This is a genomic window from Shewanella sp. Isolate7 (assembly GCF_022398425.1).
In the GTDB taxonomy this organism is placed as follows: Bacteria; Pseudomonadota; Gammaproteobacteria; order Enterobacterales; family Shewanellaceae; genus Shewanella.
Map to the genome: position 1 here is coordinate 1 of NZ_JAKEVJ010000036.1, position 52,045 is coordinate 52,045.

General features: G+C 52.9%; 39 protein-coding genes and 3 pseudogenes. 22 read left to right on the forward strand and 20 right to left on the reverse strand.

Annotated elements, in window-relative coordinates; genetic code table 11:
• Positions 1 to 541: 541 nt before the first annotated feature.
• Complete coding sequence (locus tag L1D47_RS10700; protein WP_239884735.1) at positions 542 to 1,216, reverse strand: alpha/beta hydrolase; 675 nt, start codon at positions 1,214 to 1,216, stop codon at positions 542 to 544.
• A gap of 514 nt (positions 1,217 to 1,730) precedes the next feature.
• On the opposite strand from L1D47_RS10700, the gene L1D47_RS10705 reads away from it, so the two are divergent.
• Complete coding sequence (locus L1D47_RS10705; RefSeq protein WP_239884736.1) at positions 1,731 to 2,735, forward strand: glutathione S-transferase family protein; 1,005 nt, start codon at positions 1,731 to 1,733, stop codon at positions 2,733 to 2,735.
• A 45-nt stretch (positions 2,736 to 2,780) separates the two neighbouring features.
• Here L1D47_RS10705 and L1D47_RS10710 read toward each other — a convergent pair whose 3' ends face one another.
• The 4 genes from L1D47_RS10710 to L1D47_RS10725 all read right to left on the reverse strand — a co-directional run bounded on the left by L1D47_RS10710 (position 2,781) and on the right by L1D47_RS10725 (position 5,997).
• Entirely contained in the window at positions 2,781 to 3,005 is a 225-nt protein-coding gene (locus tag L1D47_RS10710) for a DUF3389 family protein (RefSeq protein WP_239884738.1), read from the reverse strand.
• Positions 3,006 to 3,102: 97 nt separating this feature from the next.
• Positions 3,103 to 3,585, reverse strand: coding sequence for a peptidylprolyl isomerase (locus L1D47_RS10715; RefSeq protein ID WP_041511089.1), 483 nt, complete (start codon positions 3,583 to 3,585; stop codon positions 3,103 to 3,105).
• 74 nt (positions 3,586 to 3,659) lie between these two features.
• Positions 3,660 to 4,532 carry a WYL domain-containing protein gene (locus L1D47_RS10720; RefSeq protein ID WP_239884739.1) on the reverse strand — a complete coding sequence of 291 codons (873 nt, stop codon included), beginning with the start codon at positions 4,530 to 4,532 and terminating at the stop codon, positions 3,660 to 3,662.
• 277 nt (positions 4,533 to 4,809) lie between these two features.
• On the reverse strand, positions 4,810 to 5,997 hold the full coding sequence (locus tag L1D47_RS10725; RefSeq protein WP_239884741.1) for a lytic murein transglycosylase: 1,188 nt from the start codon (positions 5,995 to 5,997) through the stop codon (positions 4,810 to 4,812).
• Positions 5,998 to 6,267: 270 nt separating this feature from the next.
• Between L1D47_RS10725 and L1D47_RS10730 the strand changes: the two genes are divergently transcribed.
• Positions 6,268 to 6,627, forward strand: coding sequence for a DUF2750 domain-containing protein (locus tag L1D47_RS10730; RefSeq protein WP_239884794.1), 360 nt, complete (start codon positions 6,268 to 6,270; stop codon positions 6,625 to 6,627).
• Between the two features lie 141 nt (positions 6,628 to 6,768).
• Complete coding sequence (locus tag L1D47_RS10735) at positions 6,769 to 7,422, forward strand: hypothetical protein (RefSeq protein WP_239884744.1); 654 nt, start codon at positions 6,769 to 6,771, stop codon at positions 7,420 to 7,422.
• A gap of 280 nt (positions 7,423 to 7,702) precedes the next feature.
• Here the strand turns inward: L1D47_RS10735 and L1D47_RS10740 are convergent, their stop codons facing one another.
• The 3 genes from L1D47_RS10740 to L1D47_RS10750 all read right to left on the reverse strand — a co-directional run bounded on the left by L1D47_RS10740 (position 7,703) and on the right by L1D47_RS10750 (position 12,266).
• The gene (locus tag L1D47_RS10740; RefSeq protein WP_239884746.1) at positions 7,703 to 8,656 is read right to left on the reverse strand and encodes a chemotaxis protein CheV; all 954 of its coding nucleotides are present in this window, start codon (positions 8,654 to 8,656) and stop codon (positions 7,703 to 7,705) included.
• Positions 8,657 to 8,766: 110 nt separating this feature from the next.
• Positions 8,767 to 10,344 carry a mechanosensitive ion channel domain-containing protein gene (locus tag L1D47_RS10745; RefSeq protein WP_239884797.1) on the reverse strand — a complete coding sequence of 526 codons (1,578 nt, stop codon included), beginning with the start codon at positions 10,342 to 10,344 and terminating at the stop codon, positions 8,767 to 8,769.
• 992 nt (positions 10,345 to 11,336) lie between these two features.
• Complete coding sequence (locus L1D47_RS10750; RefSeq protein WP_239884748.1) at positions 11,337 to 12,266, reverse strand: 1-aminocyclopropane-1-carboxylate deaminase/D-cysteine desulfhydrase; 930 nt, start codon at positions 12,264 to 12,266, stop codon at positions 11,337 to 11,339.
• Between the two features lie 229 nt (positions 12,267 to 12,495).
• Between L1D47_RS10750 and L1D47_RS10755 the strand changes: the two genes are divergently transcribed.
• The gene (locus tag L1D47_RS10755; protein ID WP_041511082.1) at positions 12,496 to 12,903 is read left to right on the forward strand and encodes a YccF domain-containing protein; all 408 of its coding nucleotides are present in this window, start codon (positions 12,496 to 12,498) and stop codon (positions 12,901 to 12,903) included.
• A 141-nt stretch (positions 12,904 to 13,044) separates the two neighbouring features.
• On the opposite strand, the gene L1D47_RS10760 is transcribed toward L1D47_RS10755, so the two are convergent.
• Positions 13,045 to 13,818 (reverse strand): transporter substrate-binding domain-containing protein, encoded by a 774-nt coding sequence (locus tag L1D47_RS10760; protein WP_239884750.1) that lies wholly within the window; start codon positions 13,816 to 13,818, stop codon positions 13,045 to 13,047.
• Between the two features lie 141 nt (positions 13,819 to 13,959).
• Here L1D47_RS10760 and L1D47_RS10765 point away from each other — a divergent pair, with 141 nt between their 5' ends.
• Positions 13,960 to 14,187 carry a PGPGW domain-containing protein gene (locus tag L1D47_RS10765; protein ID WP_239884752.1) on the forward strand — a complete coding sequence of 76 codons (228 nt, stop codon included), beginning with the start codon at positions 13,960 to 13,962 and terminating at the stop codon, positions 14,185 to 14,187.
• A gap of 21 nt (positions 14,188 to 14,208) precedes the next feature.
• On the opposite strand, the gene L1D47_RS10770 is transcribed toward L1D47_RS10765, so the two are convergent.
• Positions 14,209 to 14,589 carry a DUF6508 domain-containing protein gene (locus tag L1D47_RS10770; protein WP_239884754.1) on the reverse strand — a complete coding sequence of 127 codons (381 nt, stop codon included), beginning with the start codon at positions 14,587 to 14,589 and terminating at the stop codon, positions 14,209 to 14,211.
• A gap of 253 nt (positions 14,590 to 14,842) precedes the next feature.
• Here L1D47_RS10770 and L1D47_RS10775 point away from each other — a divergent pair, with 253 nt between their 5' ends.
• Positions 14,843 to 15,202 (forward strand): hypothetical protein, encoded by a 360-nt coding sequence (locus tag L1D47_RS10775; RefSeq protein WP_041511079.1) that lies wholly within the window; start codon positions 14,843 to 14,845, stop codon positions 15,200 to 15,202.
• A gap of 35 nt (positions 15,203 to 15,237) precedes the next feature.
• Here L1D47_RS10775 and L1D47_RS10780 read toward each other — a convergent pair whose 3' ends face one another.
• Positions 15,238 to 16,143 (reverse strand): LysR family transcriptional regulator, encoded by a 906-nt coding sequence (locus L1D47_RS10780; RefSeq protein WP_239884756.1) that lies wholly within the window; start codon positions 16,141 to 16,143, stop codon positions 15,238 to 15,240.
• Positions 16,144 to 16,297: 154 nt separating this feature from the next.
• Between L1D47_RS10780 and L1D47_RS10785 the strand changes: the two genes are divergently transcribed.
• From L1D47_RS10785 to L1D47_RS10795, 3 genes are all read left to right on the forward strand, one after another.
• A complete protein-coding gene (locus L1D47_RS10785; RefSeq protein WP_239884759.1) occupies positions 16,298 to 17,458 on the forward strand; it encodes a homogentisate 1,2-dioxygenase in 1,161 nt (386 codons plus the stop codon).
• Positions 17,459 to 17,549: 91 nt separating this feature from the next.
• Positions 17,550 to 18,590, forward strand: coding sequence for a 4-hydroxyphenylpyruvate dioxygenase (gene hppD, locus L1D47_RS10790; protein WP_239884762.1), 1,041 nt, complete (start codon positions 17,550 to 17,552; stop codon positions 18,588 to 18,590).
• 133 nt (positions 18,591 to 18,723) lie between these two features.
• On the forward strand, positions 18,724 to 19,341 hold the full coding sequence (locus L1D47_RS10795; RefSeq protein ID WP_239884764.1) for a LysE family translocator: 618 nt from the start codon (positions 18,724 to 18,726) through the stop codon (positions 19,339 to 19,341).
• Positions 19,342 to 19,653: 312 nt separating this feature from the next.
• Here L1D47_RS10795 and L1D47_RS10800 read toward each other — a convergent pair whose 3' ends face one another.
• On the reverse strand, positions 19,654 to 20,955 hold the full coding sequence (locus tag L1D47_RS10800) for a peptidogalycan biosysnthesis protein (protein ID WP_239884799.1): 1,302 nt from the start codon (positions 20,953 to 20,955) through the stop codon (positions 19,654 to 19,656).
• A gap of 202 nt (positions 20,956 to 21,157) precedes the next feature.
• Here L1D47_RS10800 and ggt point away from each other — a divergent pair, with 202 nt between their 5' ends.
• Entirely contained in the window at positions 21,158 to 22,888 is a 1,731-nt protein-coding gene (gene ggt / locus L1D47_RS10805; RefSeq protein ID WP_239884766.1) for a gamma-glutamyltransferase, read from the forward strand.
• Positions 22,889 to 23,147: 259 nt separating this feature from the next.
• Here the strand turns inward: ggt and L1D47_RS10810 are convergent, their stop codons facing one another.
• Both L1D47_RS10810 and L1D47_RS10815 read right to left on the reverse strand, forming a co-directional pair.
• Positions 23,148 to 24,719 carry a PAS domain-containing methyl-accepting chemotaxis protein gene (locus tag L1D47_RS10810; protein ID WP_239884769.1) on the reverse strand — a complete coding sequence of 524 codons (1,572 nt, stop codon included), beginning with the start codon at positions 24,717 to 24,719 and terminating at the stop codon, positions 23,148 to 23,150.
• Positions 24,720 to 25,115: 396 nt separating this feature from the next.
• The gene (locus L1D47_RS10815) at positions 25,116 to 26,795 is read right to left on the reverse strand and encodes a dipeptidase (protein WP_239884771.1); all 1,680 of its coding nucleotides are present in this window, start codon (positions 26,793 to 26,795) and stop codon (positions 25,116 to 25,118) included.
• A 262-nt stretch (positions 26,796 to 27,057) separates the two neighbouring features.
• Between L1D47_RS10815 and L1D47_RS10820 the strand changes: the two genes are divergently transcribed.
• The 3 genes and pseudogenes from L1D47_RS10820 (at position 27,058) to L1D47_RS10830 (ending at position 30,585) form a co-directional block, all read left to right on the forward strand.
• Complete coding sequence (locus L1D47_RS10820) at positions 27,058 to 29,238, forward strand: M3 family metallopeptidase (RefSeq protein ID WP_239884774.1); 2,181 nt, start codon at positions 27,058 to 27,060, stop codon at positions 29,236 to 29,238.
• 247 nt (positions 29,239 to 29,485) lie between these two features.
• Positions 29,486 to 29,866 (forward strand): annotated as a pseudogene (locus L1D47_RS10825) (2',3'-cyclic-nucleotide 2'-phosphodiesterase); the annotation flags it as partial.
• 116 nt (positions 29,867 to 29,982) lie between these two features.
• Complete coding sequence (locus tag L1D47_RS10830) at positions 29,983 to 30,585, forward strand: DUF938 domain-containing protein (protein WP_239884776.1); 603 nt, start codon at positions 29,983 to 29,985, stop codon at positions 30,583 to 30,585.
• A gap of 136 nt (positions 30,586 to 30,721) precedes the next feature.
• Here the strand turns inward: L1D47_RS10830 and L1D47_RS10835 are convergent, their stop codons facing one another.
• Positions 30,722 to 32,512, reverse strand: coding sequence for an acyl-CoA dehydrogenase C-terminal domain-containing protein (locus L1D47_RS10835; RefSeq protein ID WP_239884777.1), 1,791 nt, complete (start codon positions 32,510 to 32,512; stop codon positions 30,722 to 30,724).
• 251 nt (positions 32,513 to 32,763) lie between these two features.
• On the opposite strand from L1D47_RS10835, the gene L1D47_RS10840 reads away from it, so the two are divergent.
• The 4 genes from L1D47_RS10840 (at position 32,764) to L1D47_RS10855 (ending at position 38,552) form a co-directional block, all read left to right on the forward strand.
• Positions 32,764 to 33,624 carry a D-hexose-6-phosphate mutarotase gene (locus L1D47_RS10840; protein WP_239884779.1) on the forward strand — a complete coding sequence of 287 codons (861 nt, stop codon included), beginning with the start codon at positions 32,764 to 32,766 and terminating at the stop codon, positions 33,622 to 33,624.
• A gap of 248 nt (positions 33,625 to 33,872) precedes the next feature.
• Positions 33,873 to 37,919 carry a YdbH domain-containing protein gene (locus L1D47_RS10845; RefSeq protein WP_239884781.1) on the forward strand — a complete coding sequence of 1,349 codons (4,047 nt, stop codon included), beginning with the start codon at positions 33,873 to 33,875 and terminating at the stop codon, positions 37,917 to 37,919.
• Positions 37,920 to 38,066: 147 nt separating this feature from the next.
• The gene (locus L1D47_RS10850) at positions 38,067 to 38,210 is read left to right on the forward strand and encodes a YnbE family lipoprotein (RefSeq protein WP_160290154.1); all 144 of its coding nucleotides are present in this window, start codon (positions 38,067 to 38,069) and stop codon (positions 38,208 to 38,210) included.
• A 21-nt stretch (positions 38,211 to 38,231) separates the two neighbouring features.
• Positions 38,232 to 38,552 carry a YdbL family protein gene (locus L1D47_RS10855; RefSeq protein ID WP_239884783.1) on the forward strand — a complete coding sequence of 107 codons (321 nt, stop codon included), beginning with the start codon at positions 38,232 to 38,234 and terminating at the stop codon, positions 38,550 to 38,552.
• A 631-nt stretch (positions 38,553 to 39,183) separates the two neighbouring features.
• Here the strand turns inward: L1D47_RS10855 and L1D47_RS10860 are convergent.
• The 4 genes and pseudogenes from L1D47_RS10860 to L1D47_RS10875 all read right to left on the reverse strand — a co-directional run bounded on the left by L1D47_RS10860 (position 39,184) and on the right by L1D47_RS10875 (position 41,719).
• Complete coding sequence (locus L1D47_RS10860; protein ID WP_275661434.1) at positions 39,184 to 39,702, reverse strand: IS5 family transposase; 519 nt, start codon at positions 39,700 to 39,702, stop codon at positions 39,184 to 39,186.
• Positions 39,683 to 40,191 (reverse strand): annotated as a pseudogene (locus L1D47_RS10865) (IS5 family transposase); the annotation flags it as partial. The pseudogene L1D47_RS10865 and the gene L1D47_RS10860, both read right to left, overlap by 20 nt.
• Positions 40,192 to 40,332: 141 nt before the next feature.
• Positions 40,333 to 40,566: a hypothetical protein gene (locus L1D47_RS10870; protein WP_239884785.1), complete on the reverse strand. Its 234-nt coding sequence runs from the start codon at positions 40,564 to 40,566 to the stop codon at positions 40,333 to 40,335.
• A gap of 157 nt (positions 40,567 to 40,723) precedes the next feature.
• Positions 40,724 to 41,719: an isoaspartyl peptidase/L-asparaginase gene (locus L1D47_RS10875; protein WP_239884804.1), complete on the reverse strand. Its 996-nt coding sequence runs from the start codon at positions 41,717 to 41,719 to the stop codon at positions 40,724 to 40,726.
• A gap of 241 nt (positions 41,720 to 41,960) precedes the next feature.
• Here L1D47_RS10875 and L1D47_RS10880 point away from each other — a divergent pair, with 241 nt between their 5' ends.
• Complete coding sequence (locus tag L1D47_RS10880; RefSeq protein ID WP_239884806.1) at positions 41,961 to 43,751, forward strand: autotransporter assembly complex family protein; 1,791 nt, start codon at positions 41,961 to 41,963, stop codon at positions 43,749 to 43,751.
• On the forward strand, positions 43,748 to 47,728 hold the full coding sequence (locus L1D47_RS10885) for a translocation/assembly module TamB domain-containing protein (protein WP_239884787.1): 3,981 nt from the start codon (positions 43,748 to 43,750) through the stop codon (positions 47,726 to 47,728). The genes L1D47_RS10880 and L1D47_RS10885 overlap by 4 nt, the downstream gene beginning before the upstream one ends.
• Before the next feature lie 115 nt (positions 47,729 to 47,843).
• On the opposite strand, the gene fadR is transcribed toward L1D47_RS10885, so the two are convergent.
• The gene (gene fadR / locus L1D47_RS10890; protein WP_239884788.1) at positions 47,844 to 48,605 is read right to left on the reverse strand and encodes a fatty acid metabolism transcriptional regulator FadR; all 762 of its coding nucleotides are present in this window, start codon (positions 48,603 to 48,605) and stop codon (positions 47,844 to 47,846) included.
• A gap of 298 nt (positions 48,606 to 48,903) precedes the next feature.
• Here fadR and nhaB point away from each other — a divergent pair, with 298 nt between their 5' ends.
• From nhaB to L1D47_RS10905, 3 genes and pseudogenes are all read left to right on the forward strand, one after another.
• A complete protein-coding gene (gene nhaB, locus L1D47_RS10895; protein ID WP_239884790.1) occupies positions 48,904 to 50,499 on the forward strand; it encodes a sodium/proton antiporter NhaB in 1,596 nt (531 codons plus the stop codon).
• Positions 50,500 to 50,646: 147 nt separating this feature from the next.
• Positions 50,647 to 51,162: a disulfide bond formation protein DsbB gene (gene dsbB, locus L1D47_RS10900; protein WP_239884792.1), complete on the forward strand. Its 516-nt coding sequence runs from the start codon at positions 50,647 to 50,649 to the stop codon at positions 51,160 to 51,162.
• A gap of 745 nt (positions 51,163 to 51,907) precedes the next feature.
• A pseudogene (locus tag L1D47_RS10905) lies at positions 51,908 to 52,045 on the forward strand (IS4 family transposase); the annotation flags it as partial.

Below are 52,045 nucleotides of genomic sequence, written 5' to 3' on the forward strand. Positions count from 1 at the left end.
GTCATAATCTCGCCGCGAAATATAATAGCAAACAATATCTAGAAAATGTGGCATTTTTATGAACAAACATAGGGCAAATGTTTATTTTAAAAGCGTTTTACGCTTTTTATTGTTCACCTATCAGAACAAGCTAAATATAGGGCATTGAGAAATGTGATTAATTAAAACAAATACCAAAGGCCATTTTGTTTCAATTTTATTAACTTAACGAATCAATCTAAAAAATAGAGATACTCCCTTTAAACAAACAAGCCTTAGCGTACCTAGATCACAAAACCGGTAAAAATTTCACACTAGATCAACCTAAGCTAAAGCAGTAAAACTTAATACAGTCAAAGTTGATGCTTTTTTAACCTCAAAGGTGGCTATTTACACCCATTTGTTAGTGGCATGTTATCGAAAGACTAGCGTTAACCGCTCGCCAATTGTTTGACATGATCTCGCCCACACTCTACAAGCCATAAAAAAGAGGCGCCAACCGGCGCCCCCCCTCTGCTCTTATTTCTAACACTTGTTTATGTGCGTTCGAAGAAAAGGCGCCTTACTCGCTCAAGCGCGCCTTAAGCCATCGACCTATATGCTGAAGCTGATTTGGCAGTACGCTATGCCCCATGGGATAGGTATGCCACTCGCTGGCATAACCCGCCGCTGAAATCAGCTCAAATGCCGCACGGCCTAACGCCAGCGGAACCACCTCATCTTGCTCACCGTGTTGTTGCAACAGTGGCGTGTGGCGATTCGCTGCGCTGAGGTTATCCGGCATGGCATGACCCGTCGGCAGATAACAGGATAACGCCATGATGCCGGCCAGAGGCTTAGGGAAGCGCAAACCTGTGAATAGGCTCATCACACCACCTTGGCTAAAACCGGCCAGGACTATCTTGTCGCTCGGCACACCTGCGGCGATCTGCTCCTCAATAAGCGCTGCGATCGCCTGCTCAGAGGCCAGCACACCCGCCATGTCGGCGCGATTGTCCACATCCATCCCCTTGATGTCATACCAGGCTGGCATCACATAGCCCTGGTTGATGGTCACGGGTATGCTTGGCGCATGGGGGAAGATAAAACGTACGCCGAGATCATCGGGCAAGCCTAAAAGTGGCACCACAGGTGCAAATCCAGCACCCGAATCGCCCAGGCCATGCAGCCAGATCACACAGGCACGGCACTGGGTTTGAGGTTCTATGGTGATCCGCTCTAACGGCTGTTTAGACATAGGGTTTCCTTTATTGGTCAATTCATTATGCGTTCATTGGCGGGCGATCATATCAGCAAGCCCTGTCAAGCCCAAGAAACAAGCTCAATGAGAACAAAATTTGTTCTCAAAAGGTCAACAGGCCCTAGGGCCTGTTGACCTTTGCTGTTTGTTTTTGCAGCAGTTTGAAGGTGATTTGTGCAAGGCAGAGCCTGTGTCGTGTAGTATCCTACACAAATTGGCGATAACGCCGTAGAAATGGCCTGCAAACGCTGCCCAAAGGGTTCATCTAAACGCGCGCTGCACTTTGTTGTTCGCCATTCACATAGAGTAACTATGCTTCATGGCTCTCGCCTCGCGCAAAACGCGTTTAGATTGAACAAAAATTAAACTTGAAAGATCAACAGGCCCTAGCCAAGAAGCCCACAAAACATTCGATAAAGTCGAATGTAAAACGCCATTTTTACCACTTTTTCATTGGATTGTTCGACTGTTACACTGAACTCAAGCATTAAAATCAGCGAGGCAGACACAGATGGGACTACTCCAGAATGGCCAATGGGTCGACAAATGGTATGACACAGACAAGAGCAAGGGGGCGTTTGTCAGGGAAGATGCCGCCTTTCGCCACTGGATAAAGGCGCCAACGCAGCAGGAACCTGAGCCCGAGTTTAAAGCGCAGTCGGGCCGTTACCATCTCTACGTGTCCCTCGCCTGTCCTTGGGCTCACAGGACGCTTATCTTTCGCGAGCTAAAGTCATTACAGGCCCATATCGGTGTCACCGTGGTTGAGCCACATATGCTCGGCAACGGCTGGGAATTTAGCGGTCCCAAGCAAAGCGAACAGGCCCTGCATATCGAGGGCAGCGAAATCGACCGGCTCAATGGCAAAGATTACCTCTATGAGATCTACCAGTTGGCCGAGCCAGACTATAGCGGCCGAGTGACTGTACCCGTACTCTGGGACAAAGAACGCCGCACCATAGTCAGCAACGAGTCGGCCGAAATCATCCGCATGTTCAACAGCGCCTTTAATGATCTCACCGACAATCGGCTCAACTTTTACCCCGACCCGCTCAGAGAGGAGATCGATGAGATCAATCACTGGGTCTATCACAAGATCAACAACGGGGTGTACAAGGCGGGTTTTGCCACCACTCAGGCAGCCTATGAACAGGCCTTTGACGAACTGTTTGAAGCCTTAGATACCCTAGAGAAGCGCCTTAGCCGACAGCGCTATCTGGTGGGTGACCAAATTACCGAAGCCGACTGGCGCCTGTTTACCACGCTAGTGCGTTTCGATGCCGTCTATGTGGGACACTTCAAGACCAATCGTAACCGCATCGCTGACATGCCGGTGATTCAGGCATACCTGAAGGAATTATACCAATACCCGGGTGTCGCCAAGACGGTCAACCTGGAGCATATCAAACAGCACTACTACTTCAGCCACGGCCAGATTAACCCAACCCGCGTGGTGCCCAAAGGACCCGAATTAGATCTCGACTCACCACATGGTCGTGATGAACTTAAGCGGTAATAGGCCGCATCGCCAACATATAGGCGAGTGACAAACCAAGCCAGCTTAACCGATATCGATACCGAGGCACTCGGCGATATCGGCAAACTGGGTTTCATCGTCTAAGGTGAGATGCCAGCGCACCGCGCCCGCATCGGCCACCATGATGTTGCCGGCGCTGACTAGACGCAGATCATCGACCATGGCATAGAGGCTAACGCCAGTAGCAAGTTTTACCAATACCTCTTGAGGCGAGACGATCACCCGCCCGCCTGAAAATTCGACTACCACAGCTTACTTCCCCGTTAGATATACAAAGACCCAGGATAACCCGGGTCTTTATGGTTTTCGCTATCTATATAGCTACGCTTATTCGCGCCGGCTCACCTTAGTGGTGATGACCGCCTACCCCGTGGGCATGTCCGTGGGCGATCTCTTCGGCACTCGCTTCGCGAGCGTCGACAATCTCGAGATCGAAGGTCAGTTCGCGGCCCGCCAACGGATGGTTGATGTCCACTGTTGCCATGAACTTACCCACCTTAAGCACGGTCACCTGGCGCTGACCCTGATCGGTACTGATAATGGCGCGCATGCCTGGCTTCCAGACTTTCGCGCCTTGCAGATGCTTGATCGACACGCGCTGCTCGCCGTTCTCGTTACGTACGCCATAGGTTTCTTCCGGTGGCAAAGTGACAGAAAACTTCTCGCCAATGGCCTTGCCTTCAATTGCCTTCTCGACGCCAGGCATCATGTTGTCATGCCCGTGTAGGTAGGCAATAGGATCTAATCCTTCGTTGGTTTCGAGCACTTCACCTGCTTCATCGCGTAAGGTGTAGTTAAACTGCACGACCATATCGTCTTTAATGCTCATCAAGCGTCCTTAGTTAGTCTCTTTTCATCAAGTGGGCGAAGCTTAGCAAAACTTCCCTCAGGGCGCTACGCCTGTTATGCCTTGCCTCCCGGCACTATGGCCAGATGCTCTATCTCGCTTAAGATGGCATGGTTCTTTAACGCCAGCTGACACACGCCGCTGCGGATCTGATGCTGGGGCGAGCAGTCCACGCTCCATTGGCGCAGCAGATAACCCGCCAGGGCAGCGCGGCAACTAAGCAGCAACTCCCCCTCGCTCATCTGATAATCCAGCGCAATCGCCTCGGGATGGGCCAAGCTGGGATGGGGGATCAACACTAGGGTGACCAGCTTCTGCCAATGGGTATCTTTGTCTTGCAACTCGTGATCGAAAGGCTCGATGAGGCTTTGGCTCACCGCCTTGAAACGAGTCACCACAAAATCGGTAAATACCTGGTGAGTGCGATCGAAACAGCGCACATGCCAGCGCTGGCCATTATTGACCAGCGTATGAGGTACCAGCTCCCTTTGAGTTTCCCCTGATGAAACCGACACATAAGTCACGGCGATCGCCTGTTTGTGGGCGATTGCACGCATCACGGCGGCAATGATGTTGGTATCGGGGTGAATCAGCTGCACCGCATCGAGGCAGACGCTGCTGGGGGTAACGGGATGAGATAGCCCGTCGCCAAAACCATTGGCCAAGCCATGAAGAATTGCCTCGGGATCATGGTCAAACAGCGGGGTAAATTCGGCTCGCCTGTGATAGCGCTTGGTCTGATGCACCAGTTCCAAGTTGTGGGGCGCCAACTCACGATAGCTGGCAAAATCACGGGTCGCCGCCGCCAGGCCTGTGGCAAACTTGGCGATCAGATCCTGACGCGAGACCTGACCGAAATACTGCAGACTAAAATCGATAAATGCCAGACGTTGCCGCTGGGCAAAGGACAAACTCTCCATCGCATCCATATTGCTACCTTATGTGGCCACTCGTTAGTTATACCAATCGTAATAAATAATTGATCATTCTAGCTTGTTAAAACGCTCGATAACGGCATTAATATTTTTAATTGTAGAATAACCACTTATCTAAAAATTTTGCTTTGTTCTCAAGCGTTTTTCCTGCGCTATTTCTAATCAAGTACTTACTGTGATTGGTATTATTACAATTTGGCCGAGCGAGTCGCCCGGCCAAAAATCTTAAGCTAATGTAATTCTTAACGAGATGCAATCATAATGGTTAGCACTATTTTATGCCCAGCGCCGCGAAGGTCTCATCACTTGGGAAACCGTCGGCCACCAGGCCGGCGCTGCGCTGAAAGGCCTGTAGGCCGGTACGGGAGTTGACCCCGAGCACACCATCAGGCTTACCCACGTCATAACCCTTGTCGTTGAGTGTGGCCTGTAGCAACTTGAGCTTGGCGCGGCTGATGTTGTCATGTTTCGGCGGCGCCACATACAGGCGCGCACCACCATTGATGCGATCGGCCAGATGCCCTACCGCGATGGCGTAAAATTCTGAGCGGTTCCAGCGCATGATCACATCGAAGTTGCCATAGCCTAAGAAGGCCGGACCTGTATGCCCCGCCGGCAGGTAGAGTGCCGCCCGCATGTCCGGCGTCGACAGGGCGCGGCCGTTGGCCTGAGTGAGCCCCAAACCGGCCCAGGTGGTTAAGCTCTGTTTGTCATTGCGCCCAAGGTGGCGAAAATCATAATCCTTTGGCAGAGAGACTTCGCGTCCCCAACGCTCATTGCGCACCCATCCGAGATTATTCAAGAAGTTAGCCGCCGATGATAAAGCATCCTCAGTGCTGTTAAACAGATCGGCCTTGCCGTCACCATCGGCATCTACCGCATATTTGGCGTAGGCAGAAGGCATGAATTGGGTGTGGCCCATGGCACCGGCCCAAGATCCCTGCATCTGCTTATTATCAAATTGGTAGGCTTCCTTGAGCTTTAGCGCTTGAATCAACTCACCGGTGAAATAGGTGCTACGTCTGGGATCGCAAGCCAGGGTTGTCAGCGAGTCGATCACCGGCATCTTTCCCTTGTAAGACCCAAAGTTAGTCTCCAGCCCCCAAAAGGCCACCAAATACTGGGGCGGAACACCATATTCTTGCTGTAACTTGCTCAGCAGTGGGCCGTGGGCTTTCAACAGACGCCTTCCCTCCTGCACCCGCCAGTCGGTGACGCGCTTGGAGAAATAGTTATCAAACGTCTGGCTAAACTCGGGCTGCTTCTTGTCGAGCTCGATCACCCTGGCCACGTACTTTACCTGGCCCAGTCCCTCTTCCACCGTCTTGCTCGACACCCCCGCGGCCAGCGCCTTCTGTTTCAGTCCACTCACACAGGTATCGAAATCTTGGGCGAGCGCGCTAAGGCTAGGCAAACCGGTTGCCAGTATCAGGGATGCAAAGGTGAGCAATTTTTTCAAAATAGAGACTCCAAGAGAAAACGGCTAAAAATATAAGAAACATAATGATCTGCAGCCGGCGAGAAACCAGACCTTCCCCAGACATGATAACGATTCGAGACTCTTATGCTAAATGATTTATGATTAATAATTCGAACTTAGACCAGTTTATCCCCCAAGCGAATAAATAGTGGGCTGGTCGGTTCACCTAGCGCTTGGCTCGTTAGCCACATCGCGTATAATGGGCTCGATTTTACCCATTCTAAGAGAACTCACATGACAGACACTCAGATGACAGACAATAGTCCCGTTTTAGCAAGCTTTATCGACAACGTAAAAGAGCAGCAAGCCGTTTGGGGCCTTCAGGATGAAACCGGCGAAGGTTGGGTCGTGTGTGACTCGTCTGAATATGAAGAGACCGATGTGATGCCGCTGTGGTCAAGCGAAGCCCAGGCTAAGGTACACTGCACCGAAGAGTGGCAGGATTATCAACCCGCCCCCATTCCACTGGAAGAGTTGCTCGAGTACTGGATTCAAGATCTGCATGACGATGGCGTGCTAGTGGGTATCAATTGGGTTGCCGAACAGGAATGCCTGGAGCTCGACCCTATCACTCTGGCTAAGAGCCTAGTCGACATCGAGCAGGAGTAAGCCTTGCTCTCGGGCTTGAGTGTGCGCCTAATTTTGAGCTTAGTTTTGCTTTTAGTTTCGCGCTTAGTTTCGAGCTTAGCTTTACGCACAGCTTTGCGCTCTAGGCTGCGCTTACGCCACACAGCAGACAGGGGATAGCCCTTGTCTGCCACCCTCCCCTTAGTCGACATCCCCTTCGACAGGCGTCACACCTGCTGGTTCTGCGCCGAGCCCTGTGCTCACCAGTTTCACTATCATGCCTTAGGCCACTGCCCTCACCCTTCCTTAGCGGTTCCAGCCTGCAAAGAGTGTCTGCAGATCGCCGAAAAGGCGCCGCTCAGCTCCATCTGGGACTGTCACAGCGCGGTCAAAGATGAATTGATGCGCCGCTATGCCAAACATCTGGCCATAGGCGTGAACTGGACGCAGGAGGAACTCGAAGATTCGGACTTTACCTGTAAGGTGTTCGAAGGCTTTAAGAAGAGTGCCTGGTTCATGTATCAGGTGGCAAAAGCCAGGGTAAGCGTCGCCCCCTGGCCACTTAGCCTCAAGGGGATCCCGCTTGAAACGGCAGGCTACGGCGGCGGTTTCGAGTTCGACGGAGTACAATTTTCCTCTGTGGCCAAGGCGGTAGAACATTACGCCAAGATGCTGGGGCTGGATAAGGCCTTCTTGCATCAGCTGATCGCCGCCGTCGGCCGCGAGCGCTTTGGCTACGCCGTGCGTATCGCCAGGATCAATATCGTCTCCACCGCAGCGGTAAAACGCCAGGTGCTAAGGGATATCCTTGCCGAGCAGATGCTCGATGACGAATAGCTTTTAATCAAGTGCTTTTAATCAAGTGTTTCGATAGAGAGCTTTGACGTGTCGCTTGTCGCATATCCTTGTTGACCCATAGCTTTTAACCTATACCTTTTAACCTATGGCTTTTAACCTATGGCTTTTAACCTAATGCCTTTTTAACAGTCATCGCCTGTCGATAGCGATAACCCATCAAAACTGGCAGCAAAGATAATTAAAAGCCAGGCCAAAGGCCTTAGACTTTAGGATTTAGCTCCTAACTTTTAGTCCTAGTACTTATAAAGGATAATCAGGGTTAAGTTTCCCGCTCGGGTAATTGGCTGCGCAGACGCTCTTGTACCACATCCACCAGCAGATCCGGCTGAAACTTAGAGATAAACCTGTCACATCCTACCTTCTCCACCATGGCATTGTTGAAACTGCCACTCAGTGAGGTGTTGAGGGTAATGAAGAGGTTGGCCATCCGCTTGTCTTTGCGTACCTCATAGGTGAGTCGATAACCGTCCATCTCAGGCATCTCGGCATCGGTGATCAGCATTAAGATCTCTTGATTGATATCACGTCCCTCGTCACACCAACGCTTCAATAAGTTAAGCGCCTGCAGGCCATCCGAGGTCTCTATCACCTCTATCCCCAGCGGTGCCAGGGTGTCTTTCACCTGACGGCGCGCCGTGGCGGAATCATCGGCAATCAAGATCTTGCGCCCTATCATCTTGTCCACCAGGGCATGGTCCAAGACACCCTCGGAGATAGCGATGTCATAGTGGACTATCTCCGCCAGCACCTTCTCGACATCGATAATGGAGACTAAGCGAGTCGCACCATCCACCTCCACCTTAGTGATCGCGGTGAGGTAGTTATGGCTGCCGGTACTCTTGGGCGGCGGCATGATGTCGCTCCAGGTCATATTGATGATATGGTCGACCTCACCCACCATAAACCCCTGCACGCTGCGGTTATATTCGGTGATGATCAGGTTGGCTTCCTGATCCTCGCTCATGGGCTGGAAGCCGATGGCGCTACGCAGATCGATGACAGGAATCGAGGTACCGCGGATATTAGCGACGCCCTTGATGCTGGGATGGCTACCGGGTAAGGCGCTCAGCTTTGGCAGCTTAACCACCTCTTTGACCTTAAACACATTGATCGCAAAAAGCTGCGTCGCATTGATACGAAACAGCAGAAGCTCGAGACGGTTTTCGCCAACCAACTGAGTACGCTGATCGACACTCTCTAGCACTTTAGCCATACAATTCTCACTACGTCCTGATGTGATTGACGCGATTCGCCATTAATTATAGCCATGATCCCCGTATTTCGATGCGACATCAAGACCCAGAGATCACAGCTTTAACAAGTTTACCCATTATTCAATGCAACCGGTGCCACAGGCACGATACGAGAGCCATTTTTCACCACTATATCCATGATTTTTAAATGTAACTCCTCCGATGCCAGCTGAAAGGTAGGAAAACTCTTGGTACCTATATAGGCCAGTACATTGACCTGTAGACCATGCAGACCAAAACCCTTAAAGGTGACCCTGAGGGGCTCTTTGAGCACCAGTTCATGGGCTTCCAGCATCTCTTTTATCTCGGCGACAATCGCCTTGAGCTGAGCCGAGGTGGTGACCGCATAATCGAGGCGAATGTCCGCCTTGAAACGAATCTTTTCTCGCTGAGAGATATTCTCGATCTCCATCTCCACCAACTTGGCGTTAGGCACGTGAATAAGTGTCCTGTCCAGGGTGCGGATCTGGGTGCAGCGCAGGCCTATCTCCTCAACCGTGCCGCTAATACTGCCAAACTTACACAGGTTGCCCACCTTGATAGGCGCGGCCGAATAGAGGGTGATGGTACCGATAAAGTTTTCTATCGATTGCTTGGAGGCGAGCGCGATGGCGATACCTCCTATGCCCATGCCGGCGATGATGGCGCTGGCGTTAAAGCCCAGGTGTTCCAGCCACAGAAGTACCGCCATGATCACGAAGATCACCCGCAAGAAATTGGTCAAAGGCCGCAACAAGGATGCCGCCTGATCTTTGCCCTGCTCTTTCCAGCGTTTCTTTAATCCTTGATGGAAGATCCCCATGGCACTCCAGCCAAACCAGATGATGGCCGACACCAGCAGGAAACCTGTATCTATCATCTCGATAGCGGCGGGTGAGATACTGCTATGGGACACCCAGGCTCTGACCAATAACACGGCCGCCAAAAACCTTAGCGGCCCGGCTACTATGTAGGCCAGCTCTTCTTTAAGCTCATGCTTAGTCAGCAGGATCACCCGCTTAACTATCCAGGTCACAGGCACCATAAAGGCGGTGATAAGGTAAGCCAAAACCAGGCTCCACTCCCACAGGTTTACGTTAAACCAGCGCCCCTCGGGCACATGATTGACAAACCATTCGGCCACAGGACCATAACCCAGGTTTTCATAGAGTTTAGGCACCTTAGCGACTGTGGCGTTAGAGACCTTCCAGATGGTGCCCCCTTCGCTTGGCACACGTTGCAGATAGAGGGCTATCTGATCGCTCTGCAAAGCCACCCGGCCAAAGAGATCCCGATAGGCAGGCAGCTGATCGTTATCCTGACCCAGTGGCGTATCGTTAAGCTGGCCTAAGTCGAGCCAGAGATTACGCTCTATGATCAGCTGCAGCTGCTTGGCATATTCGGCGCCGCGTTTGGCCGACATCCCCTCGGGCAGGTAACGCAGATCCAGATATTCTGCCGCCTTTTCATAATCTTGCTCATAAACGGCCGCCATAAAGCCTTCGACCGTGCCCCTTGGCGTGTCACGTTGCAGGCTATCCTTATATTCATAGTGCTCAACCGAGCGAACAAATTGACTCTGACCAGTGTCGGCCGCGGCATCGGTTAACGCCCCCACCAGAGTATTTGGCGGCGCGCACCAGAGTATTTGGCGGCGCGCACCAGGCACTACCGACAAACAAGCTCACCACCCAGATTAACGACCAAACAACAAAGCGCATCCCAGCCCCCTAAATTGTTAACAAGCGCCTAGAAATATTAGCATTATTCCTAGGGCCTGTTTATCTTTTCTGTTTGTTTTTGAAGTAGTTTACAGGTGGTTTCATTTAATCCTGTATCGTCTTGCTAAACTGAAGTGACTGGCGATAACCCAGTAGAAATAACCTAGGTAGGTTGCAGCAAACAAAAGCAGCGCAAACAAGTCCAAATGCCCATAGGGCGGAATTGATTAAATATTGACAAGTTCGCGGCCAGGATTATAATGCTCGACTTCTGCAGTACCCTGGTTTTAGTTTTCTGCTTTTAGTTTTCTGCCTTTAGTTTTGCATCGCTAGACTCTAAGTCATTGCATAGTCATCGCATCCAACAACTCGCAGCTATTTCGTCACACTATTGTCATTTATTGATGATTTACTGTGTCCAATCCGGTGATAAGCCCCCCATTTCGGGCGCAAACAACGGCTTTAGCGAGGCAGATCACTTGATTATTTACATAAGGCTGGGTAGTCTCAGAAAGGTTTTAATTCATCTTTCGCAACAGCTAAGGATCTATTATTTGTAAATTTTTACTGCCAAGAGGCAGTCACAGCAATAAGGAGTATGGCCTATGTCGTACAAAATTAACGGTCATGAGATCACGGTAAATTTTCCGGTGGACTCAATTTCAGTCAACAAATCCTCTATCGCTTTCACCGATAGTCTAGGAAAAAATAAACAAACTTTTGCTAAGCGCACTGACGCCCTGCAATTTATGAAATGGTTGCTCTCAAGCAACAAGTAAACCCCACGCTATTCGATACACCTCCTCTCACACGTATCGAAGGTTGCTAAGGCAACAAGTAGGATTGACCTCATTCGTCAACGACTCAGCAGGTAACATTTGGCTCAGGTTGTACCCCTTTCACAGGTACCGACCTGGCCAAATGACATTAATCATTCCCCTCACTCACCAAATATCTCACCATATTTACGCTGGTACCTTGGCAACATAGATTGATTACCCAACAGGCCACCTTGGTGCAGATAGAGCACTGGCTTGCTGAATCCCTGTTGCCAGCAGCTTTTCAGACATAACCAGCCCAGGGGATCATAAAGTAGCTCAAACTCTATCCCCGTCGCTTTGAGTTCATGCCACATCTGATAAAACTCCAGATACAGCTTGCCAAAGTGGTAACGCTTAGCAGCTGGCACAATCTGAGGATGCAGCGCTTCATCTTCTTCAAGCTCAAAAAATTGCTTACGAAGATAATCATCCCCGCCCACCACGGCGCAGGTCATGACGCTGATGCAGGGATCTAGGGTTAGAAACTGCTTTTGCAGATAGAGTGCCGTGGTGCCGGTGCCCGAAGGCAGAAACACCACCAGTTTGGTAAGTCCCTCGGCATACTTCCAGCTCGCTATCTCTTTAGCGAGCTGCGCAACGCCAGGCTCGGCAAAGGCGCAGCGGCCGCCTTCCGGCACAAGCAGCTGCTCATCGCTACCCGTTAACACCCTTTGGCGAATGTAGCTATCACAGTCCAGGCCGTCTCTGTCTGCTCGACGAGAGAGGTCTATGATATTGGCCCCAAGCGCCTGTGCGGCGCGATAGTTGCCACAGGGGTTGGCTGTCAAATAATGGGGAAGATGATCCACATAGAAATCCAACCGCCACCCCTTGAGTTTTGCCAGCGCCGACAATGAATAGAGAGAGTTGGCCTGGGGAGAACCATAACCAATCAGCTGCTTAACCAAGGGGAAGTCGTTATCGAGGAAGTAGGCGAACTTGCGCGCCTTATTGCCGGAAAATTCTGGATGGAGCAGATCGTCACGCTTCACGTAGACCTTGTGCTGCCCGAGGTAAACCGTATCTACCTGAGTGTGGCTAAGCTTCATGATGAGGAGTCAGAGTTAAACTAAGGGCCAGAGTTTACACCTTTTAACCTCAAATGCGTAATTTGACCGTCTTTTGGCATAATATGTCATTCACTTAAAATATCTCAGGGTTAAATACATATAAAAACATACACTTAACATATGGCACGGATTTCGCTTAGAACTAGATAGATCTAAATAAAGGCGAACGCCTTTGCGGCTCTATAAGCTCAGAAACAAGGAGTATTTGATGGCACTACTGCGCTTAATCTTTAATATTGCATGGTTTATTTTAGGCGGCTTCGTGATGGGACTGGCCTGGTGGCTGGCGGGGTTACTCTGCTTTATCAGCATCATCGGCATCCCCTTCGGCCGCGCCTGTTTCGTCATTGGTGAGATGGCCTTCTGGCCCTTCGGGCAACAAAACGTCAGCCGCCGTGCGCTGCAAGGGGTAGATGACATTGGCACGGGTCCCCTGGGCATGGTCGGTAATATCGTCTGGTTCCTGCTGTTTGGGATCTGGCTCGCCATCGGCCATATCACTCACGCGCTGGCCTGTTTCGTCACCATCATAGGGATCCCATTTGGTATCCAGCACCTCAAATTGGCCCTGCTAAGTCTGACGCCTATAGGACAGACAATAACCGCTAAGGCGTAATTATTATCATTAGCCTAAGGCATAGTTATCATCATTAGCCTGAGGCGCCGAGACCTGCCTGAGGTGGAGGCGCCTCAGGCTCTGAACCAAAGGCTTTCAACTAAAGACTTTGAACTAAAGGCTTTCAACTACAGGATTCAACTACAGGCTTTGCAGGTAGGCCTCTAAGATCTGCTCGACTTGGATTCGAGCAAGGCCGGCGTTATAGATCTCCCGCCACCTGCGCCCCTCGGGGGTATTTCTAAAGGCGATATAGAGGCGTTTCGATTCCAGCAGTTGCTTGTTAAATTGCAGCCTCGCCTTAAGCTCACTCAGATGAGGCTGCTCTACTAGGTATAGATAGACATAGAGATCCATAACTGCTCCCTGAACTCGCCCCGTAGCCACCTTTCTGATGTTGTGTTCATCCGAACTCACCAATTCTACTGGTTGAGTCCCTAAGGCGATCATCTCATCCAGGGCCTGGGTATTCACATAGTCCCTGACCACCCCCAAGGTATAGGCATTGAGATCCTGCAGCCGCGACCAGGTGATGGGATGCCTACTCTGCTCTAAGATCCCCAGGGGACTCTCCCCCATAGAATCGGAAAAGACAAACTTATCCGTGGGATGATGGTACTCGGGGAAATAGCCCTGATAGCCAGAGTCATCTCGGCTCACCACCCTTACGGTTCGACTCCATGGAAAGTAATCCACCTGAAGCTCATGGCCCATGGCATTAAGCGCCGCACGAGCCACCACGACGCAGGCGCCACCGTCCTTAAGGGTCGGTCCCGAATAGGGTGGCCAGTTTAACGAAGAGAGCTTGAGGGTATCGGCCCGCAGCGGAAAGAATGCCAAGGTCCAGCTGATCAGCAGCAGGACAAACAGCCCATTTCGACCCCAACTTAGGTTAAGAAGTGTCTCTCTCACCATCCCTCTTCCCCCTTAAAAACCACCGTCTGATGGCATTCCTTGCCCAGTGAGAAATCCTTTTGTTACACATTTTCACTGGCATAGCTGCGCAACATCATGCAAAACAAGTATAGGAGAGAAGGTTGGATATTTGAGGTGTCTATGCTGAGAAAAACCTTAATCACCGTCATTGGCGGTACACTTTGTCTGATTGGATTGCTGCTTTTGGTGCTACCCGGCCCGGCCTGGCTACTGCTACCAATCGGGCTGGCGGTGTTGAGCTTAGAATATCCCTGGGCGAGATTCTGGCTAAAGAAGAGCCAAAAACAGATGAGGCGCAGCGCAGCCTGGCTCGATAGCAAGGTACGTGACTGGCGCTATAGCCGATAGACAGCTTATGTCTTGTCGCCGCTAAGGGGTGGCATTGCCAAACCCAAGGTTTCCCTCCGGGTGACTGAGCACATTGAGCCGCTCAAGAATCGCGAGCAACACCCCTTGCCTGCGCATATTTTCCAGTACACCACGACTGAAACGCTCCAGGCGGCTCATGGCGGTTAGCAGCAGACGGCACTGATAAAGGCTCGCCTCACGAATATAGTCAGGCTTATCGACCAGGTGGGCATTTTGATACCACTCCTGCCAATTGAGGGTGTCGAGTAACACACCTTGCTTGGCAAGCTGCTCGACAAAAGCTTGCATCGTCATCTGATTGCTAGCGCGCTCACCACGTGCAAACTGCGCAGCGTACTGAGCATAGAGATTGGCTATCTGCAAAGATATTACGCTTTTCATATCCTACTCCTTAACCCTCAGGCCAGCTTTGGCTTTATAGACCCTGTGCTCCGGCGTTTAATAAACGATTCGCGTGCTCCATTGCTAAAATTTGCGAGCCGGTATAGCTAAGATTTGCGAGCCGGTATAGCTTCACCCTAGCCAAGCCGTGCTGAATATAAGCTGAACACCTGGCAGGTTCTGACTGGCTAGACATTATGAGGGGGAATCCCTATGCTACGAGCAAACGCATTGATTGCGCAGGAGAGACTAGATGAAGAAATACACCACTGGCCTTGGCCTCGTTTTACTTGGCCTATCTATCGGCTTTTCGCCGCTGACCCAGGCCAAGAATGACAAGCATGAACATGGCGCTAAGGGCCATGTCAATAAGAGTCATGGCGAGAAGAGCCTGCCACCCGGGTTACAGAAGAAAGTCGCCCGCGGTGAGCCACTGCCTCCGGGCTGGCAGAAGAAACTGCACAAGGGCGATTACCTGTCTGATGACTATTATGATCGCGGCAAGATCCATGTGCCTATCGATCGTGACGGCAACATCACCATAGATGTCGATGGCACCTTCATTAAGCTACACGACAAGACACGTCGTATCCTAGATATTATTAACGACTAGACAGTATCAACGACTAGACAGTATCAAGGGATAATCTAACCTTTAGCCGCCTCCTGGTAGAGGTTAAACTCCTCCAGGATCAGGCTGGTAAAGAGTCGACCGGCGCGCCCCAGTGGGCGCTCCATGGTCGACACCAGCTGAGGCGTAAAGCTGTAACGACTGCCCCCGAGAAAATCCAGCTCCTGTAACTCACCACTGGCCAGCTCCTCTTTAATGAGAAAATCAGGCATCCAGCCGAATCCCAGCCCCATCAACAGGGCATTCTTCTTCATGATAAAGCCTGATAAGTAAAACACCTTATCACCGCCAAATTGCAGCTCGTCGCTGTGGATCTTACCCGGCGATGAGTCTTCTATGGTGAGCTCCACATGTTGCAGCAACTCAAACAGGCTCAGCTCCTTGGCACTCGCCAGGGGATGCTCCCTACTCACCACCAAAATGCTGTTGATGTCCGGCAGTGGCTGGGGCCGATAATTAGGGCCGGTGCGATAATCCTTGACCAACATGAGATCGGCATTGTCCCGCTCGAATCTGTGCTGCACCCCGCCGAGAAACTCCATGTTGAGCTGGATCTTGGTGGGGATCTTATGCTCAGAGACACGTTTCAGCGCGCGCATGATGGGCTCCATGGGTAGTGAGCCATCTACCACCAGCTCGAGCTTAGGTTCCCAGCCTTCGCTGAAACGGCTGGCCAAATGTTCAATATTGCCAAGGTATTGCAGCAATCTTTTACCCTCAGCAAGGATCACCTTGCCCTCAGGCGTTAATTCGGCGCGATACTGATCCCGACAAAAAAGCTTTACACCCAGATGCTGTTCCAGCTTCTTGACCTGGTAGCTCACCGCCGACTGGGCCTTGTGCAATCGCTCTGCCGCCTTGGAAAAGCTGCCCTCTTCGACCAGAATCGACAATACCCTGAAGGCTTCCACATCGATCTTCATCTCACATCCTCGGTGTAAACAAATGACAACCATCTAAATTTTAGATTGAGTTAAGCTATTTATTATTCTTTTTTTTGCGAATGCCAGCAACTAAATTGTTACTTAGATCACATAAACATAAGTGTGCCCGCTAAAGCACCCAAGGAATGAAGCCATGCCATTTTATGTAAGACAGGGGGAGATCCCCCACAAACGCCACATCACCTTCAAGAAAGACAATGGTGAACTCTACCGGGAAGAACTCTTCTCCACCCATGGCTTCTCCAACATCTATTCCAACAAGTATCACCACAACATGCCGACCAAGGCGTTAGAGGTGAGCCCGTTCGAGGTTGACCATGGCCACACCTGGCAGGACACCTTGATCCAGAACTATAAACTGGACGCCAAACAAGCCGATCGCGAGGGTAACTTCTACTCGGCGCGTAATAAGATTTTTTTCAACAATGACGTGGCCATGTACAGCGCCAAGGTCACTCAAGACACCGAAGAGTTTTACCGTAACGCCTACGCCGACGAGGTGATCTTCGTCCATGAAGGCCAGGGCAAGCTATACAGCGAATATGGCGTACTCGAGGTAAAGAAATGGGATTACCTGGTGATCCCACGCGGAACCACCTACCAGCTTAAATTTAATGACTATGAGCAGGTTCGCCTGTTTGTGATCGAAGCCTTCTCTATGGTGGAGGTGCCTAAGCACTTCAGAAACGAATACGGTCAGCTACTTGAGTCTGCTCCCTACTGTGAGCGCGACATCCGCGTGCCCACTCTGCAGGATGCCGTGGTCGAGAAAGGCGCCTTCCCCTTAGTGTGCAAGTTTGGCGACAAGTATCAGCTGACACAACTCGAGTGGCACCCCTTCGATCTCGTGGGCTGGGACGGCTGTGTCTACCCCTGGGCCTTTAACATTCAGGATTACGCCCCTAAGGTGGGTCAGATCCACCTGCCGCCGTCGGATCACCTGGTATTTACCGCTCACAACTTCGTTATCTGTAACTTTGTGCCGCGCCCTTACGACTTCCATCCCCAGTCTATCCCGGCGCCCTACTACCACAACAATATCGACAGCGATGAAGTGCTCTACTATGTCGACGGCGATTTCATGAGCCGTACGGGTATCGAGGCTGGCTACATGACGCTGCATCAGAAGGGCGTTCCACACGGACCACAACCTGGCCGCACCGAGGCCTCTGTCGGTAAGAAAGAAACCTATGAATACGCGGTGATGGTCGACACCTTCGCCCCACTGCAGCTAACCCAACATGTACAAGGTTGCATGAGTAAGGACTACAACCGCTCCTGGTTAGAAGACTAATACCGTTCGGTACACGCCGAATTACAACGAATAACCTGACAAGTCACCCCAGAGTGACTGTGGTTGTAACAAATTGAACGAGGATACTCACATGGCAAGCGAACAAAATCCACTGGGATTACTGGGCATCGAATTTACCGAGTTTTGCACCCCAGATCTCGACTTTATGCACAAGGTCTTCATCGACTTTGGCTTCTCTAAACTGAAGAAGCATAAGCAAAAAGATATCGTCTACTACAAGCAAAACGATATCAACTTCCTGCTGAACAATGAAAAAAGCGGCTTCTCTGCCGAATTTGCCAAGAAGCACGGACCTGCCATCAGCTCAATGGGCTGGCGCGTAGAAGATGCTAAGTTCGCCTTCGAAGGTGCGGTCGCCCGTGGCGCCAAGCCTGCCGGCGATGAGGTAAAAGATCTGCCCTACCCGGCCATCTACGGCATCGGCGACAGCCTGATCTACTTTATCGATACCTTCGGCGCGGACAACAACATCTACGCCACTGACTTTGTCGACCTGGAAAACCCAGAGATAGTGCAGGAGAAAGGCTTTATCGAAGTCGATCACCTGACCAACAACGTCTACAAGGGCACCATGGAGCATTGGTCGAACTTCTATAAAGATATCTTCGGCTTTACCGAAGTACGCTACTTCGACATCAAGGGTTCGCAAACGGCGCTTATCTCCTATGCCCTACGCTCTCCCGATGGCAGCTTCTGTATCCCAATTAACGAAGGTAAAGGCGATGACAGAAACCAGATCGACGAGTACCTAAGAGAATATGACGGCCCAGGCGTACAGCATCTGGCATTCCGCAGCCGCGACATCGTAGCCTCACTGGATGCGATGGAAGGCAGCTCGATTCAGACCCTGGACATCATCCCAGAATACTACGACACCATCTTCAACAAGCTGCCACAGGTGACCGAAGACAGAGAGCGTATCAAGCATCACCAGATCCTGGTCGACGGCGACGAGAATGGCTATCTGCTACAGATCTTCACCAAGAACCTGTTTGGCCCTATCTTCATCGAGATCATCCAGCGCAAGAACAACCTGGGCTTCGGCGAAGGTAACTTCAAGGCCCTGTTCGAATCGATTGAGCGCGATCAGGTACGTCGCGGCGTACTCTAAACCCACGCCCATTAGACGTAGCGCGAGATCAAGAAAACCAGCCATCTAGGCTGGTTTTTTCTTTGCAGCGAAGCGATAAATCACTACACTAGCCTGCCGAGTCATTTACCAAAGTCGCGACTTTCACAATCAGATGTCAGAACATATTCTCATTGCCGTTTTTCTGCCAACCTTCTTCTTTGTCTCCATTACGCCAGGCATGTGCATGACACTGGCGATGACACTGGGCATGAGCATAGGCGTGCGCCGCACCCTGTGGATGATGATAGGTGAACTGGCCGGGGTTGCCCTGGTGGCCGTTGCGGCCGTGATGGGTGTTGCCGCCATGATGCTCAACTACCCACAGATCTTCGAGATCCTCAAATGGGTAGGCGGTGCGTATCTTGGCTATATCGGCATTCAGATGTGGCGCGCCAAGGGCAAGATGGCGAGTCTCGATGATCAGAGCACGCAGATCAGCAACCAGGCGTTGATCTCACAGGGTTTTGTCACTGCCATCGCCAATCCCAAGGGTTGGGCCTTCATGATCTCCCTGCTGCCTCCTTTTATCGATGTCGAGCGCGCCGTGGCGCCACAGCTGAGCCTGTTATTAGCGATCATCATGATGACCGAATTTGTCAGCATGCTGGCCTACGCCAGCGGCGGCAAGTCACTCAAGCTGTTTCTGGCCAAGGGTGACAACATCAAATGGCTTAATCGCATCGCGGGCTCCTTGATGATAGGGGTTGGTTTCTGGCTGGTCCTAGGCTAATCGGTAATTGCGATCACTAGGGCCTGTTTATCTTTCGCGTTCAATTTTGCAGCATTCTGTATCGCTTTTATACAAGGTAGAGCGATTGTCATGTAGTGCACTACATCAATGAGCGATAACGCAGTAGAAAAATGATACAGACGCTGCCCGCAGGGTTCGTCTTGAGCACGTTCAACTCTTTGTTACTCGGCTTTTATATAGAATAACTATATCTCAAGCCTCGAATCGCGATTTGTACGTGCTCAATTAGAACAAAATTTGTTCTCAAAAGGTCAACAGGCCCTAGCAAACACCATCTTTTTCCCTTTTCCGTTAGCGGCGCTTAAAAGGCAGTATGGTCTCAAGTTCACTCATGTAGGTGGTTACTGCCTGTCGTTCCTGCAGGACAAAATCGGCGATGGCACGGCGAAAGTCACTATCTAGGATCTCGTGCACCGAATAGGTGGTCACCGGCTCAAACCCTCTGAGCACCTTATGCTCACCTTGGGCACCGGCATCAAATTTGTTAAACCCCTTGGCGATGGCATACTCGATCCCCTGATAGTAGCAGGCCTCGAAATGCAGCCCGGCTATCTCCTCCAGGGTGCCCCAGTAACGGCCATAGAGGCACTCTTGGCCGACAAGATAGAGCGCCGCCGCAACCTTGACGGCCGTATCCTCCGATAGGCTATCGGCCTGTTGGCAGTTATCCTGATGCTGTCCATCAAGAGACTTATTATGAGCCACACGCTCCACCATCAAGAGGCGTACACATCCCGGTATCTGCTCCACCAGGGTCTCGAAGAAGGCGGCATTTAGATAGCCCTGATGACCTGATCGCTTGTAATAGGTGCGCTGGTAGCAATGCACAAAATGATTAAGCTCTGCCGCTGTGATATCTGGCCCTTCGACGAAACGAAACCTAAGCCCAGCGTTTACAAGGGGCCGGCGCTCCTTGAGGATCGACTTGCGCCTGCGACTGGTCAGCCGCGAGAGAAAATCATCGAAGCTTCGATAGCCTTTATTAAACCAATGAAACTGAGTGCCGAGGCGCTCAAGATGCCCCTGCTTGGTTAGGGTGAGTCGTTCGTTTTCGGCTAAAAACAGGCTGTGCCAGCTCGATGCCGAGCAGGTTTTAGCCAGCCGGCCTAGATACTCACCCAGTGCGCCGATCAATCTGGCCTTTAGTGCATCGGATAGGTCTTTTCTCAGGCCGATGCGCGGCCCGGTCACTGGGGTAAAGGGGATGGCGTTGACCAGCTTAGGGTAATAGTCGCGTCCGTGACGCTCATAGGCCTGGGCCCAGGCCCAGTCGAACACATATTCGCCGTAGGAGTGGCCCTTGAGATAAAGGGGCATCACCGCCAGTATCTTGTTGGGATCGAGCCCGCTGCGGCTTCTTTCATCAGAGCTGTCGCTTCTTTCATCAAAGCTGTCGCTTCTTTCATCTAAGCTATCGCATCTTTCTTCTGGGCTTTCGCATTGAATCTCACTCACCACCAGATGCAAGGGGCGCCAACCAGTCTGCTCTCCCACGCAGCCACTGAGCTCCAGCGCATGCAGAAAGCCATAACGACAGAAGGGATTGGTCTCGCCCATCAGGCCGTCCCATACCCTCTCACCGATAAGCGACATCTGGTTTACCGCTTGAATCGAAAATGATGACGTCGTTTCGCTTCGCTCCAAATCAATCTCCTTAAAAGATGGCTTGATTTCAACTATCATAATCGGCACATTGAAAAGCAGGCTACATGACCCAGTAGCTTAACACTTTTATTATGCTCAACATTCTTATTACGCTTAAAGCGATTATTTCAATTAACACTAAGGACGCCGTGTGCACCCAATAAAAAGCCTTCTCTTTGCCATCAGCCTCAGCCTGCCACTCGTTGCAGGCCAGTTTGCCCAGGCCACAGAAACCTCCATCTACAGCCACAGCGCCACGGTACAACCCATCTGGGCCAAGCATGGCATGGTAGCCAGCCAAGAAGCGATCGCGACACAAGTAGGCGTCGATATTCTCAAGCAAGGCGGCAATGCGGTCGATGCGGCGGTGGCCGTCGGTTTTGCCCTGGCGGTTACCCTGCCAAGGGCGGGCAACATAGGCGGTGGTGGCTTCATGCTGGTACATCTGGCCGAGGGTAACAAGACTGTCGCCATCGATTATCGTGAGGTTGCCCCTAAGCGTGCCCACAAGGATATCTTTCTCGACGAAAATGGCGATGCGGTGGTTAAGCTCAGCCGCGAACATGGCCTGGCCGTCGGCGTTCCCGGCACCGTCATGGGCATGGAACTGGCACTTGAGAAATACGGCACCATGACCATGGTGCAGGTGATCGAGCCCGCCATTAAACTTGCCGAGCAAGGCATCAGCGTCACCGCAGATCTGGCCACCTCGCTTGCCGGACTGAAACGCCGAATCGCCCAGTGGCCGAGCTCGAAGGCGATATTCTACCGCCCCGATGGCAGCAACTTCGACATAGGCGACACCCTGACGCAGAAGGAGCTGGCCCACTCACTCAAGCTGATCAAACAACAGGGTAGCAAGGGCTTTTACGAGGGGGAAACCGCCGAGAAGATAGTTGCCAGCGTCACCCAGGCCGGCGGGATCATGACGATGGACGATCTCAAACAGTATCGCGTCATCGAGCGTCAGCCCGTCCAGGGTGAATACCGCGGCTATCAGGTGATCTCCATGCCGCCGCCCTCATCCGGTGGTATACACATTATCGAGATGCTCAACATGCTCGAGCCTTACCCCATCGCCAAGCTCGGCCATAACACCGCCGATACCCTGCATCTGATGGCCGAGGTGATGAAACGCGCCTATGCCGATCGCAGCGAATACTTAGGCGACCCCGACTTTGTCGAGGTACCGGTTAACACGCTGATAAGTAAAGACTATGCCAAATCACGCGCCAAGGGGATCGCTATCAATCGCGTCACCCCAAGCAGCGAAATCGCCCCAGGCAAGCTTAGTGGCTACGAGAGCCCACAAACCACCCACTACTCAGTGGTAGACAAGTGGGGCAACGCCGTCGCCAACACCTATACCCTGAATTTCAGCTATGGCTCCGGCTTAGTGGCACAAGGCACGGGTATTTTGCTTAACAACGAGATGGATGACTTCTCGGCCAAACCCGGGGTACCTAACGGCTACGGCCTGATCGGCGGCGATGCCAATGCGGTAGAAGGCGGCAAGCGTCCGCTCAGCTCCATGAGCCCCACCATAGTGATGAAAGATGGCAAACCCTTTATCGTCACCGGCAGTCCGGGCGGCGCACGCATCATCAACACTACCATGCAGATCATCATGAATGTGATCGATCATGGACTCAATATTGCCGAGGCCAGCTACGCCAGCCGCGTACATCACCAATGGCTACCGGACGAACTGCGAGTGGAGAAGAGCCTCAATCGTGACACTATCTCGCTGCTGGAGGCGAGAGGCCATAAGGTGAGTGTGAAAGATGCCATGGGCTCGACCCAGTCCATCATGATCACCGACGAGGGGTTGTTTGGCGCCTCAGATCCCCGCCGCGCAGGCAGTGCTGCCGCAGGCTATTAATACCAATCGTAATAAATAATTGATCATGCTAGCTTGTTAAAACGCTCGATAATTGTATTAGTATTTTTAATTGTAGAATAACTACTTATCTAAAAAACCTGCTTTGTTCTCAAGCGTTTTGCCTGCGCTATTTCTGATCACATGTTTACTTTGATTGGTATAACGCGATAAACGATTAATGCTAAAAACAAAAAAAGGGAAGCCTAGCTTCCCTTTTTCACATTCATTTCTTAACACTCATTTCTTAAAGCTCATTTTTTCATTTCATTCGCAGGCTCTGACGCCAGAACTGCTGAGACAGATGATGGGTCTTAGCCGACAGGCGCGCTATCTGCTCTCCCCGTTCCTCGGCATCCTGTGTTTGACGAAGACTGGCCAGTGCCAGCTCGTTGATCAACTGAATCGACTGGCTGATCTCGCTGGCCACCGCCGTCTGCTGGCTCATGGCCGCGGCGTTGGCATCGCTCATCTGATTAAGCCTGTCGATCGAGGCACGTAGCTCCTCAAAGAAAGCATCGACCTGCTGAGCCAGGCCAACCGAGTGCTGCGCCTGACGCTGACCTGCCTGCATAGTCTGGCTGGCCTTGAGGGTGCTGTCTCTGAACTTACTGACAATCGCCTCAATATGGCTGGTTGATTCACTGGTACGGCTCGACAACTGGCGCACCTCATCGGCCACCACGGCGAAGCCCCTACCCGACTCGCCGGCGCGGGCCGCCTCGATGGCGGCATTTAACGCCAACAGGTTAGTCTGCTCGGCGATACCGCGGATCACCTCCAGCACCTCATTGATCTCCTGACTGTCCTGTTCGATTGAGGCCACCACGGCAGAGAAGTTACTCACCTCCTGATGCAGCCCCTTGATGGCGTTGATCACCTCTTCGAGCAGCTCATGGCCCTTCTCTGCTGCCTCATGGCTCATGGACATCTCTTCGGCCGCCAATTGAATATTCTGGCTCACCTCGTTGAAACTGGCGCTCATCTCCTCCACCGCCGTCGCCGCCTGGCTGGTCTGCTGACTCTGACCGTCGGCGCGCTCTCGGGTATGGCTGATGGTCTCATTCAGGCTAACACTCAGCGACTGAATCGATTCGGCCGAGTCCGCCATGCGCCCTACGGCGCCGCCGGTTTCCGTCAGCAGGTATTGCAGGGCAAAACCCAGTTTACCCAGCTCATCCTGACGCCCGCAGTAGACGGCGGTCGCCAGGGGATCCTCTATGATATCGCTTGCCTGTTTAACCAGGGCATTAAATGGCTTAAGCGTCAGATAGAGCCCCGTCAGGCCAACAGCCGCGGCCACCAGCAGCGCCAGCAGTGGCGAGTAGCCGGCCAGGCCGACCGCCAGGCCGAGACTGAGCAGCAAGACCAGACCCAGGCGCTTGGCAAACCCGAGACGCGCCGCCTTAAGGGAACTGGGCTGTTTGCCGGCATTCAATGCACCATAGATGGCCTCGGCGTTATCAATCTGCGCCTGGGTCGCCTTCCTGCGTACCGACTGATACTCATGCACCTCGCCACCTTCCAGCACGGGCGCCACATAGGCATTGACCCAGTAATGATCGCCTGACTTGGCGCGATTCTTTACTATGCCAATCCAGGGCTTACCCTGCTTGAGCCGCGACCACATAGACTCGAATGCCGCCGGCGGCATGTCTGGGTGGCGCACGATATTATGGGGCTGACGGTAGAGTTCATCCTGGGAAAACTCGGAGACTTGGGCGAAGCTGGGATTGGTGTACTTGATCTGACCTTTAAGATCTGTGGTCGACAGCAAGATAGTATCGGGCGCGAACACCTTCTCTTTCTGTGTGACAGGTTGATTGTTTTTCATATTATTATTCTTCTGGGTACAAAGACGTTAACTATGCTTATCTATGGCAATAAAAAAGTCATTGATAATTATCAACAAAGACTAGGGCCTGTTTATCTTTCGCGTTCATTTTTGCAGCATTCTGTATCGATTTTATACAAGGCAGAGCGATTGCAATCTAGTGTGCTAGATAAATGAGCGATAACGCAGTAGAAAAATGATACAGACGCTGCCCGCAGGGTTCGTCTTGAGCACGTTCAACTCTTTGTTACTCGGCTTTTATATAGAATAACTATATCTCAAGCCTCGAGCCGTGATTTGAACGTGCTCAATTAGAACAAAATTTGTTCTCAAAAGGTCAACAGGCCCTAATAACCTTAAAATAATTCAGGTTATTTAGCCAAGCTCAATTACTCATTATTCGCTCGTCGATGCCTGCCTTTTTAATGAAAGCTTTGGTGATGACAGCTTTGTTGATGAAGGCCCGCTCGATGCCGCCAGCTCCACAAAGGCTGCAGTATATATCTGCAAATTAAGCATGAACTGCGCCTCGGTGATAAATTCATGCTCGCTATGACCTGTATATTCCACCCCTGGCATGGCCGGGCCAAAACTTAATGCATTGGGAAACAGCTTGCTGTTGGTCGACCCGCCGATGGCCACAGGCTTAGGCGATGGCGTATCGGTAAAGTGACCAAACACGGACAACAGGGTCGACAGGTGCGGCGCCTTATCCATCAGCTTGGGCTCACCCCAGTAGGTCTCTACACCCGTTAGCGCCACCTGGTGCTGCGCCTGCCAGCCCTCAAGCGCCTTGTGGGTCTCGAGATCCAGCTGGCTAGGCGTCTTGCCAACGGGGCGCCTTAGATTAAGCACTATCTCTGTGCCCTGCTCGTTGGGCTTAACCAGGGTCGCAGCCAGCGTCATCGGGCCCATGAAATCATCTTGATAGGCGATATCACCAAACTGCTCACCATAGAGTCCCAATCCCACCATCTGCTGGATAAACTGAACCGTGAGCGATGCTTCGCTGCGCGCAAAACGAATGCCCCTTAGCAGCTCGGCCAGATGGGTCACGGCATTGACCCCGGCCTCTGGGGTCGAGGAGTGAGTCGATTTGCCAAGGGCCGTGATGGAAATCGCCTCTCCCTCCTGGGTAAATTGATAGCGCATCCCCTGCAGAGCGCCGGACTTCTCTTTCAGAGCAGCGACACTGGCCGGATCCAATCCTGAAATCTTGGCCTGGGCCTGCTGGGGCACCTGACTGGCGAAGGCGCCGCCACGAAACAAGGCTAAACGGGCCAGCTTGCTAGAGAACGCTTCATTGGCCTGGTTCACCTTGGGAATGGTCAGGCGGATCTCACTCCAACCCTTCTCGGCCGTGACCACTGGGTATTCGGCATCTATGGTGATATTCAGGCTGGCGGGGGTAAAATCCTTTAAGAGGGCCTTCAAGGGCGCCCAGTCTGACTCTTCTGCCAAATAGACCAGGAGTTCGATTCGCCGGTTAAGCGCCACGCCCTTGTCTTTAATCGCCTTCATGGCGTACATGGCCGTGACTATCGGCCCCTTGTCATCTTCGGTGCCGCGGCCAATCAGGTAACCAGGCTGAGACTCACGGTCCAGAATAAAGGGATCCTGCTGCCAGAAGCTGGCGTCGGCGGGCTGCACATCACCATGGGTGATCACCCCAAGCTTATCTTCTGCCTCACCCAAGCCGATGAGCACCACATAGCCTCTGTCGCTGTAATCTAGCTCCAGGCTCTCACTTAGCGCCTTTAATTGCGCCTTGAAACCGATAAACTCGGGGTGGGTCAGCGGCGTCATCCCCTCTGTCTCTATCGTCTTATAGGGGATCAGGGTCGACAGTGCCGCTATGGTCTGCTCGCCATAGGTGCTAAGGGCATAGTCGGCAATCTCCTCGGCCAGCGGCGAGACGCTGGGCGCCTGGGCAACGCTTGAGCCTACTGCAGGGGCGACTTCTGAACCCACTTTTAAGTTTGCCAGTGAAGTGACTTGGGGAGCGGCCAAAGAAAGCGTGCTGGTCAATAGCAGACACATGGCGCCGACAGGGTTTAAGGGGAATTTAAGGGGCATATCTTATTATCATTATTAACGTCAGGTTGACGCATTTTGCCACACATGCATCCATTTAGGATGCAAAAACAGGCAATTCAAAACATTTGTTACAAACAAAGCACAAAATCGATAGATTTAGCCGTCAGAACCATGATAATAAGCGTTTTAATATCCAAACTCAGGCAAGTTAAGTTCGGATATCCGCAGCCTTTTCGGCAACAAAACTCAGTTACGACACCAGATCGTAGCCTATAACAAATTAATCATCGGGGATTTGAATATGAAGGGATTGACCCTCAAGCCAATCGTATCCGCCATGGCACTTGCCATCGCATTAGGTGGCTGTAGCGCCCAAAGTGGAAGCAGCCAGGAAGCGGAAGTCGCACCCAATGTGGTTGCGCAGCGCATCATAGACAACAACGCCGGCAACCCCTTCTTTAAGCCCTACGACACCTTTTTGGGCATGCCAGATTTTGACAAGATCAAGCCAGAGCACTATCTGCCAGCCTTCAAGGCGGGTATCGCTCAACATAAGGCTGAGATCCAGGCCATAATCGACAACCCAGCCGCCCCTACCTTCACCAACACCATCGAAGCCATGGAATTTTCTGGCGATCTCACCACTAAGGTGGCTAGCGTCTTCTACAACCTGACCAGTGCCGACACCAACGAGCAGCTACAGGCGATCTCGAAAGAGGTTTCACCTATGCTGTCTGCCGCCGGTGACGATATCCTGCTCAACGACAAGCTATTCAAGCGCGTTAAGGCCGTCTACGACCAGCGTGATAGCCTGACGCTAAACACGGCCCAGCAGAAGTTGCTGGAAGATACCTACAAGTCTTTCACCCGTGGCGGCGCAAACCTGAGCGATGCCGACAAGGTTAAACTGAGAGCCTTAAACGAGAAGATCGGCAAGCTGAGCCTGGAGTTTGGCGACAACCTGCTGGCCGAGACCAACGCCTTCGAGCTGGTGATCGACAATCCAGCCGATCTCGCTGGTCTGCCTCAAGATGTGATCAACACCGCCGCGCAAACTGCCGAGAAGAAAGGTCATCTGGGCAAATGGGTGTTCACCACTCAACGTCCATCTATTACCCCTTTCCTCACCTATGCCGACAACCGCGAGCTGCGTGAGAAGATCTACAAGGGTTACATCGAGCGTGGCAACAATAATAACGCCCACGATAACAAGAAAATCCTGGCCCAGATGGCGGCCCTTCGTGCCGAGCGTGCTCAGCTGATGGGCTACAAGAGCCATGCCCACTTCGTCCTCGAAGAGCGCACCGCCAAGACACCCGAAAACGTCTACGGCCTGCTAGACAAGGTATGGCCTGCCGCACTTGGCCAGGCCAAGGCTGAGGTCGCCGTGATGCAGAAACTGATCGACGAAGAAGGCGGAAACTTCAAGCTAGCCGCATGGGACTGGTGGTACTATGCCGACAAGATCCGTGTGGCCAAATACAGCTTTAACGAGCAGGAAACCCGTCCCTACTTCTCCCTGGAAAACACGTTGAAGGGTGTCTTCTACACCGCCAATCGTCTCTACGGCATCACGGTCAAGGAGCGCACCGATCTGCCTAAGTACAACGATGAAGTGCGTACCTGGGAAGTGTATGACAAAGACGGTTCTCTGATGGCAATCTTTCTGGGCGACTACTATGTACGTGACAGCAAGCGTGGCGGGGCCTGGGCAAACTCTTACCGCCAGCAATATAGAATGCACGGCGTCGAGTCTAAGCCGATTATCGTCAACGTGCTTAACTACCCACGTCCCGTGGGCGATGAGCCGGCGCTGCTGACCTTCGATGAAGCCAGTACCCTGTTCCACGAGTTTGGTCATGCCCTGCACGCCATGCTGTCAGACGTTGAGTATCGCTCACAGGCTGGCACCTCGGTACCACGTGACTATGTTGAGTTCCCGTCACAGGTCATGGAAAACTGGATGACGCAACCCGAAGTACTGGCACAATTTGCCAAGCACTACAAGACGGGTGAGGTGATCCCTCAGTCTCTGGTCGAAAAGATTCAGGCGGCCAGCAAGTTCAACCAGGGCTTTGCCACGGTAGAATATATGGCGGCGACCAAGCTGGATCTCGACTGGCACACCCTAAGTGACTTCGAACCTAAGGATGCCGCCAAGTTTGAAGCCGACTCGCTCAGCAAGATGGGACTGATTGAGGAGATCGCGCCGCGCTATCGCAGCACCTACTTCTCACACATCTTCTCGGGTGGTTACTCTGCCGGTTACTACAGCTACCTCTGGTCTGATATTCTGGGCGCCGATGCCTTCGAGGCGTTCAAAGAGAACGGTATCTTCGACAAGGCAACCGCCGACGCCTTTAGAAACAACGTACTGTCTCAAGGCGGCAGCGACGATCCTATGCAGCTCTACAAGCAGTTCCGCGGTAAAGAAGCGGGGATCGAACCACTGCTTCGCAGCCGTGGCCTACTAGCCAAGTAATCGGCCCTGTAAGTCGCAGATAAGTCTGTCGACACGTTAACAAAAAGCACGCTCAGGCGTGCTTTTTTTATGTCGTCAAACCGGCAGGTTGTGCAATTAGGCAACAACTTGCTCAAGGCGTCAGCAAAACACAGCAAGCCGATACAAACTGTCACATAAACAGTGGCTTATTGTCACAGTTTTTACATTTCATCTCTCTATAATTCGCCAGGCGGCACTCGGGTTCGCCAGGCCCAACGGCCTGCTCAGCCAGACCTTTATCGTGGCCTTTAACAACTACCGCGCCTTCGGCGGCAAGTTTGCCGGTACGGGGTCTGATTATGTGGTGATGGAACTGCCAGACACCAACCGCGAGGCACTGGCAGCCTATATCACAGCGCAGTCCAAGCCAAACGATCAGGGCGGCTATGACTGCATGGTCGACCCAAGAGCCGACTACAACTGGGACTTCAAGACCATCAGCACCCAGGTGGCGCTAGATATTCGCTTCGAGACCCAAAACAGCGACAAGGCAGACAAGTTCATCAACGACAACCAACTGCGTAACATGCAGAAGTTGGCCGAGCCCGATGCATTGGGCTTTGCGGTGTACCGCATCGATCTCACCAGCGAACCTGTTGCCAAGTAATAGGGTAAAAAAACACCCTAAATAGAAAGCGCCTTCGGGCGCTTTTTGCTTGCACGCGCCATTTAAACTCGCGTAAATTGTGTCATCACAGTCACCAACATAACTTGCGCCGCCTTATGTCATTAAGCCAACTCCTCTTTTCACAATCTTGCGAAAACAACAAGGCGCCGATTTTGGCGGTGCTGCAACAAAGCTTTAAGACGACGCGCCGGGTTCTGGAGATCGGCAGCGGCACGGGTCAGCACGCGGTATTCTTTGCCTCCCACCTGCCCCACCTCACCTGGTGCCCCAGCGATCAGCCGCAGTTTATCGGGCCGCTAGCGCGGCGCATCGAGCTGCAGGGCGGCGATAATATCGCGCCGCCCGTTCCCCTGGATGTCACCGCCCCCTGGCCGCTCACACCGGGAGAGGTCGACGGGATCTTCAGTGCCAACACCCTGCATATCATGGGTGAGGCCATGGTGGTCGACTTCTTTAAGGGCGTTGAACGCCACCTCAGCGACACAGGCAACCTCTGTGTCTATGGCCCCTTCAACTATCACAATCAATACACCAGCGAGAGCAATCGCCAGTTCGATATCTGGCTCAAGCATCGCAACATCCACAGCGGCATTCGCGACATCGAATGGATAACTGAGCTCGCCAAGGCGGCAGGCCTCAATCTGCAGGCCGACCATGAGATGCCGGCCAACAACCGTTTGCTGCATTTCATGCGCTAACGCCATTACCCTGTCGCTTACTCTTTTAATGGCCAAGTGATAGGGCATTAAAAAAGGGCCTTGCGGCCCTTCTTGCTAGATAGAATCTGGCTCAATCCTAACTTGCTCATGCAAATCTGGCTGAGTCGAATCTGGTTTAGTCAAAATCGCTGTCTTGTAACTGAGTCAGCAGCTCGCAGCTGCGCTCCATCTGGTAGCGGAAACTGCGGGTTTGCGGAGCCCAGTAACTCATGTAGAACCTGGCGGTAATGAGCTTATTGGCATAGAAGGCATCCTCTTCACCACCTGCTATCGCCTGGTTAGCCGACACCGCCATGCGGGCCCACATCCAGCCCAGCGCGACTATGCCTAAGATCTGCAGATACCCCATGGAGGCGGCGCCTATGATGTCGGGATTCTTAACGCCATTGGCAACGATATACTGGGTCGCCTTCTCGAGATCTGTGATGGCCTCCATCAGTGGCAGCAGGTAAGGTTTAAGCGTCTCATCCTCGAGGTGCTCGGCCAGGAAGGGCTTAACCATCTCAGACCAGAGTCCGAGGGCCTCGCCCTTATCGGCGAGCAGTTTACGCCCAACCAAATCCAGCGCCTGAACGCCATTGGTGCCCTCGTAGATCATGGCGATACGGCTATCGCGCACAAACTGCTCCATGCCCCACTCGTGGATATAGCCATGGCCACCATAGACCTGCTGGGCATCGACACAGGCCTTAAAGCCTTGATCTGTCACGAAACCTTTCACCACAGGGGTAAACAACGCCGCTAACTTGGCCGCCGTAGCCACCTTGGCCTTATCCTGATGACGATGGGACTCGTCGAGCCAAAGCGCCTGCTGACCCATCAGCGCCCTTGCGCCCTGGTTAAAGGCTTTCTGAGCCATCAACATGCGTCTGACATCGCCGTGAACCAGAATAGGATCGGCCGGCTGCTCGCCCGCCTTCACGCCGCTCAGGGCGCGCCCCTGTAGACGCTCTCTGGCATAGCTCAGGGCATTTTGATAGGCGATCTCAGACACCCCAAGCCCCTGCACACCCACACCGAGTCTCGCCTCGTTCATCATGGTGAACATGGCTTTAAGCCCCTGATGGGGTTCGCCCACCAGCTCGCCGATGGCACCATCGAACACCATGACACAGGTAGAGTTACCATGAATACCCATCTTATGTTCTAGGGCGCTGGCCTCGACGCCGTTTTGACAGCCTAAGCTGCCATCCTCTTTCACCAGATATTTAGGCACGGCGAACAGGGAGATCCCCTTCACCCCTGCCGGCGCATCGGGCAGGCGCGCCAGCACAAGATGCACTATGTTTTCGGCCAGATCATGATCCCCTGAGGAGATAAAGATCTTCTCACCGCTGATGGCATAGGTGTCCTCGCCCACCGGCTTGGCCTTGGTACGCAGCAGCGCCAGATCCGTGCCCGCATGGGCCTCGGTCAGATTCATGGTGCCTGTCCATTCGCCCGACACCAGCTTTTCGAGATACTTGGCCTTAAGCGCGTCGCTGCCGTGGGCATGAATGGCGGCGTAGGCGCCGTGGGTTAGCCCCGGGTACATGGCGAAGGCCATATTGGTCGCGGTCTTCATCTCGGTGGCAAACACGCCGATGCACTCGGGAAGCCCCTGACCACCATATTCAGGATCGCTGGTCAGCGTCGCCCAGCCATTATCAACATATTGGCGATAGGCCTCTTTAAACCCTTGGGGGGCACGCACCTGGCCCTCGACCAGCTGGCAGCCCTCAACATCACCTTTGCTGTTGAGCGGCAGCATGATCTCTGTGGTAAAGTCGGCGACCCCTTGAAGGATAGCGTCACTCAATTCGGCGTCGATCTCATCGAATCCCTGAAGGTCGTCTCGCTCATAGATATTGAGTAACTCGGAGAGAATAAACTGATAGTCGCGCAGTGGAGCTTGATAGATTGGCATTCCTTATTCCTTCTATTGTCGAATTCCAAAACGAACAGGCGCAGGTAGGCTTATTAGCGCTCGCTCAACTATAGTGCTCCGACCACTTTACCCAAATCTGCTCAAAAATACAGCCCTTAAACCAGGCTGAATTCCCCTCGACCTTGAAAAGCACAAAAACAATCAATGTCATACTACAGCTTAGGGATAAAACTCTGTAAGCTAGGTCATCAAATGATTTACCCGCCCGGCCTAACTCGTGAGGAGCATTTATGGGTTCTGTAACCGTCAAGAAACATCCCCAAGGACTCGAATATGTCGAGGTCGATACCGATCTCTGTCAGGCACGCATATTCATGCAAGGTGCCCAGATAGACAGGTTTCAGCCTAAGGGACAAGCCCCGCTGCTTTGGGTATCGAGCGCCGACGATTATCAGCCCGGCAGCGGCATTCGTGGCGGCATTCCTGTCTGCTGGCCTTGGTTTGGCATGCATGAAAACCCGCAGTGGCCGCAGCACGGCTTCGCCCGAACCCGTCTGTGGAACTTAGATGCGGTGCAGATGCGCGATCAGGTGGTCGAACTCAAGTTTAGCCTGACCATAAACGATGACGATAGGCAGTACTGGGCCCATCCGAGCCGGGTCGAGCTGATCTTCACCCTGAGCGATAGCCTCAGTGTCAGCCTGGTCAACACCAACTTGGGAGACGCGCCCATCAACCTGACCCAGGCGCTGCACACCTATTTCCCTATCGAGGATATTCACACGCTAAAGGCCAGCGGCTTTAGCGGTGCCCGCTATATCGAATTTGGTGAAGGCCCCTACCCTCAAGCGGGCGATGAGGTACTGTTTGATCGGGAAACCGACCGCGTCTACACCCAGCTAGGCGGCTGCCAGTTGCTGCACACCCCACAGGGGATCATCGAGGTGCGCCGCGACAACAGTCACTCGGCGGTGCTCTGGAATCCGTGGATAGAGAAATCCAAGCGTCTGTCACGCTTTAACCCTCAGGACTATCTCACCATGGTCTGCCTCGAGGCCGCCAACGTGTTGGAAGATAGGGTCGAACTGGCACCGGGCGAGTCCCATACCCTTAGCACACACATCCGCTGGCTGCCTGAGGCGGAGTCTTAACAGGATTTGGCTGGGCATGTGTAAACCAGATCCGGCTTGAGCCGATATTTGGCCCGATATTTGGCCAAATATAGAGAACCAGGCGCCGCATCTATAGGGCGCCCTCTGATTAACATCAGGCCTTGGGGTAAGCGAGCTAAAATAGAACTGTTAGCGCCGATAAATGGCAAAGCAAAACGACGTAAGCTAAACAACTAAAGCCAGAAAGCTAAAGCTAACTAAGGCAAAACAACCAGAGACAGGGACAGATGTCGCGACGTTTTTTCACCTCCCGCATCACTAAATTACTCGCCGGCGCCTTGCTGCTGTCCCTGCTGCTCTTCGTGCTAGTGGCGAGTCAACTGGAAAATCTGGTCAAACGTCTCGCCAACCCCTATCTAACGGATGCCGGTATCAGCATAGAAACGCTGCGGCTCAGCCCTGCCGATCTCATGGATCTTAAGCTGCCCATGGCACTGCTTAAGGTCGACAACAATCTGGTGAGGCTCGAGGATGTTGGGCTAACGCTCGCCAAAGACTGGCTATCTACGCCAATCGGCCTGGCACAGATAGAATCTCTCGCCGTGCGCCGCGCACAGGTATCCCTCAGCCAAGACTACTTTGACAGCTTGGGTCGCCAGCAAGACTCAGGTGCCAGCAGCGCCCTAAACTTAGGCGCTCTGCCCCAGATCGCCCTGGGTGAAATAAGCTTTAACCTGCTAGGCAAACAGTCACCAGGCCTGGGCGCTAGGTCTCAACCACTGGGACTCAAACTCGATTATCTTAACCTGGACAATCGAGGCCAGCTCACCGGCGGCCTTAGCTTCTATCGGGCGCCGCTATTGACCCTGGCGGCGACACTCGACAAGACGCGCTGGCAACTCTCTAGCCGACTCGAATTCGAGCCCCTCGGCCGCCTTATCGGCGAACTCAGCTCGCTGACATCTAATGCGCCAAAAATAAGCTCAAGATCAGCTTCGTCGGCAGGGCAACAGACGCCAGCCCTCGTTGAGGTGCCCCTTATGGTGGCTGCATTGCATGATGTCAACGCGCGTTTAACCCAGGCGTTTTCCCTAAGCGGCAGTCTCAGTTCCCAAGGCGAGTTAGACCTTATCAAAGGCGAACTTCACTCCCGCCATGAGTTTAACGATCTGAACATCACCCTGAAACGGCTCGCTGACCAGCCACTGTCGCCGGCGATCGCCATAGCCGTGAACAGCCATGCTCCATCTAGTCAAGAGCAAAACGATCATGCTCAATCTAGTCATGCTCAAACCCGTCATGCTCATTCGGCTAAGAGCATGGCAGTTGACCTTAGTGGCCCCCTAAACGATCTGCATCTTACCCTATCCCCCTTTTTGCTCACCAGCAGCACTTCACTTACGCAGCTCAGAGAACTGGCCGGGGAATCCGCATCGTTTGGCGCGCTGCTAACGGCGCTTAAAGCCCAGTCACCGAATGAGCAGACGGTAGAAGTCGCCCTCGCACTCGGCGCGCCAACCAGCGTTAACCAGGTGAATGAGGTGCGAGAGACACAAACAAACGACGCGCAGCGAAGCGCCGAGGCGCTGAACCTTGCCATCAAGGATCAAACACTGACGCTTGGCACTATCACCGCCAAAATAGCCACTCAGGGCGCTGTGCTAAGTGCCAGGCTCGAGCAGGCCAAATTAGCTAAGATAACACCGCAAGAGGCCTCCCAAGAATCAAAGCAAAAAGTCAGGCAAACAACTGAGCCTGCGGAGACGCGACAGGCAAGCTCTCTCTCTGCCAGGCAACTCATCGGCGACTGGCAAATTGAAACTCAGCTAAAGCTGCCACTGTGCCTCATGCTGCCGCCATACCCACAGCCAAAAACAGTGCAAGATCTGCAGACAAGCCAAGGCTGTGAAACCATTGCAGAAAGCGAACCGGCCAGAGGGAATAGAGCAAACATAGCGAAGAAGCCAAACATAGCGAAGAAGCCAAACATAGAAAATCGCCTGAACCTGGCCGCCGCAAACCTGAAAATCCAAGGCAGGCTCGATGCACGGCAAGCTGAACCGACGACAGCAAGTGCTAATGACACGAGAGGCCCGGAATCGAGCGCTCTCGAGTTGACGTTGGCAGGCCAGCTCGCTCTGACCCAGCCCGAGTTTACTCATCAGGATCTTAAGGTCGGCGCAAGTAAAATAGCCACAGAGATACCTGAGCCTATGCATCTCACCCTAAAAGCAGGGCCAGAGCCGGCGCTAAGGCTTGACTGGCAAGGGTTAAATGTCACAATCGACGGGCACCATCTCAGTTGGCCAACAAATGACAATAAGCAAGGCACGGCGAGCAGTGAGGCTAACAAGTTAACCTACGAGTTACTCGCTAGGCTTACCAGCGAACAGACTCGCACCACACTGGGCGCCGGCCATTTCTCCCTTGCGCAAGGCAACCCCATACTCGCCGAGCTGAGTCACTTTAAGAGCGTGACCCACTCCCCTCATCTTGTTATGCCTGCTCCCTTAACGGCCGACACTCCAAATACGTCGCCGCTACATGAGCTTGCCCAAAATCAGCGTGAGCTATTTGCAACTGAGCTAGTGCTTGAAGCAGTGAACCCCGTGCGCCTGGATGAGCAAACTCTGCTTATCCCACCCATTGAGGCTAAGGTAATTTCGCTCGCCGCAAGCGAACAGAAAGCCGTTAAGGATCAGGCTCAAGTTCAGGCTCAGGCCCAAGCTAATAACCAAGCTCAGGGTCAGACTAAAACGCAACAGCAGGCACAGACTCATGCTCAGACCCAAACTATGCGGCTCAACCTGGACGAACTGAGGCTGGCGACACAGACCATTAGGCTAACGCCTCAATCGGCCAGGGACGACTCAGACACAAAAGCCGATGCAAAGGCTAACCCTGACGAGCCTGCAGCTGCCTTCTCATTTTCGCCAGATGCCCTGCTAGCAGCGCCCTGGCAGAGTAGCATAGACTACCGGCTGACCAACCTTAAGCTGACTCAAGAGAGGCTTCGCCTCAATAAATTGCGCCGCAAGACGCTCATTAAGCTGCCTAGCGCCAACCTTAGTCAATCGCTGCAATGGCATGGCATTGAGCCGCTAACAGAGCCCAAAAAAGTAACTACACCTTTCGCGACAATGAGCCAGATGCCATCAAAAAATTTGATCCAAGCACCAGATGACTTGATTAAAGCACAGCCACATTTGCGCAAAGGCGATTCACTAAAAAGCAATGCCATCGAGCACTATGGGCTGACCACCCTTGAGCAGTGGAATATCGACGGCCTGCCGTTTGCGAGCGAGCATCACCTGGCGCTTTCAAACAGTTTGACACCTCAAGTACTTAAGGGGGCTCTCACCCTGACAAGTGACGCCAACGAGCTGATCAAACGCCTGACGCGCTTGGCAGGCGAGCCCCTTGAAGACTCCTTGATCGGCGATATCGCCCTGACCAGCAAGCATCGCCTCAATTGGCACGGCGATAACATGGACTTTAGGTTTGCCTTAACCCCAGAGGTCAAGCTCAGCGAGGGCAGCCTTAACGCCCTGCCGTTCGAACAGGCCGAGTTTAGCGGCCAATGCCAGCTAGCAGGCGTAAAAGGCGCGCAGGCACTATGGGCTAAGTTTAGCTGTGATCCCCTGTCGCTCGATGTCGCCGCCTTCAACCCGGGGGTGTTGCTGACCGACATTAACGCTCATGCCAAACTCAAGTTGGATCTGACCCAGGGAGCGAATGATGCGTCGCTCGATAGAAAGGCTGAGGATGACATGGTGCTGAGTGGCGCCGATGTAAAACTCGATGCCAGGGCCAATACCCTGGGCGGCGAGATCCTACTGCCCATCTTCGACCTCAACCTGGGCGCTCCCTCCTCCGCCTATCTGGTGCTACAGGGGCTGGATCTCGAACAGCTACTGGCGGCGCAGCCACAAACAGGCATCTATGCCGACGGCATCTTCGATGGCGTACTGCCGGTCCGGCTAGAAGATGGCCAGGTGAACATCACCCAGGGTCAGTTGGCGGCGCGCGCACCGGGCGGGCTCATCAAGGTAGATGACAATCCGGCCGTGCTGCAGATGCGCCTGTCACAACCCTATCTCGATTTTGCCTTCTCGGCACTGGAAGAGCTGCACTACACCCAGCTGTCCAGCAGTTTCGACATGGCCCCCAACGGCGATGCCTTGCTTAAAGTCCAGGTGAAAGGACGGGCCAAAGATATTGAACGCCCTATCCATTTGAATTACGCTCAAGAAGAGAATATGTTGCAGTTACTCAAGAGTTTACAAATCGGTGATAGACTGCAAAGCGAAATCGAGCGCGCCATGGCCAACTAGTTCAGCGCCAAACGTTCAGCCTATGGTCATCTTAGGGATCTACACTAAGACCATAGCCAATGAAATTTTCAACCAGATTAAGGAAGCACTGTGAAGAAATTGCTAACCTTGCCGACGATAACCCTGAGCCTGGCCGCCGTGCTGCTCATGGGCGGCTGCACGCCAACGGTCAAGATAGAGCCACCGGAAAAGCCTATCGTTATCAACCTTAACGTTAAGATTGAACATGAGATCAAGATTAAGGTGGATAAAGAGCTCGATGAGCTGATCAACAACGATGAACTCTTCTAATCAAGGTATAAGGTGATCCCAATGAAAAGCAAAATACTCGTCCTCATGGCCGGACTTCTTCTCAGCCTCAATGCCTTCGCCATCTCGTTGCAAGACGCCAAGGCGCGGGGGTTAGTGGGCGAACAGGTCAATGGCTATCTCGGTGTGGTGGTCAACAACAGCGAAGCAAGCGCCCTGGCCAAGTCGGTCAACGCCAAGCGTAAGGCCCACTATGAAAAGATCGCCCGTAAAAACCAGATAAGCGTCGATGACGTAGCCAAGCTTGCCGCCGAAAAGGCGATAGCGGCCGCCGCCAAGGGCCATTACATTCAGACCCCCCAGGGTAAGTGGGTCAAGAAATAGCGGCTTTACTCTTAAGCAGCTTAAGCTGCAAAACCAGAACGAATAAGCGACGCCTATGCGTCGCTTATTGATATTCACACTTTTCTTTCCCTTTAACTCTCCCTTTATCTTTCCCTTTAACTCTCCTTTTTACTCGCCTCTCCTTTTTAATTTCCCTTGTCGCCTAAACGGCTATTGCCTAAGGAAGGTGCGAACAAGTCGTCGCACAGCTCTGGCTTTGATAGCAGCGACAGTTCAAGGCATTCAACTGAGGGCATGCCGAGGCCTGCTGAAGTTGAATAACGCCGAAATGGTGTTGCTATCAAAGCCCCGCAGGGCGAGGCTTACAGCGGTATTTGCTGCGTTACAGTTCTTGCGAAGGACTAGGGCCATTCGCTGCAAACTGTGCCTAGCATCTATCCACTTTAAGCACACGCAGAGCAAGCANGTCGCACAGCTCTGGCTTTGATAGCAGCGACAGTTCAAGGCATTCAACTGAGGGCATGCCGAGGCCTGCTGAAGTTGAATAACGCCGAAATGGTGTTGCTATCAAAGCCCCGCAGGGCGAGGCTTACAGCGGTATTTGCTGCGTTACAGTTCTTGCGAAGGACTAGGGCCATTCGCTGCAAACTGTGCCTAGCATCTATCCACTTTAAGCACACGCAGAGCAAGCACGGGACTTATTCGCACCTTCCCTGGCTTTTAAATACTCGATGTTGATGGCGGTTTTATTCTTGCGGGGATGCTTCTTCAGCGCCCGAACTTTGCCGGGACGCTCTGCTATCAGCCATTCCACATTAGTATCTTCTAGCTCTTCGCGTTTTTCCGCGCCTTGATAACCAGCATCACCAGAGATGAATTCCTCGTCGCCATGTAACAGATTTTTCAACTGGTTCAGGTCATGTTCATTGGCGGCGGTGGTCACCAACGTATGGGTGAGGCCACTCTTTGCATCCACGCCAATGTGAGCTTTCATACCGAAGTGCCATTCATTGCCTTTTTTAGTCTGATGCATGTCCGGGTCACGTTCATTCTTTTTATTTTTAGTGGAGCTGGGTGCTTGAATAATCGTGGCATCTACCAATGTTCCTTGCGTCATCATCACACCGCAATCCGACAGCCATTGATTGACCGTTTTGAATAACTTACGNCCTTTTTTAGTCTGATGCATGTCCGGGTCACGTTCATTCTTTTTATTTTTAGTGGAGCTGGGTGCTTGAATAATCGTGGCATCTACCAATGTTCCTTGCGTCATCATCACACCGCAATCCGACAGCCATTGATTGACCGTTTTGAATAACTTACGAGTGAGTTTGTGTTTTTCCAGCAAGTGCCTGAAATTCATGATGGTGGTGCGGTCAGGAATGGCTTTATCCAGTGACAGTTGTGCAAACTGACGCATCGAAGCAATCTCGTAAAGCGCATCTTCCATCGCCTCATCACTCAGACTGTACCATTGCTGCATACAGTGAATGCGGAACATCGTTTCCAGTGGATAGGGACGACGACCATCGCCCGCTTTTGGATAAAAGGGCTCAATCACTTCCAGCAGTTGAGTCCATGGTAACAGGTTGTCCATCCGAGATAAGAAAATCTCTTTACGGGTCTGGCGGCGCTTGCTGGAAAACTCACTATCGGCAAAAGTTAACTGTTGGCTCATGGGCGGTAATGGCTGTGATTTACTATGTAGCTATGATCTCACATCAGGGACTTATTCGCATCTTCCCTAAAACTTATCGCTAAATTAAGCATAAAAAAGGCCACCCTGAGGCGGCCTTTTCAAATCATGAAAAACTCAGCACTAGAAATTCAGCTTAGCCTTACCCTTGAGGCCATCGTTATCCTCAACCGTGAGTTTCACCTTGCCGGCGCGATGTCCAAAGCTGAAGGCCACAGGGCCGGTCTGCTTGCTGCCGTTGTTGAATTTCCACGACTGGGACACTAACTCGCCATCTGTGTCATAGCTCAGTGAGACGAAGATATCCATAAACCAGAGATCCAGATGCTCGATAACGGCAACAAGCTTTTGCAGCACAATCCACTTATCTTAAGTAAGTGAAGCGTGCCTTTAAGGAAGTGTCACCCAGGTTAATCGAGGAACTCGCAAAGAGTGCAAACGGCAGATGAAAACAAGGCTCGCAACACAGGCTGCGAGCCTCACTTAAATTAAATTTTTAGCCCGATAACGCAGATCAGTTATCCTGCCAAATCATAACCTTAGCCTGCTCTCCGCCCTTACGGGTCGCGCGGTACATGCCTTCGGTGTTAAATGGGGTGGCAATATTGCCGCGCTGGTCGATGGCGATCACCCCGCCGGTGCCGCCCGCGGTAATAAGTCGCTGATTGATCACCTCATCCGCCGCCTGCAGAATCGATTTTTGCTGATACTTCACCTTGGCACAGATATCCCCCGCCACATGGTAGCGAATAAAGTACTCACCATGGCCGGTGGCCGACACGGCGCACACCTGGTTTTCCGCATAGGTGCCCGCGCCGATCACCGGCGAATCGCCGATACGCCCGAAGCGTTTAACCGTCATGCCACCGGTTGAGGTACCGGCGGCCAGATTGCCCTGCTTATCCAGGGCCACGGCGCCCACGGTGCCAAATTTATAATCCAGATCCAGGTAGTCTACCGATGCCTGGTAATCCGGCTTGCCACCCGACTCACTCTCGGCCTGTTTCAGCTTGGCCTTCGCATCAATGAGCTGCTGGTAGCGGCTGTCGGTATCAAAATAGCTCACAGGTACCAGGCTAAAGTCCTGGCTTAGGGCAAACTCTTCAGCGCCTTGGCCCGACAGCATCACATGAGGCGACTTCTCCATCACGGCGCGTGCCAGATTAATAGGGTTCTTGATATGTTTAACACCGGCCACCGCGCCGGCATTGAGGGTGCGACCATCCATGATGGAGGCGTCCATCTCGTGGGTGCCGTCATAGGTATAGACAGCGCCTTTACCGGCATTAAACAGTGGGCTGTCTTCGAGAATATTGATGGCCGTCGTCACCGCCGTCAGGCTATCGCCCCCCTTTTCCAGCACCTTGTAACCGGCATCCACCGCCTGCTTGAGTTTGTCACGGTAGGCTTGCTGCTGCGCCTCGGTCAGCTTGGCCTTAGAGATGGTGCCGGCACCGCCATGGATGGCGATAGAAAACGGCTGGTTCTCGGCCGCAGCAGAGGTGCTCATCAACAGGCCCAGCAGGCCGGCTATCAGGGTGGGGGTAATAGTGCTTCTCACGGTAGGCTTCCTCATTATTGTTTGCCTTCTTTGTACCGATTTTCATCATTAATTACAATCATCATCTTGCTTGGCCTCCATAATCTGCGACAATAAACAGCAACAAACTTTTCAACTAGATAGAGCCTTTTTCTTGCGGATCTTTGCGACCTTATCCCGGCTATCGACACTCGCCCTACTCTGCCTGTGCATGGGGGTATCGCCAATCTGGGCGAGCGACTGGTTAACGGTCGAGATCGACGGCGCCGACAAGGCGCTTAAACGCAACATCACGGCTCACCTTGGCGCCCTGCCAAGCTCTGAGGTGCAACGCCGCGCCTTTATCTTCAACGCCGATGAAAACATCGAGGCCGCGCTGCACTCCCTCGGCTACTACAAGGGCAAGATAGACCAGCAACTGGAGAGCCCGGAAACCGGCCCCTGGACCCTGCGCCTATCTATCACCCCAGGTGCGCCGACGGTGATCCAGTGGATCGACATTCAACTGACAGGCGAGATCCTCGATGACAAGGCGGTCAACGACTGGCTCGAGCAGATCAGCCTAAAGCCTGGCGATGTGCTCAATCATGGTGAATATGAGGCGATCAAGTCTCAGCTGCTCACCTATGCGTTGGCCAGGGGCTATTTCGAAGGCAAGTACCTCACTAACCAGATAGTGGTCAACCGGGATCTCGACAGCGCACAGATCAGTCTGCATTACGACTCAGGCCCGCGCTATCGCATCGGTGAGGTGAGCTTCAACGGCCACGACCTGGTGCCGGGTTTTCTCGACCGCCTGATCCCCTTCAAGCCCGACTCCCATTACAGCACGGGTAAATTAGGTGCACTCAACCGGGAGCTAGTCGATACCGGCTACTTCACCAACATCAAGGTGCTGCCTCAGCTCGATAAGATGCAGGACGACAGGGTTCCCATTCGGGTAGAGGTCACCCCAAGGCCCAGTCACTCTATCGAGCTAGGTTTGGGCGCCGACGTCGGCAACTCCATCGACAATAATATCGAGCCCAGAGTCAGGGTCACCTGGCGAACGCCGCAGATCAATCGTTACGGCCACTCCCAGGAGAGCAGCGTAGAATGGTCGCCGGACAGGCCAAAATTTCTGACCACCTACACCATCCCCATGAGCCATCCGCTGGACGATCAGCTCAAGATACGTGTCGGCCTGCTCAGGGATAAGTATGGGGTTACCCAAGTCTATGACGCCGATAAACGCGACTTTCGCAACACAGGTGAGCTGGAATCGGTCAAGAAACTCGTCGGGGTCGTCAGGCAGAAGCGGTTGAAGAATCAATGGCTGTTTACCTATTCGTTGGATGCCATCAACGAAGAATATGCTCAGTCGGATATCGATTATAATCCCGACGTTTTACTGCTGGGCACCAGCCTGTCGAAAACCACTCGTGGCGATAAGAGTCTGGATCCTAAGTCGGGCTTCTTTCAATATTACAGCCTGGAACATGCCGACCCGACACTGGGCTCAGATCTGCGCCTGACTCGGCTACAGGCCAAGTTTAAGTGGATAGACACCTTCTTCGACAAACACAGGTTTGTCTCCCGGCTGGATCTGGGCGCCAACCTGGTCAAAGATGACGAACTGCCCTTGGTACCGCCTTCGCTACGCTACTTCGCCGGGGGCGATCAAAGCATCCGCGGCTATAGCTATCACGAACTCGGCCCCTATATCGACTATACCAATAGTGAAGGTCAGCTGGCCCGCGTGGTGGTCGGTGGCCGCTATCTGCTGGTCGGCAGCCTGGAATATCAGTACTATCTTACCCCGACATGGCGAGTCGCCAGCTTTATCGATGCCGGTAGCGCCTTCGACAGTCAGCAGTTCGAGCCCATCGTCTCGGTTGGCGGCGGCATCCACTGGATCTCCCCCATAGGGCCGATCAAGCTGGATCTCGGCGTCGGTCTGAAAGAGACAGACACAGTGGATCGCAGCTGGCGCATTCATATCACCATGGGGGCCGAGCTATGATAGAAACGCCCGATGATTTAACCCCGTCTCAGGAGCAGGCCCTGGGGCTTAAAGGCGAAACGCCCGCTAATGAAAAGGCGCAAAGGCCAAGATCTTTGCTGTACCGCCTGGCCTGTTGGCTGCGTAACCTGGTTCGCGTGCTGCTCTATCTGCCGCTGGCCCTGCTTATCCTGCTGGCCATACTGATAGGTACCCCCTTTGGCAGTCATGTGGCGGTGAATCTCGCCGATCTCTTAGTGCCAGACGTAAACCTAAGCTATGGCGGCGGCACGCTCAATGGCCAGCTAAAACTGGAGCATGCCAAATGGCAGATGGCCGGCATAGAGGTCGAAACAGAGGGGCTTAGCCTCAAATGGCGTCCCCTGTGTCTGCTGCAGCGTCAGCTCTGCGTCGATTCCCTTGGCGCCGATGCGGTGCGGGTAGAGATAGATACCGACAAGCTGGCATCGTCGACGCAGGAGGAAAAACCACCCGTTGAGCAAATCGAGGACGATGACCCGCTCACCCTGCCCTTCGGCATTATCCTCAACCAGAGCGCCCTGCAGCAAATCAGCGTGCGGGTGAATCAGATGCAGTTTAATGCAGACGATCTTGCGGCCAAGGCCAGCTGGCTCGAGACGGGCCTACGGGTCAATCGTCTCGACAGCCAAGGGCTGATGGTGTCTATCCCCCTGGGGCAAGGCGAGGGCTCGGCTCATGCTAATACTCAGGCTAACTCTCAGGCTATCAATGGGCCTAATACTCAGACAAACACTCAGACTCAAGTACCTACGCCAGTCCAGGCACAGACGCAGGCAACAGCAAGTCGACAAGATGAGACAGACTGGCCCCTGAGCCAACTGCCCGAGGTCGAGATCCCCATGCCTATCTTTATCGACGGTGCGCAGCTGATCGACAGCCAGCTCAGGCTCGGCGAGCGTGTCGATAACTTTGCCGCCATCGACCTCGCGGGCAGCTACCTCGGCTATAAGATCACCCTGGACAACCTGGCCTTCAGCCACGACTACGGCAAGGCGCAGCTCGACGGTGAGATCAGCCTGACGCAAGATTATCCCATGGCGATTCACCTTCAGGCCGATCTCAACGCCAACGGCGTCAGCGAGTTGCCCGAGCTCAAGCGTCAACGCCTTAACGCCGAGATAAAAGGCGGTTTCGCAGACCTTGCCGTCAAGCTTAAGGGCGAAGGGCATCTGGTGCTTGACTTAGATGCCAAGGCCAATCTGAGCACAGCTGCGCTGCCCTACGAGTTACACCTGTTAAGCCCGCACCTGATGTGGCCACTGGGGCAGGCCCAATATGAGGCCAAGGCATTAACCCTCGAATCGAGCGGCAGCCTAAAGGCTCAACGGCTCAAGCTTAACGGCGAGCTAAGGACCCCCTACCATCCCTGGCTAACCCTGGAAGCCGAGTTGTCGCACCAGGATCAGCAGCTTGAGGTCGCCACACTCAGGGTCGACAGCGAGATGGGCAAGCTGGATCTTAGCGGCGCACTCGGTTACGGCCAGACCATTAGCTGGCAGCTTGCGGCCAACACTCAGGGCTTAGATCTCGCCCAGCTTAACATCGCGCCCGAGCAGCCCCTGCCCGCAACCCTGATCAATGGCAGCCTGCACTGTAAGGGGGAATTTAGTGATAAGGCCTGGTCGATAGGCATCAGCCAGGCAAATCTTGAGGGGCATGTGGACCAATATCCACTTAAGGTTCAGGGGGATATCGCCCTGAATGACAAGTTCCAACTTAACGCAGAGCATCTGCAAATCGACGCCCTCGAGTCCCAGTTAACCCTCTCCGGGCGGGTGGATGATGTCTGGGCACTGGATGGTCAACTGAGCGTGCCAGCCCTGAGCCTATGGGATCCGAGCGCCAGCGGTGCCATCGAGGCGGTCATCAATGTATCCGGCGACGATGAGCACCCCGAAGTCGCCATCAATGCCGATACCATAGAGCTCAAGTACGCCGATATCACTGTCGATAAGGCCAAGCTTATCGCCTTCTACCGTCCCCAGGATGCGCACCAGTTTGCATTGTCGCTGAAATCCTCGGACATCAAGGGGCAAGGCATGGAGCTGAGTAACCTCACCCTAGGCGTCAAGGGAGATATCACCAGGCAGAAACTGGGCCTGCAGACCTATGGCGATCTGCAGTTCAACACCTCGATCGCCTCAACCTATGATGAAAAGGCGCAGCGATTCGATGCCAAGATAAAGCGTATCAGCCTCAATTCACGCCTGGGCCCCATGGCGCTGGACGAACCTATCGACCTCTACTGGGACAACCAACAGGCGAAGGGTCAACTCTCCCCCTTCTGTTGGCGCCATGATGCCGCCAGTCTCTGTCTGACCGATCCCGCCGAGTTCGGTGACAAGGGCGATACCCGCCTGCAATTGGTAGGCGATCTCGGCGCCCTGCTGGCCCCCGTGCTGCCGGAAAACCTCAAATGGCAAGGCCCAACCCAGCTCGATGGCGAGTTTCAATGGGCCAAGGGTGCCAAGCCTACCGGTCAGCTGACACTGGCCATGGCACCGGGGCAGTTCGATCTCACCACCACCAAGCGACAGATCCAGGCCCAGTATCGCTACCTCAACCTCAAAGCCCGTCTGGATGAGCAGCAACTCGGCATCGACGCACAGCTGGAATCCGAGCGCTTTGCCAAGATAGACAGTCAGCTGGTGATCAGTACCGATCCCGAGCACAGGCTAAGCGGTAAGATAGATTTAAAGGATATCGATCTCCATGCCCTGTCCGACTTTACGCCGCAGCTAGAGGTCCTCAGCGGCCAGGTATCCAGCGCCATCATACTGGGCGGCACGCTGGATGAGCCGGATCTCAGCGGCACGGTCGACCTCGTCGACGGCCAACTGGCGGCGGCCGCCAACCCCACGCTATTGGATAACATCAGCCTCAAGCTCACCCTGCAGGGACAGACGGGACGGGTCGCGGGTCAGTGGACCATGGGCGATGGCAAGGCCGGCATAGAAGGCGATATCGACTGGACAGAGGGGCTCAATGGCAAACTCAACTTCAGCGGCAACAAGCTGGCCATCATTCAGCCGCCGCTGGCGATACTGGACGTGTCACCGGACATTGACATCGGCTTTAGCAATAAACACCTGGATATTCGCGGCAAGCTGGACGTCCCCTCGGGCCATATCACCATAGCTCAGCTCCCCGAGGGCGGCGTGGCCGAATCTGACGACGTGGTCTTCAACGACAGCCTCGCCAGTCAGGTACAGGTTAAAGACCCCATAGCGGTCACCAGCCAGATAGCTATCCAGGTCGGCGACAAGCTCGTCGTCGATGGCATGGGCCTGAGAGGCCTGCTCGTCGGTACCCTGGAACTGCGCCAGGCCGCCTTTAAGCCGCCGCTGCTCTATGGCGATATCAAGGTGGTGAACGGCAATTACAAATTTATGGGGCAGACCCTATCGATCAAGGCCGGTGAGGTGCAGTTTGTTGGTCCTATGGCGGTGCCTAACCTGAATATCGAGGCGATCCGAGAGATTAAGGATGAAGATGTGATCGCCGGGGTGCGCATTACCGGCACGCCGCAGAAACCCATAGTGACCCTCTTCTCTACCCCGTCCAAGGAGCAGGCCGAGATCCTCTCCTACATCATCAAGGGAACCGGATTTAACAGTAACGATTCGGATCAAAACAGCGCCCTGATGATGGGCGCCGCGCTGACCCTGGGCAATCAGCTGGGCAAGAACGCCTTTGGTAACCTGGGCAGCTCGGCATCCAACATCATCGAGAAGCTAGGGATCTCTAACGTGCAGTTTGACGCCAATGATGACGGTAAGGTCGCCATCAGCGGCTTTATCGGAGACGATTTGATGGTCAAGTATGGTGTGGGGGTGTTCAACCCCGGCTATGAGATGACGGTGCGTTACTACCTGATGTCTCAGCTCTATCTTGAGAGTGTCTCGGGGACCATCTCTAAGACCCTGGACATCTACTACAGTTTCGACATCGACTAGCGCCCTAACCTGCGCTAACCAGCAAGCCAGTACAGACACTAATAAAAAAGCCGCTCTCTAAGAGCGGCTTTTTTATTTAGACAGGGTCTTTAAACAGGTCTTTTAGACAGAACTTTTAGCCCTGGTTGGCCTCGGCCGACTGCATCAGGTTCGCCTTATAACGCTGCCACACCTTACCGCTGTTGATGCCATAGCTGCGCATCAATACCGGCACGTCGTTGTGGTTGTGCTCTTTGGCTAAGGCTTCGAGCGCCTGGTAGAAGTCTAGCGCCAGCTCGCGCGCCTTCTCGATGGCAAAATACTCTTCACCCACACGGCTATAGAGGCCCTTGAAACCGTTCAGGATCAACACATAAAGCGGGTTGCCAGAATGGTAAGCCAGGGTGTGATGCAGATGGTAATCGAATTCGATAAAGGCCTTAGCATCATCCTTTAGGGTCGCCAGTGGCGCTAACGCCTCTAATACCTTGTCTGGGTTGTAACGCACCGCGCCCTTAAAGTAGATGGCGCTGATGTTGGTACGGGCCGACAGCAGTTGCTCCAGCAGCACAGGCTCACCGGCAGGATTAAGCTCGGCGATGGTCTCAAGCACGTTAAGCCCAGAGGTTTCCCAGATATCATTAACCTTAGTCGGCTTACCGTGTTGAATGGTCAACCAGCCATCGCGGGCGAGGCGCTGCAGCACTTCGCGCAGTGTCGTACGTGTCACGCCGATCAGTTCAGACAATTCGCGTTCGGCTGGCAATATGGAACCGGGTGGAAACTTTCCCTCCCAAATCGAACGAACAATATACTTTTCGGCAAAGCTCGCAGGACCCTTCGCTTCAATAATATCTTTGTCTTTAGGCGTTACAGGTACTTGGGGGACAGTTGTCATCAGGCCACTATTCCAATTTATTCAAAGTTATCTTGGGCACTGATCATACCAGAGCGGCAAAAAATGGAAACCTAATCCGTAACATTACTGGATAAGATCAAGGACTCAGATCGCAATAATGAGCAAAATAGAGACCACATCAACAAGCTTGTGATATAGATTGCAGTTAATGTCTGTTTTTAGGCAATCTGAGCTAAAAAGGTATTAAATTCTACATATCATTAGGATACACTGAATTGAACAGCGGACTGTTCGTTAACTTTCTGTCAAAAAAAAATTATATAGATGAGAGGATGCCATGCCTGTGACCATGAGTCAGGCGTTTATTGACAATTTCTTAGGAAATTCTCCTAAGTGGTTCAAAATCGCAATTTTATCATTCTTAGTGATCAACCCGATCGTCTTCTACCTCAATCCATTTGTTGCCGGATGGTTACTGGTAGTCGAGTTCATCTTCACGCTGGCCATGGCGCTGAAATGTTATCCCTTACAACCCGGCGGTTTACTTGCCATCGAGGCGGTATTCATCGGCATGACCTCCCCCACACAGGTATTGCACGAGATCGAAGCCAACCTCGAAGTGCTGCTGCTATTGATCTTCATGGTCGCCGGCATCTACTTCATGAAACAGTTGCTACTGTTCGTGTTCACCAAGATGATCACCAAGATCCGCTCTAAGGTAGTGGTTTCCTTGATGTTCTGTGTGGCATCGGCCTTCCTGTCGGCCTTCCTCGATGCGCTGACCGTGATTGCCGTTATCATCGCCGTGGCCGTGGGTTTCTACTCTATCTACCACAAGGTGGCATCTGGCAAGAACTTTGCCGACGATCACGACCACACCTCTGACAGTCACGGCGAGGGGCATCCCCTGTGTGAAGACGAGCTAGAGGCATTTCGTGGCTTCTTGCGTAACCTGCTGATGCACGCCGGTGTCGGTACCGCATTAGGCGGCGTCTGCACCATGGTGGGTGAACCGCAAAACCTGATCATCGCCGCGCAGGCCAACTGGCAGTTTGGTGAATTTGCCCTGCGCATGGGCCCGGTGACCATTCCTGTGTTTATCGCGGGTATCGCGACCTGCTTCCTGGTAGAGAAATTCAAGTGGTTTGGCTATGGCCAACAGCTGCCCGAGGCGGTACATAAGATTTTGTCTGACTATGCCTCTTATGAAGATGCACGCCGCACCAACCACGACAAGATCAAGCTGGTCATCCAGGCCTTCGTCGGCATCTGGCTCATCGTGGGTCTGGCCTTCCACCTGGCCTCTGTGGGTCTTATCGGTCTGTCGGTGATCATCTTCACCACCGCCTTTAACGGCGTCACCAACGAGCATGCCCTGGGTAAGGCGTTTGAAGAGGCACTGCCTTTCACCGCACTGCTGGCGGTCTTCTTCGCCATCGTGGGCGTGATCATCGACCAACAGCTGTTTGCGCCTGTGATCCAGTGGGCACTGAGCTACGAAGGCAACACCCAGCTGGTGATCTTCTATATCGCCAACGGCCTGCTCTCTATGGTGAGTGATAACGTGTTCGTGGGTACCGTCTATATCAACGAGGTGAAGGCCGCGCTACTGGATGGCCAGATCACCCGCGATCAGTTCGACCTGCTGGCGGTTGCCATCAACACGGGTACCAACCTGCCATCTGTGGCGACGCCTAACGGTCAGGCTGCCTTCCTCTTCCTGCTGACCTCGGCCATCGCTCCGCTGATCAGGCTCTCTTATGGTCGTATGGTGTGGATGGCGCTGCCCTATACTATCGTATTGTCTATCGTGGGTATTGTGGCCATCGAGACAGGCTTCCTCAGCGACATGACCCAATACTTCTACGATTCAAACATGCTGATCCACCACTCTATGGCGGAAGCGGCAAAAGGCGCCGTCACCGGCCATTGATGAGCCTTCGGTCAATTAACCGGCCCTTAGGGGCCGATATTAGTCGTCACCAGACACTAATTTGTTGATTGACTGAACTTATCTAGTTTCGTAAAGTCTTAAAAACGCCTCTAGCAGTTAGAGGCGTTTTTTTATAGGAGAATATCGTTGAGTGCCCTGACCCGATTCGCACAGTCTCGCTTAGCCTGGACCATACTGCTACTGACTGCCCTAGGCCTGGAAGCTTGTGCCCTCTTCTTTCAACACGTGATGAAACTCGACCCCTGCGTCATGTGTATCTATCAGCGCCTCGCGGTACTCGGCGTATTAACCGCCGGCCTCATCGGCATCATCGGCCATGGCTATCGACTGATACGTTTTCTCGGGGTACTGGTATGGGGCGTTAGCGCGGCCTGGGGCCTCAAGCTAGCACTGGAACTGGTAGAGATGCAGACTAACCCGTCGCCTTTCTCCACCTGCTCCTTCCTGCCGGAATTTCCCGAGTGGATGCCACTACACGAATGGTTCCCCTCACTCTTTCTGCCTACCGGCATGTGCACCGACATCCCCTGGGAGATGTTTGGCATCACTATGTCACAGTGGATGGTGGTCGCCTTCAGCACTTACCTGATTGCCCTGGCGGTGTTTATCATTCCGGCGTTAATGCCGACTAAGAAAGCCTAATTGCGTTTAGGTTACCGCTTATAAGAAACGCCCTTAATGGGCGTTTTTTTGTGGCTAGCTATCGCCTAGCCACAGACGTACCTTGTTCACACATCTACCTTGAATCCTATTGACTAGATATTTGAAAGTCACTCCTTCAACCTAGTTAATAGCCTGCGGCTCGCTTATGTGCAGATACATCTGCTACACGCCGTAAATCCATCCCTGGAGGCTCGACGATGGCATCCCTGCCATCGACGTCCGCAGATGCATCTACACAGGTTATCTAACGTCTCTTCGATTTTGCGGAATTGATGGCGATTAGCATATCAAGCGCTCAATTTGTTTAAGCCAAAGGTTTTCGTTTTCGAATATAGATTTGGGAATTTCAATTCGCTTGAGTAACGACAACCAACGAGGTTATTTATCTGGGACACTTTGAAGCGTACCTTCACTGCAACCTAACGCCTGCCCGGCGGGTGCTGTACAAGGAAGTACCAATGTCGTGATCACAGGGATGTGAAAGAACGACGTATGTGCAAACACAATTTTGGCACGGTGAGTGAAGCAAAGCTTCGAGCTACGAACGAGAGGCATGGATGCCGAGCTGGCATTTAAACAGGGATGTTGTTTGAATATGTCCCTATACGCTCCACGCTGAGGAATCCCCTGATAACTTTGAGATAAATCATGAGATTAGAGTGAACTTGCACCTTGGAATGTGATCTGATTAAGCGCAAACAAAAACCAATCACGGACTTCCAAGGTGCAAGCGTTAACTATCTTACATCAATCTCTCTATCAACATTGCCCAGAAATTCACCAAAAGCGTCTAAATACCCTCATGGTTGCCTGCCGGGCTCTCATTGATTCAGACCGTCTTACATTGACCGCTTTAGGTCGT

What these genes read in the sequence shown, in the direction of transcription:
- nhaB (WP_239884790.1), top strand. Translation starts at nt 48,904, where the DNA reads ATGCCTGTGACCATGAGTCAGGCGTTTATTGACAATTTCTTAGGAAAT.
- L1D47_RS10705 (WP_239884736.1), top strand. Translation starts at nt 1,731, where the DNA reads ATGGGACTACTCCAGAATGGCCAATGGGTCGACAAATGGTATGACACA.
- L1D47_RS10875 (WP_239884804.1), bottom strand. Translation starts at nt 41,719, where the DNA reads ATGAGCACCTCTGCTGCGGCCGAGAACCAGCCGTTTTCTATCGCCATC.
- L1D47_RS10770 (WP_239884754.1), bottom strand. Translation starts at nt 14,589, where the DNA reads ATGAAAAGCGTAATATCTTTGCAGATAGCCAATCTCTATGCTCAGTAC.
- L1D47_RS10700 (WP_239884735.1), bottom strand. Translation starts at nt 1,216, where the DNA reads ATGTCTAAACAGCCGTTAGAGCGGATCACCATAGAACCTCAAACCCAG.
- L1D47_RS10880 (WP_239884806.1), top strand. Translation starts at nt 41,961, where the DNA reads ATGGGGGTATCGCCAATCTGGGCGAGCGACTGGTTAACGGTCGAGATC.
- L1D47_RS10830 (WP_239884776.1), top strand. Translation starts at nt 29,983, where the DNA reads ATGTCATTAAGCCAACTCCTCTTTTCACAATCTTGCGAAAACAACAAG.
- L1D47_RS10815 (WP_239884771.1), bottom strand. Translation starts at nt 26,795, where the DNA reads ATGCCCCTTAAATTCCCCTTAAACCCTGTCGGCGCCATGTGTCTGCTA.
- L1D47_RS10785 (WP_239884759.1), top strand. Translation starts at nt 16,298, where the DNA reads ATGCCATTTTATGTAAGACAGGGGGAGATCCCCCACAAACGCCACATC.
- L1D47_RS10835 (WP_239884777.1), bottom strand. Translation starts at nt 32,512, where the DNA reads ATGCCAATCTATCAAGCTCCACTGCGCGACTATCAGTTTATTCTCTCC.
- L1D47_RS10855 (WP_239884783.1), top strand. Translation starts at nt 38,232, where the DNA reads ATGAAAAGCAAAATACTCGTCCTCATGGCCGGACTTCTTCTCAGCCTC.
- L1D47_RS10850 (WP_160290154.1), top strand. Translation starts at nt 38,067, where the DNA reads ATGGGCGGCTGCACGCCAACGGTCAAGATAGAGCCACCGGAAAAGCCT.
- L1D47_RS10800 (WP_239884799.1), bottom strand. Translation starts at nt 20,955, where the DNA reads ATGTCGCTTATCGGTGAGAGGGTATGGGACGGCCTGATGGGCGAGACC.
- L1D47_RS10885 (WP_239884787.1), top strand. Translation starts at nt 43,748, where the DNA reads ATGATAGAAACGCCCGATGATTTAACCCCGTCTCAGGAGCAGGCCCTG.
- L1D47_RS10755 (WP_041511082.1), top strand. Translation starts at nt 12,496, where the DNA reads ATGGCACTACTGCGCTTAATCTTTAATATTGCATGGTTTATTTTAGGC.
- L1D47_RS10740 (WP_239884746.1), bottom strand. Translation starts at nt 8,656, where the DNA reads ATGGCTAAAGTGCTAGAGAGTGTCGATCAGCGTACTCAGTTGGTTGGC.
- L1D47_RS10810 (WP_239884769.1), bottom strand. Translation starts at nt 24,719, where the DNA reads ATGAAAAACAATCAACCTGTCACACAGAAAGAGAAGGTGTTCGCGCCC.
- L1D47_RS10845 (WP_239884781.1), top strand. Translation starts at nt 33,873, where the DNA reads ATGTCGCGACGTTTTTTCACCTCCCGCATCACTAAATTACTCGCCGGC.
- L1D47_RS10715 (WP_041511089.1), bottom strand. Translation starts at nt 3,585, where the DNA reads ATGAGCATTAAAGACGATATGGTCGTGCAGTTTAACTACACCTTACGC.
- L1D47_RS10795 (WP_239884764.1), top strand. Translation starts at nt 18,724, where the DNA reads ATGTCAGAACATATTCTCATTGCCGTTTTTCTGCCAACCTTCTTCTTT.
- L1D47_RS10760 (WP_239884750.1), bottom strand. Translation starts at nt 13,818, where the DNA reads ATGGTGAGAGAGACACTTCTTAACCTAAGTTGGGGTCGAAATGGGCTG.
- L1D47_RS10775 (WP_041511079.1), top strand. Translation starts at nt 14,843, where the DNA reads ATGAAGAAATACACCACTGGCCTTGGCCTCGTTTTACTTGGCCTATCT.
- L1D47_RS10820 (WP_239884774.1), top strand. Translation starts at nt 27,058, where the DNA reads ATGAAGGGATTGACCCTCAAGCCAATCGTATCCGCCATGGCACTTGCC.
- L1D47_RS10840 (WP_239884779.1), top strand. Translation starts at nt 32,764, where the DNA reads ATGGGTTCTGTAACCGTCAAGAAACATCCCCAAGGACTCGAATATGTC.
- L1D47_RS10720 (WP_239884739.1), bottom strand. Translation starts at nt 4,532, where the DNA reads ATGGATGCGATGGAGAGTTTGTCCTTTGCCCAGCGGCAACGTCTGGCA.
- fadR (WP_239884788.1), bottom strand. Translation starts at nt 48,605, where the DNA reads ATGACAACTGTCCCCCAAGTACCTGTAACGCCTAAAGACAAAGATATT.
- L1D47_RS10730 (WP_239884794.1), top strand. Translation starts at nt 6,268, where the DNA reads ATGACAGACAATAGTCCCGTTTTAGCAAGCTTTATCGACAACGTAAAA.
- L1D47_RS10765 (WP_239884752.1), top strand. Translation starts at nt 13,960, where the DNA reads ATGCTGAGAAAAACCTTAATCACCGTCATTGGCGGTACACTTTGTCTG.
- L1D47_RS10780 (WP_239884756.1), bottom strand. Translation starts at nt 16,143, where the DNA reads ATGAAGATCGATGTGGAAGCCTTCAGGGTATTGTCGATTCTGGTCGAA.
- L1D47_RS10750 (WP_239884748.1), bottom strand. Translation starts at nt 12,266, where the DNA reads ATGAAGCTTAGCCACACTCAGGTAGATACGGTTTACCTCGGGCAGCAC.
- hppD (WP_239884762.1), top strand. Translation starts at nt 17,550, where the DNA reads ATGGCAAGCGAACAAAATCCACTGGGATTACTGGGCATCGAATTTACC.